General features: G+C 60.8%; 46 protein-coding genes and 1 tRNA gene (2 of these 47 running past the window's edge). 30 read left to right on the top strand and 17 right to left on the bottom strand.

The genetic code is table 11. The annotated features are described in order from the left end of the window. Positions 1-517, bottom strand: partial view of a pyridoxamine 5'-phosphate oxidase family protein gene (locus M0H32_RS07755; protein ID WP_248152948.1) — the 5' portion only. 92 nt of this gene lie to the left of the window's left edge; the window shows 517 of its 609 coding nt (coding positions 1-517); its start codon is at positions 515-517; the stop codon falls past the left edge of the window. Positions 518-1,001: 484 nt separating this feature from the next. Here M0H32_RS07755 and M0H32_RS07750 point away from each other — a divergent pair, with 484 nt between their 5' ends. The 7 genes from M0H32_RS07750 to lhpI all read left to right on the top strand — a co-directional run bounded on the left by M0H32_RS07750 (position 1,002) and on the right by lhpI (position 8,647). After that, the gene (locus M0H32_RS07750) at positions 1,002-2,348 is read left to right on the top strand and encodes a substrate-binding protein (protein ID WP_248152946.1); all 1,347 of its coding nucleotides are present in this window, start codon (positions 1,002-1,004) and stop codon (positions 2,346-2,348) included. A gap of 90 nt (positions 2,349-2,438) precedes the next feature. Beyond that, positions 2,439-3,467, top strand: coding sequence for a branched-chain amino acid ABC transporter permease (locus M0H32_RS07745; protein WP_248152941.1), 1,029 nt, complete (start codon positions 2,439-2,441; stop codon positions 3,465-3,467). Positions 3,468-3,471: 4 nt separating this feature from the next. Then, positions 3,472-4,608: a branched-chain amino acid ABC transporter permease gene (locus tag M0H32_RS07740; RefSeq protein WP_425607304.1), complete on the top strand. Its 1,137-nt coding sequence runs from the start codon at positions 3,472-3,474 to the stop codon at positions 4,606-4,608. 12 nt (positions 4,609-4,620) lie between these two features. Next, the gene (locus M0H32_RS07735) at positions 4,621-5,376 is read left to right on the top strand and encodes an ABC transporter ATP-binding protein (RefSeq protein ID WP_248152939.1); all 756 of its coding nucleotides are present in this window, start codon (positions 4,621-4,623) and stop codon (positions 5,374-5,376) included. Next, entirely contained in the window at positions 5,373-6,152 is a 780-nt protein-coding gene (locus M0H32_RS07730; protein ID WP_248152938.1) for an ABC transporter ATP-binding protein, read from the top strand. Before M0H32_RS07735 ends, M0H32_RS07730 begins: the two co-directional genes overlap by 4 nt. A 352-nt stretch (positions 6,153-6,504) precedes the next feature. After that, positions 6,505-7,599 (top strand): calcium:cation antiporter, encoded by a 1,095-nt coding sequence (locus M0H32_RS07725; protein WP_248152937.1) that lies wholly within the window; start codon positions 6,505-6,507, stop codon positions 7,597-7,599. Positions 7,600-7,702: 103 nt separating this feature from the next. Then, a complete protein-coding gene (gene lhpI, locus M0H32_RS07720) occupies positions 7,703-8,647 on the top strand; it encodes a bifunctional Delta(1)-pyrroline-2-carboxylate/Delta(1)-piperideine-2-carboxylate reductase (RefSeq protein ID WP_248152936.1) in 945 nt (314 codons plus the stop codon). Between the two features lie 22 nt (positions 8,648-8,669). Here lhpI and M0H32_RS07715 read toward each other — a convergent pair whose 3' ends face one another. Beyond that, positions 8,670-9,521, bottom strand: coding sequence for a GNAT family N-acetyltransferase (locus tag M0H32_RS07715; protein ID WP_248152931.1), 852 nt, complete (start codon positions 9,519-9,521; stop codon positions 8,670-8,672). Between the two features lie 264 nt (positions 9,522-9,785). On the opposite strand from M0H32_RS07715, the gene M0H32_RS07710 reads away from it, so the two are divergent. The 7 genes from M0H32_RS07710 (at position 9,786) to M0H32_RS07680 (ending at position 19,702) form a co-directional block, all read left to right on the top strand. Further along, positions 9,786-12,500 carry a caspase family protein gene (locus tag M0H32_RS07710; protein WP_248152929.1) on the top strand — a complete coding sequence of 905 codons (2,715 nt, stop codon included), beginning with the start codon at positions 9,786-9,788 and terminating at the stop codon, positions 12,498-12,500. Between the two features lie 19 nt (positions 12,501-12,519). Then, positions 12,520-12,810 (top strand): hypothetical protein, encoded by a 291-nt coding sequence (locus M0H32_RS07705; RefSeq protein ID WP_248152927.1) that lies wholly within the window; start codon positions 12,520-12,522, stop codon positions 12,808-12,810. 14 nt (positions 12,811-12,824) lie between these two features. Then, positions 12,825-14,456 (top strand): caspase family protein, encoded by a 1,632-nt coding sequence (locus M0H32_RS07700; protein ID WP_248152926.1) that lies wholly within the window; start codon positions 12,825-12,827, stop codon positions 14,454-14,456. A gap of 157 nt (positions 14,457-14,613) precedes the next feature. Then, the gene (locus M0H32_RS07695) at positions 14,614-15,291 is read left to right on the top strand and encodes a hypothetical protein (protein WP_248152922.1); all 678 of its coding nucleotides are present in this window, start codon (positions 14,614-14,616) and stop codon (positions 15,289-15,291) included. Then, entirely contained in the window at positions 15,288-17,210 is a 1,923-nt protein-coding gene (locus M0H32_RS07690; protein WP_248152918.1) for an adenylate/guanylate cyclase domain-containing protein, read from the top strand. Before M0H32_RS07695 ends, M0H32_RS07690 begins: the two co-directional genes overlap by 4 nt. 341 nt (positions 17,211-17,551) lie before the next feature. Beyond that, positions 17,552-19,303, top strand: coding sequence for a M23 family metallopeptidase (locus tag M0H32_RS29630; protein ID WP_248152917.1), 1,752 nt, complete (start codon positions 17,552-17,554; stop codon positions 19,301-19,303). Positions 19,304-19,405: 102 nt separating this feature from the next. Beyond that, positions 19,406-19,702, top strand: a complete 297-nt coding sequence (locus tag M0H32_RS07680) for a PAAR domain-containing protein (protein WP_248152915.1) — start codon at positions 19,406-19,408, stop codon at positions 19,700-19,702. A 78-nt stretch (positions 19,703-19,780) separates the two neighbouring features. Here M0H32_RS07680 and tssH read toward each other — a convergent pair whose 3' ends face one another. The 9 genes from tssH to M0H32_RS07635 form a co-directional block, all read right to left on the bottom strand. Continuing rightward, positions 19,781-22,600, bottom strand: a complete 2,820-nt coding sequence (gene tssH / locus M0H32_RS07675) for a type VI secretion system ATPase TssH (protein WP_248152913.1) — start codon at positions 22,598-22,600, stop codon at positions 19,781-19,783. Between the two features lie 25 nt (positions 22,601-22,625). Continuing rightward, positions 22,626-24,239, bottom strand: a complete 1,614-nt coding sequence (gene tssG / locus M0H32_RS07670; RefSeq protein ID WP_248152909.1) for a type VI secretion system baseplate subunit TssG — start codon at positions 24,237-24,239, stop codon at positions 22,626-22,628. Beyond that, entirely contained in the window at positions 24,236-26,233 is a 1,998-nt protein-coding gene (gene tssF / locus M0H32_RS07665; protein ID WP_248152903.1) for a type VI secretion system baseplate subunit TssF, read from the bottom strand. Before tssF ends, tssG begins: the two co-directional genes overlap by 4 nt. After that, a complete protein-coding gene (gene tssE, locus M0H32_RS07660) occupies positions 26,230-26,781 on the bottom strand; it encodes a type VI secretion system baseplate subunit TssE (protein WP_248152899.1) in 552 nt (183 codons plus the stop codon). Before tssE ends, tssF begins: the two co-directional genes overlap by 4 nt. Positions 26,782-26,924: 143 nt before the next feature. Beyond that, entirely contained in the window at positions 26,925-27,410 is a 486-nt protein-coding gene (locus M0H32_RS07655; protein WP_248152895.1) for an Hcp family type VI secretion system effector, read from the bottom strand. Positions 27,411-27,612: 202 nt separating this feature from the next. After that, a complete protein-coding gene (gene tssC, locus M0H32_RS07650; protein WP_248152893.1) occupies positions 27,613-29,136 on the bottom strand; it encodes a type VI secretion system contractile sheath large subunit in 1,524 nt (507 codons plus the stop codon). Continuing rightward, positions 29,137-29,688, bottom strand: coding sequence for a type VI secretion system contractile sheath small subunit (tssB, locus tag M0H32_RS07645; RefSeq protein ID WP_248152888.1), 552 nt, complete (start codon positions 29,686-29,688; stop codon positions 29,137-29,139). Between the two features lie 271 nt (positions 29,689-29,959). After that, entirely contained in the window at positions 29,960-31,246 is a 1,287-nt protein-coding gene (locus tag M0H32_RS07640; RefSeq protein WP_248152886.1) for a type VI secretion system protein TssA, read from the bottom strand. 95 nt (positions 31,247-31,341) lie between these two features. After that, positions 31,342-32,022, bottom strand: a complete 681-nt coding sequence (locus M0H32_RS07635; protein ID WP_248153188.1) for an OmpA family protein — start codon at positions 32,020-32,022, stop codon at positions 31,342-31,344. Positions 32,023-32,456: 434 nt separating this feature from the next. Here M0H32_RS07635 and M0H32_RS07630 point away from each other — a divergent pair, with 434 nt between their 5' ends. The 11 genes from M0H32_RS07630 to M0H32_RS07580 all read left to right on the top strand — a co-directional run bounded on the left by M0H32_RS07630 (position 32,457) and on the right by M0H32_RS07580 (position 48,879). After that, positions 32,457-34,250: a type VI secretion system Vgr family protein gene (locus M0H32_RS07630; RefSeq protein WP_248152881.1), complete on the top strand. Its 1,794-nt coding sequence runs from the start codon at positions 32,457-32,459 to the stop codon at positions 34,248-34,250. Between the two features lie 48 nt (positions 34,251-34,298). Next, positions 34,299-34,895: a DUF6931 family protein gene (locus M0H32_RS07625; protein WP_248152879.1), complete on the top strand. Its 597-nt coding sequence runs from the start codon at positions 34,299-34,301 to the stop codon at positions 34,893-34,895. A gap of 22 nt (positions 34,896-34,917) precedes the next feature. Beyond that, positions 34,918-36,624, top strand: a complete 1,707-nt coding sequence (gene tagH / locus M0H32_RS07620) for a type VI secretion system-associated FHA domain protein TagH (RefSeq protein ID WP_248152877.1) — start codon at positions 34,918-34,920, stop codon at positions 36,622-36,624. Positions 36,625-36,691: 67 nt separating this feature from the next. Then, positions 36,692-38,026 carry a type VI secretion system baseplate subunit TssK gene (gene tssK / locus M0H32_RS07615; protein WP_248152874.1) on the top strand — a complete coding sequence of 445 codons (1,335 nt, stop codon included), beginning with the start codon at positions 36,692-36,694 and terminating at the stop codon, positions 38,024-38,026. Beyond that, positions 38,026-39,609, top strand: coding sequence for a type IVB secretion system protein IcmH/DotU (gene icmH / locus M0H32_RS07610; protein WP_248152821.1), 1,584 nt, complete (start codon positions 38,026-38,028; stop codon positions 39,607-39,609). Before tssK ends, icmH begins: the two co-directional genes overlap by 1 nt. A gap of 21 nt (positions 39,610-39,630) precedes the next feature. Further along, positions 39,631-43,284: a type VI secretion system membrane subunit TssM gene (gene tssM / locus M0H32_RS07605; RefSeq protein WP_248152820.1), complete on the top strand. Its 3,654-nt coding sequence runs from the start codon at positions 39,631-39,633 to the stop codon at positions 43,282-43,284. A gap of 1 nt (position 43,285) precedes the next feature. Beyond that, entirely contained in the window at positions 43,286-43,963 is a 678-nt protein-coding gene (gene tagF / locus M0H32_RS07600; protein ID WP_248152819.1) for a type VI secretion system-associated protein TagF, read from the top strand. Next, a complete protein-coding gene (locus tag M0H32_RS07595) occupies positions 43,960-44,724 on the top strand; it encodes a PP2C family protein-serine/threonine phosphatase (protein ID WP_248152818.1) in 765 nt (254 codons plus the stop codon). The genes tagF and M0H32_RS07595 overlap by 4 nt, the downstream gene beginning before the upstream one ends. After that, positions 44,724-46,607, top strand: a complete 1,884-nt coding sequence (locus M0H32_RS07590) for a serine/threonine protein kinase (protein WP_248152817.1) — start codon at positions 44,724-44,726, stop codon at positions 46,605-46,607. Before M0H32_RS07595 ends, M0H32_RS07590 begins: the two co-directional genes overlap by 1 nt. Before the next feature lie 35 nt (positions 46,608-46,642). After that, the gene (locus M0H32_RS07585) at positions 46,643-47,065 is read left to right on the top strand and encodes a biopolymer transporter ExbD (protein WP_248152811.1); all 423 of its coding nucleotides are present in this window, start codon (positions 46,643-46,645) and stop codon (positions 47,063-47,065) included. Next, positions 47,062-48,879, top strand: a complete 1,818-nt coding sequence (locus M0H32_RS07580) for a hypothetical protein (RefSeq protein ID WP_248152809.1) — start codon at positions 47,062-47,064, stop codon at positions 48,877-48,879. Before M0H32_RS07585 ends, M0H32_RS07580 begins: the two co-directional genes overlap by 4 nt. Here M0H32_RS07580 and M0H32_RS07575 read toward each other — a convergent pair. From M0H32_RS07575 to M0H32_RS07565, 3 genes are all read right to left on the bottom strand, one after another. Further along, on the bottom strand, positions 48,863-49,552 hold the full coding sequence (locus M0H32_RS07575; RefSeq protein ID WP_248152808.1) for a MotA/TolQ/ExbB proton channel family protein: 690 nt from the start codon (positions 49,550-49,552) through the stop codon (positions 48,863-48,865). The two genes, M0H32_RS07580 and M0H32_RS07575, sit on opposite strands and share 17 nt — an antisense overlap. 34 nt (positions 49,553-49,586) lie before the next feature. Next, a complete protein-coding gene (locus tag M0H32_RS07570; RefSeq protein ID WP_248152807.1) occupies positions 49,587-50,000 on the bottom strand; it encodes a hypothetical protein in 414 nt (137 codons plus the stop codon). A 76-nt stretch (positions 50,001-50,076) separates the two neighbouring features. Then, positions 50,077-50,553: a DUF1036 domain-containing protein gene (locus M0H32_RS07565; protein WP_248152805.1), complete on the bottom strand. Its 477-nt coding sequence runs from the start codon at positions 50,551-50,553 to the stop codon at positions 50,077-50,079. Positions 50,554-50,723: 170 nt separating this feature from the next. Between M0H32_RS07565 and M0H32_RS07560 the strand changes: the two genes are divergently transcribed. Then, positions 50,724-51,104: an ExbD/TolR family protein gene (locus M0H32_RS07560; protein ID WP_248152803.1), complete on the top strand. Its 381-nt coding sequence runs from the start codon at positions 50,724-50,726 to the stop codon at positions 51,102-51,104. A gap of 77 nt (positions 51,105-51,181) precedes the next feature. Here M0H32_RS07560 and M0H32_RS07555 read toward each other — a convergent pair whose 3' ends face one another. After that, entirely contained in the window at positions 51,182-52,720 is a 1,539-nt protein-coding gene (locus tag M0H32_RS07555) for a caspase family protein (protein ID WP_248152801.1), read from the bottom strand. A 492-nt stretch (positions 52,721-53,212) separates the two neighbouring features. Here M0H32_RS07555 and M0H32_RS07550 point away from each other — a divergent pair, with 492 nt between their 5' ends. Beyond that, a complete protein-coding gene (locus M0H32_RS07550; protein ID WP_248152799.1) occupies positions 53,213-54,067 on the top strand; it encodes a hypothetical protein in 855 nt (284 codons plus the stop codon). Between the two features lie 44 nt (positions 54,068-54,111). On the opposite strand, the gene M0H32_RS07545 is transcribed toward M0H32_RS07550, so the two are convergent. Both M0H32_RS07545 and M0H32_RS07540 read right to left on the bottom strand, forming a co-directional pair. Then, a tRNA-Glu gene (locus M0H32_RS07545) sits at positions 54,112-54,187 on the bottom strand. A 125-nt stretch (positions 54,188-54,312) separates the two neighbouring features. Then, on the bottom strand, positions 54,313-54,753 hold the full coding sequence (locus M0H32_RS07540) for a VOC family protein (RefSeq protein WP_248152797.1): 441 nt from the start codon (positions 54,751-54,753) through the stop codon (positions 54,313-54,315). A 56-nt stretch (positions 54,754-54,809) separates the two neighbouring features. Here M0H32_RS07540 and M0H32_RS07535 point away from each other — a divergent pair, with 56 nt between their 5' ends. The 3 genes from M0H32_RS07535 to M0H32_RS07525 form a co-directional block, all read left to right on the top strand. Continuing rightward, on the top strand, positions 54,810-55,589 hold the full coding sequence (locus tag M0H32_RS07535) for an SIR2 family NAD-dependent protein deacylase (RefSeq protein ID WP_248152785.1): 780 nt from the start codon (positions 54,810-54,812) through the stop codon (positions 55,587-55,589). 138 nt (positions 55,590-55,727) lie between these two features. Beyond that, complete coding sequence (locus tag M0H32_RS07530) at positions 55,728-56,309, top strand: cold-shock protein (RefSeq protein ID WP_248152784.1); 582 nt, start codon at positions 55,728-55,730, stop codon at positions 56,307-56,309. A 313-nt stretch (positions 56,310-56,622) separates the two neighbouring features. Then, positions 56,623-57,671, top strand: the 5' portion of a protein-coding gene (locus M0H32_RS07525; RefSeq protein WP_248152777.1) for a sensor histidine kinase. 469 nt of this gene lie beyond the right edge of the window; the window shows 1,049 of its 1,518 coding nt (coding positions 1-1,049); the start codon lies at positions 56,623-56,625; its stop codon lies beyond the right edge, outside the window.

The following is a 57,671-nucleotide window of genomic DNA, read 5'->3' as shown; positions in this document are numbered from 1 at the left end:
GCGTCGGCAAGTCGCCCTTGCCGACCTGCACGTCCGGGTTCCACAGTTCCGACCGCATGAGGGCGCGCGCACATTGAAAGTAGACGGCGTCGATGGTGAAGATGATCACCGAGCGGGGGCTGTGTCCTTCCTTTGCAAAGGACGCCAGCAATTCCGGATCGACAGACAATACCGCCTTGCCATTGATCCTGAGCACATTGTTCCAGCCGGGCACCATGAACATCAGCGACACGCGCGGGTCGCGAACGATGTTGCGCAGCGAGTCGATTCGATTGTTGCCGCGCCGGTCCGGCAGCAGCAGCGTCCGGTCGTCCTGGACGCGCACGACCGGGTCTTCGTCTCCCCGGGGCGAGCAATCCAGCCCCTCGGGACCCGATGTGGTCAGAGCACAGAAGCGCGAGATTTCAACGATCTGGCGATAGGCGGGGCTGAGATAGCCGATTTCCTTGATCATGGAGGCTTCGCCCGGGGTACCGTAATGGGCGTGTAGGGCGTCGAGCGAGGTCAGGAGACTCATGAAACAGGTTCCGATGGTGCCGAGTGGCGTGAGAAGTGGTTGAGTGAGCTTAGCTTTCAGGACAAATCGGCGTCAATTTGCGCAAGTTTGGGCCGGCCGGCCGTCATCTTGCACTTTGGTCTAAGAGGTTGAAAGCCTTGCATTTTTGACTGTTACGTAAACGTAACTTCGCGGTGCGCAATGAATAACTCATAAGGCATTGGAAAAGCGCAATAAATAACATGTTGCATCGCAATAATTGCTTGTGTGGAAACAGAGAGCTTAGCCGCGATTACTTCGAAAGTATAAGGGCTTGGACAAAAGAAGCGCTCCGATAGTCGTATTGCTGATGAGCGACTGATTTTCCTAAAGTCTTTGCAGCTTGCAGTTTTGGCACTGAGGAGCCGGTCTTCCGGTTGGGGAACGGGCCAGGATTGCTTGCGGCTGTACAGCTACTTGCAGGTGCGTCCGAGGTGGACCCGCCGTGCCTTTCTGGGAGGAAAGTATGAGCTTAATTCGTAAACCCCTCAATCGTCGTTCTATCCTGCGCGCAGGCGCAATGGGTGGTGCTGCTCTTGCAACACCGACCATCTTTACCAGCAAAGCCTGGTCCGCGGGATATCTGAACGAGCCGACCGGGTCGGAAGTTGTTCTCGGCTTCAACGTGCCGCAGACCGGCGCCTATGCCGATGAGGGCGCCGACGAGCTGCGCGCTTATCAGCTGGCCGTCAAGCACATCAATGGTGAAGGCGACGGCGGCATGCTGAACACCTTCTCCTCGAAGGCGCTTCAGGGCAACGGCGTGAACGGCAAGAAGGTCACCTACGTGACCGGCGACACGCAGACCAAGTCCGATGCGGCCCGCGCATCCGCCAAGCGCATGATCGAAAAAGACGGTGCTGTCATGATCACCGGCGGCTCTTCGTCCGGTGTGGCTATTGCTGTGCAGTCGCTCTGTCAGGAAGCCGGCGTTATTTTCATGGCCGGTCTGACCCACTCCAACGACACCACGGGCAAGGACAAGCGGGCCAACGGTTTCCGCCACTTCTTCAACACTGAAATGTCGGGCGCGGCCCTGGCGCCGGTGCTGAAAAACGCGTTCGGCACAGACCGGACCGCCTATCACTTGACCGCCGATTACACCTGGGGCTGGTCCCAGGAAGGCTCCATCAAGAAGTACACCGAAGGCATGGGCTGGAAGACGGCCGCCGCCGTGCGTACCCCGCTCGGTGCCGGTGACTTCTCGCAGTACATCACGCCGGTTCTCAACTCCGGTGCGGACGTGCTGGTCCTGAACCACTACGGCAAGGACATGGTCAACTCGCTGACCCAGGCGGTTCAGTTCGGTCTGCGCGACAAGCAGGTCAACGGCAAGGACTTTGCCATCGTCGTGCCGCTCTATTCCCGTCTGATGGCTCAGGGTGCCGGTGAAAATGTCAAGGGCATCTTCGGCTCCACCAACTGGCACTGGTCGCTGCAGGACGAAGGCTCCAAGGCATTCGTCAAGTCCTTCGGTCAGGAATACGGCTTCCCGCCGAGCCAGGCCGCGCACACATGCTATGTCCAGGCTCTGCTTTATGCGGATGCCGCGCAGCGTGCCGGTACGTTTGAGCCTTGCGCTCTCGGTGCCGCCCTCGAAGGCTTCGAATTCGACGGCATGGGCAACGGCCCGACCCTTTACCGTGCTGAAGACCACCAGTGCTTCAAGGACGTTCTGGTCGTGAAGGGTAAAGAAAACCCGAGCTCTCAGTTCGACGTTCTGGAAGTGGTGGAAGTCACCCCGCGGGCGCAGGTCGAGTATCCGGCCGACTTGCTCGGCGGTGACCTCGGCGCGTGCAACAACGGCGTCTAAGACCTTGAGAATAGCAGCCGCCGGAGGCCCGGCCACCGGCGGCTGTTCTCGTTCAAGCGGCACTTGGGCCCAGCAACAAGCGGCAAAATCATGGATGTGATTCTACTTCAACTGCTCAACGGGTTGGACAAGGGGGGCGCTTATGCGCTGATTGCTCTTGGGCTGACCCTGATCTTCGGGACCCTCGGGGTCGTCAACTTCGCCCACGGGGCGTTGTTCATGCTCGGCGCTTTCTGTGCTGTGTCCTTCAATGCGCTGCTCAGCCTTGAACTGGTCACCATCGACCCGGAAAAGACCACGGCCTGGGGAACGCCGCTCGAGATCCGCACTCCCTATGTTGAGGCCTATATGGGGGACTTCGGTCACTGGATCCTCAACTACTCGGTGCCTGTTTCCATCCTTCTTGCCATTCCGGTGATGCTGCTTGTCGGTTTCATCATGGAACGTGGCCTGATCAAGCACTTCTACAACCGGGCCCATGCCGACCAGATCCTGGTAACCTTTGGCCTGGCCATCGTTTTGCAGGAAATCATCAAGTCGATCTTCGGCGCAAACCCGATCCCGCAGGCGGCGCCCGAAACGGTCCGAGGCGCGGCCGATATCGGTGCCGCCCTCGGTTTTGATCCTGGCGTGATCGTTTATCCGTATTGGCGCATGGTCTATCTGGGTTTTGCCGCAGCCATCATTGCCGCCGTTTTCGCCTTCCTGCAATTCACGACCTTTGGCATGGTCGTTCGCGCCGGCATGGCAGACCGACATACGGTCGGATTGCTCGGCATCAATATCGAGCGCCGGTTCACCATCGTCTTTGCGATTGCGGCCGTGGTCGCCGGTCTCGCCGGGGTTATGTACACGCCGATCCTGCCGCCCGACTATCACATGGGGATGGACTTCCTCGTGCTCAGCTTCGTTGTCGTGGTTGTCGGCGGCATGGGCTCGCTTCCGGGAGCGGTCGCCGCAGGGTTCCTGCTTGGCATCCTGCAGTCCTTCGCTTCCATGAACGAGGTGAAAGCCATCCTGCCGGGCATCGACCAGATCATCATCTATCTCGTAGCCGTGGTCATCCTTCTCGTGCGTCCGCGCGGGCTGATGGGCCGCAAGGGCGTCATGGAGAGCTGACAAAATGACAACGAAACTGTCTCCAACGGGCGATCTTATCTTCTTCGCGGTGTTCGCGGTCGCCGTGCTGACCATGCCGGTCTGGCTCGCGCCGGTCGGGGCCGGCTATCCGGATCTCCTTCAGAAATTCGCGATTTTCGGACTGTTCGCCACCGGCTTCAACCTGCTGTTTGGCCTGACCGGCTACCTGTCCTTCGGTCACGCCGCGTTCCTGGGTGTCGGCTCCTACACGGCGGTCTGGTCGTTCAAGCTGCTCGGCATGAACCCGATCCCGGCCGCTATCCTGGCGGTCGCCACCTCCGGCGTCTTTGCGCTGGCCATCGGCTACGTATCGCTGCGCCGTTCAGGCATCTACTTTTCGATCCTGACGCTCGCTTTCGCGCAGATGTCCTATAACCTGGCCTATTCGGTGTTGACGCCGATCACCAATGGGGAAACGGGCCTGCGTGTCCTGCAGTCCGACCCGCGCCTTTTCGACGGTGCAAGTGAAAGCACCGGCCCGCTGATTTCCAACCTGTTCGGCGTCGAAATGACCGGCTGGGGTGGTTTCTACTTCTGTGCGGTGGTGCTGCTGGTCGGTTTCTTTATCGCTCAGCGGATTTTCCGCTCGCCCTTCGGCATCATGCTGCGGGCCGTGAAAACCAACCAGAACCGGATGACCTATACCGGTCTCAATCCGCGTCCCTATACGCTCGCCGTTTTTGTCATCTCCGGCATGTATGCCGGTCTCGCGGGCGCCCTGATGTGCATCACCGACCCGCTGGCGGGTGCGGAACGCATGCAGTGGACAGCCTCCGGTGAGGTGGTCCTGATGACCATTCTCGGCGGGGCAGGCACCTTGCTCGGTCCGATCTTCGGCGCGGCCCTGATCAAGTATTTCGAGAACATCTTCTCGGCGTTCAACGAGCAGACCCTGCATGAGATCTTCAGCTTCCTGCCGGACTTCCTGGAAGCCCCCGTCGTTTCCATCGCCGGCCTGTTTGTCGGCGAAGGCTGGCATCTGACGCTCGGTGTCCTGTTCATGCTGATCGTGATCTTCCTGCCCGGTGGCATCATGGAAGGTGTGTCGCGGATCGGACGTTTGTTCAAGCGCGGCTCCTCGAAAGCGGAACCCAACCGCCAAACCGCCCCGGCTGAGTAAGGAACTGAACTTATGGAAATCCTACGCGTAGAGGGCGTGAACAAGTCGTTCGGCGGATTGAGGGCCCTCAACAACGTGAACTTCTCTGTCGAACAGGGAACGGTTCACGCCATTATCGGACCGAACGGCGCGGGAAAATCGACCTTCCTGAACTGCATGATCGGCCGCTTGGCGCCGGACACGGGCAGCGTGATGTTCGGCGATATTTCTCTGACCGGCATGAAGCCCTACGAGATCAACCAGGTCGGCGTGTCCCGCGTGTTCCAGACACCGGAGATCTTTTCCGAATTGTCTCTTCTGGACAATGTCGTCATCCCGACGATGGCAAAACGCGACGGCACCTTCTCGCTGCGTCCGTTCAAGCGACTCGACCGGGACGCCGAGATCCAGGACAAGGCCCTCCACATGCTGGAGGATGTCGGCCTGGCCGAAAAGAAGGACGTGATCTCAGGATCGCTGTCGCGCGGTGACAAACGCAGACTGGAACTGGCCATGTGCCTGTCCCAGGATCCCAAGCTGCTGCTGCTCGATGAGCCGACAGCGGGCATGTCGCGCGCCGATACCAACAACACGATCGACCTGCTCAAGCGGATCGCAGATCGTGGCATCACCAAGGTTGTGATCGAGCACGACATGCATGTGGTGTTCTCCCTGGCGGACAAGGTCACCGTTCTTGCCCAGGGGACCATCATTGCCGAAGGCAAACCGGCTGACATCAAAGGCGACCCACGCGTTCAGGAAGCCTATCTCGGAGGAGCGCACCTGTGACCCTTATCGACGATCAATTCAGCGGCAAGCACGCCCCGGGCGTTGCCCCAAAGAAGGCCGCCGGAACGGCTCCGGCCTATTTCTCGGCATGGGACCTGCACGCCTATTATGGCGAAAGCTACATCGTGCAAGGAGTCAATTTCGATGTCAGAGAAGGCGAGATCCTGGCGCTTCTCGGCCGAAACGGTGCAGGCAAGACCTCCACGCTTCGGGCGATTGCCCGCATGGATGACCCGCAACTGACCCACGGCGAAGTCTGGCTCGACCACAAACCGCTGCATGAGATGAAAAGCTATCAGGCGGCGCGTCTTGGCGTCGGCCTGGTGCCGGAAGACCGTTGCATCATTCCCGGCCTGACCGTTCAGGAAAACCTGGAACTGTCCCAGATCGCGGAGCCCAAGGGCTGGTCGATCGAGCGGATCTACGAGCATTTTCCGCGTCTCGCGGAACGCCGTGCCCAGGAAGCGGTGACCATGTCCGGCGGCGAACAGCAGATGCTGGCGGTCGCCCGCATTCTGGCCCGGGACATCAAGCTGCTGCTGCTGGATGAGCCCTATGAGGGGCTGGCACCGGTCATCGTGCAGGAGATCGAGCGGATCCTGGAAGGTGTGAAGGAACTCGGCATGACCACCATCATCGTCGAGCAGAACGCGATTGCGGCGCTGCACCTGGCTGACCGCGCCGTTATTCTGGACATGGGTGAGGTCGTGTTCGACGGAACGGCCCAGGAAGTCCTCGACAATGCGGAACTGCGTCAGGAATATCTGGCCATCTGATCTTCGGCGCTGGAAACATCAAGGGCCGGCGCACAGCGCCGGCCCTTTTGTTTGGACAAAGGCACCACGTCACCATCGTCATCCCGGCCAAGCGCAGCGCGAGCCGGGATCGGGGAGCCCGAAACCCGAGACGGTTATCCCAAATCAATTGACTGACCCCGGTTCCCCGATCCCGGGTCTTCGCTTCGCTACGCCCGGGATGACGCATTCCAAGTTTGTCAGTGGATTAGGGCCGGCGCACAGCGCCGGCCCTTTTGTTTGGGCGCGGCGATGCTGGCTGTTGCAGCGGCTTTTGCCCACAGCCTATAGTTTGACCGGTCATCTTTCGAATCTCGAGCCGGGGGCGTCATCAGTGTTGAAATCCGAGCTGCCCAGCCTGACCGGCTTTGTCGTCTTCGCGGTTTTTGCCTTTGCCGGAGACGCGCTCAAGCCCGATGCGCTTGGTATCGGCACGTCCTTGCTGCTTCTGGCGGTGATCTTCGCAACGGTCATGTGGTGTGCCTTTTCCGTGGTCCGTCACGCCGAATGCCTCGCCACCATCCTGGGCGAACCTTTTGGGACCCTGGTTCTGACACTCGCCGTGATCGGCATCGAGGTGGCGCTGATCGTCGCCATCATGCTGTCCGGTGACGCGGCCCCGACCATGGCTCGCGACACAATGTTTTCCGTTGTGATGATTGTCCTGAACGGCTTGATCGGCCTGTGTCTCTTGATGGGTGGGCTGCGCCACAGGGAACAGAGCTACAATCTGCAAGGCGCGCAGGCGTTCCTGTCGGTTCTTGTTCCGCTTGCCGTGTTCGCGCTGGTGCTGCCGCGCTTCACCCATTCCGCGCCGGGCGGTGAACTGTCGCCCCTGCAGGCCGGATTCGATGTCATCATGTGCATCCTGCTTTACGGGGTGTTCCTGGCCATTCAGACGGTCACTCACAGCGACATCTTCCGTCAGCCGGATGCAGCGGCTGACGATCACGAACATCACGGCGTGGTCGTTCGCTCCCTGCCGTTTCATGTAGCGGGCCTCTTCGGGGCCCTGCTGCCGATCATTCTCCTGTCCAAGAAACTGGCGCTTTATGTCGAATTCGGCATTGCGGGGCTTGGCGCGCCGCTGGCGCTGAGCGGTTTCATCGTGGCGGCGCTGGTGCTGATGCCGGAGGGTCTCAGCGCGCTTCAGGCCGCGCGGGACAACAAGCTGCAAAGGGCCGTCAATATCTGTCTTGGTTCCGCGGTTGCGACCATCGGTCTGACGGTTCCCGCTGTTCTTCTGGTGGGCTGGGTGACGGGGCTTTCCATTGAATTGGGGCTGAAGCCCGCAGACATCGTCATGCTGGTCCTGACCCTTTTCGTCAGTCTGCTGACCTTCGGCAGCCGCACGACCAATTATCTGCTAGGCGCCGTCCATCTGTCGTTGTTCGCGGCCTATGTGATGATGATTTTCGATCTGTCGTGAACTTCCGGACACATTGCGAAATTTATGGGTGAGGCGCCTTGGAGCAGGGCGGCGAATATGATTTGAATGCGGGATTACCCTCGAACCTGCTGAATGGCCCGATATGCTGCTTTTGTCCGACGACCAGACCCGCGACGCCCTGCCATTTCCCGATCTGATCGACGCATTGGCGGATATGTTCCGGTCAGGCTGCGTCATGCCTACCCGTCATCACCATGACATGGAAATTCCGGGAGAGCCGGATGGCACCATGCTGCTGATGCCTGCCTGGGTGCCGGGCGGTTATGCCGGCGTCAAGGTGGCCACGGTGGTGCCGGGCAACGCGGAACGCAATCTTCCGGCGGTGTCGGCCCAGTATCTTCTGTCTGATGCCCGTACCGGCGAGATGCTGGCGCTGGTCGATGGCGGCGAACTGACCGCGCGCCGGACGGCAGCCGCCTCGGCGCTGGCGGCCCGCTATCTTGCCCGCGCCGATGCGCGCCATCTTCTGGTGCTGGGGACCGGCCGTCTTGCCCCTAATCTGATCGCGGCCCATATGGCAGTCCGGCCGATCGAGGAGGTCACGATCTGGGGACGCTCGAAGGAAAAGGCCTCAGAGCTTGCCCGGGACCTGGAGCAGAGATTTCCGATCAGTGTCCGGCCTGCCGACACGCTGAAAGACGCGCTTGGCAAGGCCGATATCGTCAGCGCGGCGACGCTGTCGACCGAACCCTTGATCAGCGGCAAGCACCTGAAGCCGGGTGCGCATGTGGATCTGGTCGGGGCCTTCAAGCCGAGCATGCGCGAAAGCGATGACGACCTGATCAAGCGCGCGGAAATCTATGTCGATACGCGCGACGGCTGCCTCTCCGAAGGCGGCGATATCGTCCAGCCGCTGAAGACCGGACTGATTTCACCACAGGACATTCAGGCTGATCTCTATGAATTGTGCCGGGGCGAGCATCCAGGACGGCAGTCCGACGAGGCCGTGACCATGTTCAAGTCCGTCGGCGCGGCCCTGGAAGATCTGGCCGGCGCGATCCTGGCCTATCGCAACGTCGAACACTGAAGATTTTCAGCTGACCTGGTTCTTAGCCCAGTTCGAAGGTAGTGATGCCGAAAATCTGGTCGAGTGGCAGGTCCGGAACCGCACCTCGATACATGCGGAAGGTCTCGAATTCCGGCGACAGCTCATAGCGCTCCGCCAGGAGCAGGGCAGCTGCGTTCGGTTCGGGCGTGTCCAGAATCACTGTCTGGCCCTTGACCTGACCGGCGAGGGCCCGGAACAGCGTGTCGGCAACGTCCGGCGTGTCGGCAAAGAGCGGGCCTATCTTGAAGCCTTCGTGGCATTGTCGAAGCACGCCATAGCCCCGGACACAGCCGTCCTCGATAAAGGCGAAGCCGCGCCGGGTTTCCAGCATGGGCGCGGTCCAGAGCTGGATAAACTCCGTGCGCGGCGCCGGAAAAAACACCCGGTCATAATCGCGGATGGAAGGAAACAGGCCCTGGCCGAGCGGCGCGAGCCGTGGGTCCATCGGCGTGTCGCACAGGGATATCCCGGTCTGGCGCACATTCCGGTAGACCGATTTGAAACCGTGTTCCGCATAGCTTGCGGTCTGTTCGTTGACCGCATCGAGGCCGATCGTGCGTGCACCGAGATAGCGCATGGCATGATCCCAGATCTGATGACCATAGCCCTGCGTGCGAAATTCGCGCTTGCAGATGTAAAGACCAATGAAGCCGAATGTGTCGCCATAGCGCACAGCGGAGATCACATTGATAAGCTTGCCGTCGATTTCCCCTGCGAAATAGCCGGTCGGATCGGCGGCAAAAAACGCCGCGCCGTCCTCAAGACCCGGGTTCCAGCCCTCAGCCAAGGCCATTTCGAGGGGGATATGGATTTCGTCTTCCCTGAGGGGGCGGATTTTGAGCTCTGCGGTCATCTTGTCGTCCACGGCTGAAACCAGTTTCCTTCCGAACCTAGGGTGACTCGGGTGGAATTGAAATCCTTGGCTTTTTGTGTGCACGCAGCGTCTTGTCACGAGGCTGCAAGTGTGCATCACTTGACGTAGGGGTATTGTCCCAGGGGCATTCATTGGGGGCGCCGGGCGCGATTGAGCCGGAACAGCTCTCTTTGTGAGGTTCGTCACAGACAGGCAACAGCTCAAGCGCAAGAGTATATTTCAAGTTCCAGCGCTGAGGATGAGATGCACAAACGCAGAGTAATATCTTCCGCCGTTCGGCGATCCGGAAAGACACCATCGACCTTGCGCGGCGCTTTGCTGCGCAGCTTGCGTATCGGTCTTCTGGCTTGTCCGCTCGGCCTGGCTCTGTCCGCCGGAGCGGCCTTTGCCGCCACGTCACCGGATAATGGCCGGCGGGTCGCGCTGGTCATCGGCAATCAGGACTACAAGTTCGTCGAGCCGCTGGAAAATCCGTTGAACGACACCAAGGAGATCACCAGGGTTCTCCGCGAAGCGGATTTCGACGTGACGGTCGGTCACAATCTCACCAAAAAGGAACTCGAACAGGTCGTTCGCCGGTTCCTGCGGGAGCTGACGGACGGAGATACCGCTCTGTTCTACTATTCCGGTCACGCGCTTCAGGTGGGCGATGCCAACTTTATCCTGCCGATCGATGCCAAACTGTCCTCGCAATACGACCTGGAATTCGAGAGTCTCAAGGTCTCGCATCTTCTGGATTACATGAAAGCCGCATCGAGCCTGCAGATCGTCATGCTGGATGCCTGCCGCGACAACCCGTTCGAAATCGGAAGCCTGTTCTGGGGCGAAGAGGAATACGCCCTTGGCAAGACGCGGGGCCTGCGCAGGATTCCCAACAAGCTTGGCAGCTTCATTTCCTACGCGACCCGGCCGGGCCAGGTGGCGTATGACGGCGACGGGCCGATGAGCCCGTTCACCACGTCGATTGTCGGCAATGCGCTGGACCCGAGCCTGGAAATCAAGGACCTGATGACAAAGGTGCGCGACGAGGTCGTACGCAAGACCGGCGGCCAGCAGATCCCGTATGAAGATTCCACACTCGTCACCAGTTTCTATTTCGTACCGCCCAAACCGAAGCCGATCGTCACGGCGCATCATCGGGTGAGTGTGGCGCTCGACAGCCAGGCAGCCGGGCTCAACATTCCCGAGCCGATCCAGCCGGAAGGCGGTGCGTTGCAGGCGAAGGTCACTCTTTCGCCCGAGAATGGCGAACTCAGGCTTCCTGACGGCCGGATGGTTGCCGAGGGTTCCGAATTGACCGCCACCGAACTGGCCAGCCTGGAATTCGTGCCAACGGGATCCAGCGCCGGCGATGTCGAACTGATCGGTTATGAGGTGACCGACGAATGGGGCGGGTCCGTTTCCGCGATTGCCTCCATCACCGTTGCCCAGGCGGCCGCTCCCGTCGAAGAGGAAGCCCTGGAAGACAATCAGGCGGAACGTTTGCGGGAATTGCTGGCCTGGCTCGAAGGCCAGGCTACCGCTGGCGCGGTGGAAGCGGATATCGGTGTCGGTCCGGTTGCCGTCTATCCGCAGGCGCCGACAAACGACCTGCCGGCGAGCAGCGACTGGCTCAAGGTCATTTCTGTCGACGCGGACCTGCAGCTCGCCGCCGACGGCCGGCTGCTTCAGGCGGGCGACCGATTTCCGGCAAATGCCTTGACCAAACTCTCGGTGCGGCCGCAGATTGGCAGCGAGAGCCGGGCAGCGACTTTCGTTCTCGAACTGCCTTCAACTCCTTCCGGAGATGCCAAGACCGTCACGCAGATCGTGCAGCCCCGGGTCACGCAATGCGATGCCCTCGCGACCCAGCCGTTCGATCTGCAGGCGGTTACCGAAGGCCGCCTGGCCAATGCGCTTGACAGCGCCGAGGTCGACCGGGCCTGCGCCGAGGCCATGGCCGCCTATCCGGAGATTGGCCGGTTTGTGTTCCAGCGTGGCCGAGGCGCCTTTGCCGCAGGCGATCTGGATCAGGCGATCGCCTATTTCGACCGGGCCTATCAGATGGGACATGTGCGCGCGGGCCAAGTGCTCGGCCGCATGTATTTCCTGGGAGCCGGTATCGACCGGGACCGGACGAAGGCGGTGGATCTTTACCGAAAGGCGGCCGAACGCGGCGATGCCTATGCGCTGCATTCCCTCGGCATGGCGGAAATCAAGGGCGAGGGCACGGCACAGAACGAAACGGCGGGGCTGGAAAAGCTGCTGCAATCGGTCGAGGCCGGGCACACCTTCTCTTACAACGCCATCGGCGGCTTCTATTTGAACGGTCAGCATGTCGGCGAGAATGTCGACAGGGCCGTTTATTACTACAACCGCTCCGCCGCCCGGAACGACATCTACGGTTATCTCAACATGGGGACGCTCTACCGGGACGGACGCGGCGTGCCTCAGGACTATGAAGCGGCGCTCGGCTGGTTCCGGAAAGCGCATCAAGGTGGCCATCCGGCGGCAGGAACAGCCATCGGCCTGATGTATTTCAACGGCAATGGCGTGGACAAAAGCAACGAGGAAGCAACCCGCTGGTTCCGGGAAAGCGCGCAGCGGGGCGATGCCTGGGGGGCCTTTAACACGGCCTGGATGCTCGGCCAGCAAACTGGTGAAGCCGCCGGCCGCGACCGGGTCCGCATGTTGTCTATGGCGGTCGCCGTCGATCCGTCGTCGCCAGCTGCGGAGAAGGCCGAGGCCGAACTTGAGCAGGCTGACCGGCGTCTCAAGGCCAAGGTCCTGCAGCAGGCCTTGACGGATCTCGGCTACGAACCGGGGCCTGTCGATGGACAGCCAGGCCGCAAGACCCGTGATGCATTGTCCGAATTTTTCGAAAACTCCGGACGCAAACCGGTTGAGGGTGACGCGGCGCTGGTCGCGCTGGTCAAACATCAATGGGAGCAGAACCGTCCGCGATACGATCTGTTTTAGATTTTTAAGGAGAAAGACGATGCAATCACTGAAACTCGTGCTTCCGCTCACCGCTGTTGCGGCGCTGATGCTGGCCGGTTGCCAAACACAGCAGGGCGGAACAACGCCATCGGTCACAAAGCGGACGACGACTACTACGACGTCAACGCGAACCAGCGATCCTGTCAACGATCCGAGCGCGCGCAACAATGACAACAGTGGCGGCAACAGCAGCGGCGGCGGTAACAGTGGCGGGAGCGACAGTGGTGGTGGAAACGGCGGCGGCGGCGGCAGCGGTCCCGGCGGCGGCGGCGGCGGCAGCTGGGGCTAATGTAGCAATCCAAAATGATTCCGATGCACCCTTTTCTGTCTGACTGCGTGCGCCGTGGCCTGTCGCGGCTCACCATCGCGCTGCTTCTGTCCGTGGGCCTGGTCTCAGCTGCCCCGGCAGGCGAGTGGCGCGCGCTTGTCATCGGCATAGATGCGTATGAGCATGTCTCGCCGCTGAAGGGCGCCTTGAACGATGCAAGGGACATCGCCAACACGCTCTCGGCCGCGGGAGTGCGCGACCTGACGACGCTCTATGATGGAGATGCCTCCCGGGATGCGGTACTGAGCGCCTGGCAACAACTCATAGCCCGCTCGGCGCAGGACGACATTCTGGTGTTGTCCTATGCCGGCCATGGCGCGCAGGAGGCCGAATGGGTTGCCGGCTCGGAAGAGGACGGCATGGACGAGGTTTTCCTGCTTGCCGGGTTTGATATTTCCGCGCCGGGCAACGGCGAGCGACTGCGGGACGACGATGTCGCAGCGATGCTGCGCGCGGCCGGCGGGCGCAGTGTCCTGGTTCTGGCGGACAGCTGTCATTCGGGAACGATGACCCGGTCGATCGATCCAAGGATCACCCGTCTCGGGACGCGCCTTGTCGGACTGCCCCCTTTTGAAAACGATGTGCTCAGGTCCCAACCGCTTCCGCCGATGCTGGCCCAGGCTCAACCGGATGCCGAGGACCTCGAGGAGTTGCCCAACGTGATCTATGTCGGCGCCACTGTCGACGGGCAGGTCATTCCGGAGCTGATGATCGCAGGTGAGCCGCGCGGCGCGTTGAGCTGGGCTTTCGCGCGCGGTGTCGAGGGCCGGGCCGACCTTGACCGCGACGGCGGCATTTCGATGGAGGAACTGAGCCGTTTTCTGCAAGAGACTGTCCGCGTGGCAACGGAAGGCCGGCAATCGCCAAGCCTCACCATCGGCGGCGGCACCCGCGCTGCGGTGCTGCCACGCGTCGATGACGATCTGCTGGCGCGGGAAAACAGCATCTTGACGCTTGCCGCCAGCACCAAAACAGCTCTTCCGATCCTCAAGGGCCTGTCCGAAACCCACAAGGGACGGCTTCAGGTGGTCGAGGATGGACCTGCGGATCTTTTCTGGGACATCGATGAAGGCGATGTCCTGACGAAGTTCGGTGATGTCGTATTGCGCGCTGAGGCCGGCAATGCAGATGGTTTTGCGGCCGTTGTCGAAAAATGGGTTTTCCTGTCGGATCTTTACGCGCTGTCACGGCAACGGCAGCCGATCGAGGGGCGGTTGAAACCGTCGGTCGGCCATATTCCGGAAGGATCTCCGTTCCAGGTGGGCCTGACGTCTGACCGGAACGGCTATATGGCGGTCTTTGCGCTTGAGGCAGACGGCACCTTGCGCCTGCTGGCGCCCGACAAGGTCGCCGACCCGCAGGGGCGCGATACATCCATTCAGTCGGAAAAGCCCTATGTCCTGAATTTGCGCGCCGCCTTGCCCTTCGGCGCCGATCACATAGTCATGGTGCGATCCGCGGACCCGATGCCGAAGCTCGTGGGTGTTCTGGCGGCGTTGGACGGGCGCAAGATCGATCCGTCGATCATGCCCAGCCTCTTAAAACTTATTGGCGATTCCGCGATTGCGATCGGCATTGCCGGTGTTTACACACAGCCGGCCGGTTAATCCGCAATCTGTCTTCCCGTTGTTGCGGCGTAAATCTCTTTTATGTGACCATGGCCACATTCGTTTTGCCACGTTTTGGTATTATCGGCCCATAGAAGTTGCGATCGGCGCTGAACGTGTCTGGGTCGCAAGATGACCAATGACCGAGGAGTCCGTCATGAAACAGATATTCAAATCCATGCGCGCAGGGCGAAGTTTGAAAGTTGGTTGCGCGACCACGCTTTGGCTGGGGTTGTCGGCCGGTGCCGCTTTTGCCGATCCGATGGCCCTTGTGCTGGACAAGTCCGACGGCATCGAAGTGACCGCCTTCAGCGAATTGATGCCTGGTGATGTTGTTGAGCTCGGCGAGGAAGGTCATGTCGATCTGCTCGATTATGGGGCCTGTCAGGAAGTCCGGCTGAAGTCTGGAACCCTTTCGATCTCGTCGGAAGGCTATTCCCTGGACGGCGGCTCGGAAGAAGTGTTGCGTGCCGGCAATTGTCTGCAGGCGGATGCCGGTTCGGACGACCAGCAGGCCGACAAGGGCCTGACGGTGACCTTGCGCGGTCTCACGCTGGAGACCAAAAAGGCCGCGTCGCTGATGCTGCGCTTCGATGACAATCTGCGCGAAGAATACGACACGGTGTTCGTGTCCTTCGCCGGCGGTGCGCCCAAGCGGTTCGACGTCCTGGACAATATCCTGACCGACATGCCCAACCGTGAAACGGAAAACGAAGCCGTTGAAGTTGAACTCTTTCTTCAGGGCAAGGCACCGGATTACGGTGTGGTCATGCGTAAATTCACCATCGATCCGGCCAAGGTCGGACGCAATACTGCGGTTGTCATCGTGAAATGATGCGTGGCGGCCGCTTTGCGGACGCAGCCTTTGGCAGGAAGCAGCTCATCGCCCTGATCGCGCTTGTCGCCGTCGGGGCGGGCATCGCCATCGGGTTATCCGCTGACAAGGCCATCTGGGAAGGCTGGGTGACGGACCGCCTTTTCCAGATGCGCGCCATGATAAAGGGCGTGGACAGCACCGCGCCCGCACCGGTGCTTGTGGTCGGTCTCGATCAGACCTCCCTGGATTCTGATCGCCTGGCACCGATCCCGCGTGTCCTGATGGCGCCCCTGCTGGCGGAGGCCGGCCAGGCCTTGCTCGATGCCGGCGCGCTGGCCGTTGGTTATGATTTTGTCTTTGCCTACAGCGCCGACGCCTTTGCGGATCCCAGCACCGGTGAAAAACGGCTCAGTGGCTTCGACCAGCCCTTTCAGCGATATCTTTACAAAAATCGCGGCCGTGTCTTTATCGCCCATACCGAGATCGGCGTACCGCATCGCTCCTTTACGGCCGCCGCCGGTGAGGGGGGGGTGCGCTCCGTGATCGTTTCCACGGACAGCGATGGTGTCGTGCGGCGCCATGATCCCGATCTGCCTCTGGCTGATTCCCCTCATCTCATAGACGCTCTGATGGCCAAGGCTGGGGGCAGGGTCCGCGAGAGCTATACCGCCATACCAGCTTCCAGACTGGCGACATCCGTTCCCTATCTTTCGCTGCTTGATGTGCTGACGCTTCTGGAAAACGACGCGGGGCAGGAGCAACTGGCGCAATTCGCAAGGGGGCGGATCGTGTTGTTCGGCGGCCTGTTGCCTTACGAGGACGAACATCTTTATTCCGACCGGTTTCTGCCACGTCTGCCCTTGGAGCTTGCGGAGCAAGGCCCCAGCGGCCGACCACGCGTGCAGCCGCAGACCGCCGGCGTCTTTGTGCTTGCCGATTTCATCGGCGCCGCCCTGACGGGCCGTTTCGCGGTTGAGCCGCCGGTGGGGCTTTTGCAAGGGCTTGCGGTGGTCTTTGCCGTTGGTGGCGCGCTTGCCGGGCTGTTGTTGCCTTTGTCCGCCTTGCCGTTTGTGGCGATCGGAGGTGTCGCGGCCGGTCTCGGCCTCTGCCTGGCCGGGCTTGAAATCGGGTTCCTGATCGCGCCGGGCGTCGCGCCAGTTGCCGGTGTCAGCGCCATTGTCGTGTCGGCGGTCGGCAAAGTCGGCATCCTGCAGCGCCGCCAGCGCTCTCTGGTGCGGCTGTTCGGCCACTATATGGCACCGGACGTGATCAAACACATGGCCCGTTCCGAACAGTTGCCGGAACTCGGCGGCGAAACACGCACCGTTGTCGTGGCCTTCATCGACATTGTCGGCTTCACCAAGATGTCGGAAAAGCTGGCCGATACCGAAGTGGTGCGCGTGGTGAATGTCTGTTTCGACGAAATCGGCAAAGTGATCACGAAGCATCAGGGCTATATCGACAAATATATCGGTGATGCCATCATGGCGGTCTGGAATGCCCCGAACGCCGTTGACAATCCGGAACAAGCCTCGGTCGATGCGTCCGCCGAAATCATTGACCTGATCGAACACCTGAGAGAGGTCACGGGCCAGGAACCGCTGGACCTGCGCATCGCGCTGAATTCCGGGCCGGTTCTGGTCGGTGACATTGGCGGCGAACACAGGCGGTCCTTCACGGTGATGGGCACGACGGTCAACACCGCCAGCCGCATCGAAGCCGTTGCCAAGGACTGCAAGGTGCGGCTTGCCGTCAGCGGCTCCATCGCCGAAAAACTGCCCGAGACCTATCCGCTCACGAAGATCTGGAGCGGCCAGTTGCGGGGTCTGAGTTCCGATATTGCTGTTTTCACGCTCGACCGGCCGGCGATGTATATGGAACAGCCGGACACGGGCAGCGCCAAGTCGACTGACAAGTTGACCGCCTTGAAAAGATAGCGGCAGTCTCTCCTGCGCTTTTGCAAGTTGACGCGGCATCCGGCATGATCGTCCGGTGACGGCGATGAAGCGAGCGATTTCAAGGGCTCAGCATGGCGCAATGGCCTGACAACAAGTCTGCGGGGCCGAACCGGCCCGAGTTCGACCGGACGGTGATCCGGCCGTCTGGGAAACCGGCGACGCGGCCGCCGTCGGGGCCGACCGCGACGTCTTCGTCTCCTTCAGTTTGGCAACAGGCAACAAATGCACGGTCCGCCAAAGGTGGTTCAGGCCTTAAATATGCAGCGTTGGCTGTCGGGTTTCTCCTTTTGGGCGGGGTGGCCGGAGGAGTGGCGCATTTGGTGACATCCGGCTCTATTTCCTTTTCCGCGCCCAAGGAGATCGTGTCCGACCAGATCGCTAGCGAAGGTCAGGCCGATGCCGATGCCATGGAGCGGGTGACTGCGGAAGCGGAAGAAGCGCCTGTCGCAGAAACGCCGGTTGGTGAGGGCACTGAAACAGACACACTTATTGGCAATGCGGAAGAGTTGGGCATACCGGCCGATCCGTTTTTCGACATGGCCCTGTCCGCGGTCATACCGCTGGCGGGCGACCCCGTTCTGTTGAAGGACGGTGCGGCCAGCAGGCGGATCGACCTGTCAGAACGCTCCGTGCCGCCTTCGGCAATCGGCGAGGGCCGTGCCGAGGTTCCGACAGCCAATGCCTATGTGCTGGACAGCCAGATGCTGGACGAGGATGGCAAGCTGGTCATTCGCGCGCCGGGCAGCGAGACCGACTTTCAATTCGGAAATTTCGGTGGCGGCGAGGATAGTGAAGGCTTGGCAATCGAAGAAGACGCCAGCAATCCAACCGACCCGTCCTCGAACTTGCCGGTCTTCCTGAAACCGAACACCGATACGCTCAATCTCTACCTGTCGGAGCGCCCCATCGGGCAGGGGCCAAGTAGGCTCGAGGTCCGCGAGGGCATCGACAAGGAAGTCACCTTGAAGGCGTTTTTGCTGGACAGGGGGTTTGACGAAAACGCCATCAAGCCGCTGCTGGATTTCGTTCAGGCGGAATTTCAGAAAAGCGATTTGATCGCAGGCGATAAAATCGCTTTGCGCGGCGTCCGGATGCCGAACAGGCTCGGCAAGGTGGGTGACTATTACCGTCCGGTGCAGATCTCTTTTCATTCGTCGGAGGGCTATCTCGGCACCGCCGCCCTGTCGAACGGCCCGGATGGTCCGGCCTATGTGCATGGCGCGGATCCCTGGTTCGGCAAACCTATCGTTCAGGAAAAAATCGTGAGCGATAAAAAGGCCGGAAGCGGCAAGAGCCACCGGCTGATCGACGGTCTTTATGCAACCGCGGTCCGGAATGCCGTGCCCGCTTCCATCGTGGGCGAGGCAATCGCCTATCTTGCGCCGATGACCGATTTGCAGCGGGCGCTCAAGGACGATGAGCGGTTCACGCTGGTCTTCACGGATGCGCCCAGGGACGACAAGCGCGGCGGCGGCCGGGTCCTGTTCGCCGGAATACGGCGGGGCAATGACTGGTCGGTCCGGTGTTACGTTATGAAGGCGCCGGGCAACCGGGGTTTTGCTTGTGTCAGTGAAGGCGGCCAGGTCAGTCTGTCCGGCGCCATGCTGGTGCCGGTCAAAGGGGTTCTGACCTCCAAATTCGGCATGCGCTTTCATCCGATCAAGAAGACGGAGCGGTTGCATGCCGGTGTCGACTGGGCGGCGCCGACGGGCACGCCGATCCGCGCGGCGTTTTCCGGCAAGGTAACCTACCGGGCCGTGCGCGGCGGATATGGCAACTTCATCGAGCTGACCCACAAGGGTGGCATCACCAGCCGCTACGCCCACATGCATGAATTCGCCGATGGCGTGCAGCTCGGCTCGGTGGTGCAGGCGGGGGACCTGATCGGCTATGTCGGCACGACGGGTCTGTCGACCGGTCCGCATCTTCATTTTGAAATCAGGACGCGGGGCGAGCCGACGGATCCGCTCGCCTTCGAGATGGAAACCGGAACCGATGAACCGCAATCGGTGGCCAGCAACGACATCAAGGATTACCGGCAGTCGATCACCGAGATCCTGACGGTGCAATAACCGCCGGCGGGCGCTGAAAGACGCGGAACTGTGATCTGGATTCCAGCTTTGGAGCAACGTGCTGTATAGTCTGATGAGACCGCAATCTTTCATGAGGCGATCATGTCCCAGCCGGCTGCCCGTTTAGGCGATTTTCATATGTGCACGATGACACCTGTTCCGCCCGGTCTGCCGATCGCGCCCCCCTGCATGGTGAATGTCTTGATCGGCAAACGTCCGGCCGCCCGCCTGACCGATTTATGTATCTGTGTCGGCCCGCCGCCGGCCAATGTTGATCCGATTGTCTTCGGTTCGCCGACTGTGCTTATCGGCAAACTGCCGGCCGCCCGCATGGGCGATCCGACGCTGAAAGGCGGCGTGATCACCACGGGTGAATTCACCGTCCTGATCGGGATCTGACGAAATACGACTTGAATTGCACGAATAACCCCGGCCGGGTCCGTTCCCAGCCGGGGTATTGTTTTTTCAGCAGCTGATTTAACCCGCAGAGCCCATGACGATGTCGATCCCGTCATCACCTGCTTTCAGCGACACTTCCTCGATCTCCTCGCCATTCATCTGCGCCGTCAGGAAGGCGCGCGACAGCTTCGGCAGAAGGTCGTTGGTGATGATGTTGTCGATCATGCGGCCGCCGCTGTCCGGGTCGCGGCACAGCGAGACGATATGGGAGACCACATCCTCGCCATAGGACAGCTTGGCGCCGCGGTTCTGCATGACCCGCTTGACGATGCGGTTGAGCTGCAGGCGGACAATGAAGCCGAGCATCGACGGCGATAGCGGATAATACGGGATGGTGACGATGCGGCCGAGCAGGGCTGGTGGGAACACGTCCAGGAGGGCAGGCCGGAGGGCTTCCGCAAGCTTTTCCGGGTCCGGTGCGTTCGGATCGGTGGCGGCCATGCCTTCGTCGCTGGAGACAGGCGCATCGAGCATGTTGCTGGCCGCATGCATGATGATGTCGGTGCCGACATTGGAGGTCAGCAGGATCAGCGTGTTGCGGAAGTCGATCTTCCTGCCCATGCCGTCTTCCATCCAGCCTTTGTCGAACACCTGGAAGAAGATCTCGTGCACATCCGGATGGGCCTTTTCGACTTCGTCCAGCAGCACCACCGAATAGGGCTTGCGGCGGACCGCTTCCGTCAGGCGTCCGCCTTCGCCATAGCCGACATAACCCGGGGGCGCACCCTTGAGGCCGGAGACCGAATGGGCTTCCTGGAACTCGGACATGTTGATGGTGATCAGGCTTTCCTCGCCGCCATAAAGGGTTTCGGCAAGCGCCAGCGCGGTTTCGGTCTTGCCAACACCGGACGGGCCGCAGAGCATGAACACGCCGATCGGCTTGTCGGGATTGCCGAGCTGGGCACGGCTGGTCTCGATGCGCTTGGCGATCATCGCAAGACCATGGGCCTGGCCGATCACCCGCTTGTTCAGGCTGTCGGTCAGGTTGAGGATGGTCTGCATCTCGTCCTGGACCATGCGGCCGACCGGAATGCCGGTCCAGTCGGAAATGATGCTGGCGACCGCCTCGTCATCGACATAGGCATAGACCATACGGTCGTCTTCCGGGATCTCCGACAATTCGGCCCGCTTGGCGGCAAGCGCCTCGCGGATGGCATCCTCGCTGGAGAGGTCCACATCCATGTCGAGTTCGATCTCGTCGATCGGAACCAGGGCCGGTCCCGCATGTTCGGGATCCTCGATCTCGGCGCTTTCCGGATGCGGGGCCGGTTCGCCGCCCTTCAGCTGGATCAGGGCCTTGTTCAGCCGCCGGATTTCCGCGACCAGCTTGCGCTCGCGTTCCCATGCGGCGCGGACGTCCTCGATCTTGGTCTCTGTGTCCGCGATTGCCGTGTTCAGGACTTCGAGCTTTTCGTCCTGTTCCATGCCGAGTTCGGCGTCGTTGACGAGGGCCTGTTTCTCGGTTTCCAGGAAACCCTTCTTGGCGATCAGGTCGAGCAATCGAGAGGGCTGGGCCGCCTGGGAAATGTTCACTCTGGCGGAAGCCGTGTCGAGCACGCTGACCGCCTTGTCGGGCAGCTGGCGGGCCGGGATGTAGCGGTGCGAAAGGGAAACGGCGGAGCGGACAGCACTGTCGAGAATGCGGACCTGGTGGTGCTCTTCCATCGGCCCGAGCAGCCCGCGCACCATGGCAAAGCATTTTTCTTCATCCGGTTCATCCACCTGGACAGGCTGGAACCGGCGGGTGAGGGCGGGGTCTTTCTCGAAGTGCTGGCGGTATTCCGACCATGTCGTGGCGGCGACCGTGCGCAAGGTACCGCGTGCAAGCGCTGGCTTGAGCAGGTTGGCCGCGTCGCCCGTGCCGGCGGCGCCGCCGGCGCCGATCAGAGTGTGCGCCTCGTCGATGAACAGGATGGTCGGCACGATGGAGCCGTGAACGGCATCGATGACTGCCCGCAGGCGTTTCTCGAATTCGCCCTTCATGGAGGCGCCGGCCTGGAGCAGGCCAAGATCGAGGGCGCAGAGCCGGGTGCCGAGCAGGGCAGGCGGCACGTCGCCGGCAACGATCTTCTGTGCGAAGCCCTCGACAATCGCCGTCTTGCCGACACCTGCCTCGCCGGTCAGGATCGGATTGTTCTGGCGGCGGCGCATCAGCACGTCTACCACCTGGCGGATTTCCTCGTCGCGGCCAACGATCGGGTCGAATTCCTCGGCACGGGCACGGGCGGTGAAGTCAACCGTGAACTGCGACAAGGCATCCTCGCCCGGCCCACCGGGACCCGGCGCTTCGCGCTGTTCGCCCGGAACGGCGGAGGCGGTGGTGGACTTCGGAACGGAGCCGTCAATCGGCCGGGCTCGTGCCTCGCCAGAGCCGTCGACAATCGCATCCAGGTTGCTCGAGATTTCCTCGCGCTTGAGCTTGTTGAAGACGGACGACAGATTGAACAGCTGAGTGCGCGAGGCTTCGTCGCCGAGCACGGAGATGAGCACATAGGCGGAGCGGATCTTGTAGTCGCCAAAGCTAAGCGTGCCGACGAACCAGGCTCCCTCCAGCGCCTCGCGGAAGGGTTTGGACATGGCAGGCAATTCGGTCTGATTGATCTTCAGTTTCTTGATCGAGTCCTGAAGGTCCTTGTCAAGGGTGCCGAGGTCGACATCGAAATGGCGAAGGATCTGGTAGAGGTCCGATTTCTCGTCACGGATCAGGTAATAGAACCAGTGCAGCAGCTCCAGATGCCGGTGGCCCGCGTCCTTGGTCAGCCGCATCGCCTTGTCGAGGCTCTCATAGGCGACCGAATTGATCTTATAGGCAACGTTTTCAACGGTGATGTCAGCCATAATGCAGGACCTTCAGATTTGAGACCTATTGGTAAACGGTTGTGTGCCGGCGCACAGGCCGGAAACGGGTGTCGGTGAGCATGTCCTCTTCCTCCAGCGCGTCGTCCGGTTCCGGCGCCGCTTCCCTTGCAGGTTTCAGCCAGCCGATATGGCCAAGTGTCGCTGAATTATTGCTATCCATTTTGACTGCTGAGGCACAGCTTTTGGGCAGGGCCAGTTCAATTTCGTATTCGGTCTCGAGACCCAGATAGAAATCGATGAGATCGAAGAGCTTTTCGGTCCACGGATTGGGTTTTGTCCGGGTCGGCGGCAGGAATTTCCGGTATTCCTCCAGCGAGCGTGTGAAGATCCGGATGCGGATCTTGTCGCTCACGCTGTAGACCTTGGCGCCGACGATGGTGTCGGCTCCGAGCTGGCCGGCGCCGCCCGGACCGAAGCCGCCCAGTTTCAGCTGGTCGTCCCGGTCGAGATGCAGCCAGGTGCCGACGCATTGGTCGATCTCGACCTTCACGCCGAAAACGCCTGTGATCAGGGCCTTGAGCCGGATCGCGCTCTTGGTCTTGGAGGAGGCGAGGCCGGCATAAAGCAGCTTCAGGCGGTCGTCGATGCCGTCGAGTTCGCGGAAGATCGGTGAACCGATGCCGATGGACGATCCGAGATAGGCCAGAAAGCGGTCGTCATCCGGCCGGTCGTGCTGAACGATCGGTCTGGCGTCGGCCCAGGCCCGGAAGAACAGTTGCACGAAGCGGTTGTTGAAGACGTCCAGGAAACGGGGAAAACTGTCCTCGCCCTTGAGCCCGCTCATGATGGCTTCGTCGGTATAGGCGGCAGGCAGGGCGCCCTGGGGCCCAAGCAGGCCCAGAAACCGTTCCAGCAGCACCAGGCCGCCATCTCTGTCACGTGTCGCGCGTTCAATCGTGGACGGCGCGAATTCGCTCGACGGGTCCTGACCGAAACGGACGATGTCCTCCATCAGCCGCCGGCTCTTTCCGATCCGCGGCGGGGCCGGCTCGTCGGCCTTTTTCGGGTCCATGCCCTTTGAAGCGCCGCCGGGGGCGGTCTGGCCTTCCAGCATGCGCAGAACCGCCAGAAGATCGTGGCCGCCCGGGTGCTTTTCAATCCGGTCGCTCAACGCAGCCAGCAGCGAAGCGTATTGCTGCTGGACCGGAACCTCGATCCTCTGCGCTTCCGGCGGAACGGTGTTCTCCTCGGAAGACGTTTCCTCAGTCAAGATGCCGTCGGGCTCATGTTCAGTCGGAGCGTCAGCAGTGGCAGCGACAAAAGACTCCGGCCCGGTTGGTGCGTCCAGTTCCGACTGGCCGTCATTGTCGTCGGCCGCATCGGATGCCGAAGGCGCTACCTCGATTTCCTTGACCTTTGAGGGCGATTTAATCGCGGGCGATAAAGTCGTTTTGTCGCCTTTGTGTCCGAGGCCGTCCGGGGCGGCGTCTCCTTGGCCAGTGTCTTCCGGCTCTTGTTCCGACGCGGGAGACAAGTGGGAGGCCGGTCTCTCTCCGGATTCGGCCGGTTCCTCCGATGACGGCCAGATGGATGGACCGGCTCCCTTGCCGGGCCTCACCACGGTCTTGTCGGCGGCCGCGTGGTCTTCAACCAGATCGTCGTCGTCCGACTTGGTCATAGGATCCCCTTGGCACCGATCCTGGGCGGCCATTTCATGATGACGCCACGCTCGGTGGTCGCAATGACACATTGGGTGAAATGATTGATGGAGGCATATTCTGCGACAAACCGGTCGAGGACGGCGCCCATGAGAAACGCGCTGGCGCCTTCAAAGGCCTTGTCGTCGAGGGTGATGGTCACCTCCAGGCCGCGGGCGACACCCGTCCCGGATTTCTGCTGCAGCCTGCGCACGACAGGGCGTGTGGAGACCGAGCGGACAGATTGGGCTTGCCGGTCGGCGGCATTGTCCGAGAGCGGCGCGAAGACGCTGAGGATGTCCTTGAACGAGCGGCCGTCCTTGCCGGCGCCGTCGAGCACCAGTCCGGTGTGATTGAGCGCCAGAATGTTGATCAGGCGCCAGGCAATGGCGCCCGAATGGCCTTCTTCGCCCAGGCGCTCGTTATAGGACAGCAGTGGCGGCCTCGGTGAGGTCGGTCCGGCGACGCACTCCACCTTGAGCCCGACATCTTCAAGAATGCGGAAGTCGCCGCCGGCGGATTTGTCGGCGTTGGACCCGACCGGCAGATCCGCAGCCAGCGCGCGATTGGAAGCCATCACTTTCAATGACAGCTCCGCGAGACGCTTTTCACCGCGCTGCAAGAGCGCAGCCGCCTGGGCGCCGCTGGAAATCGTGATGAAGGTCTCCGTGCCCACATACGAAACCGGCTGCTGACGGCGCAATTCGCTCGAGGATTGCCGGCGCGGCAGTCGGCGGATGGTGTAGAACCATTCGTGTCCGGCCTTTTCGGTGTCCGGTGCAACGCTGTAAAGCGGATCGACCGGGCGTTTTTCTCCGCCGGAGAAATGCGCGTTGACCTCTGTGACGGAATGGACCTCATAGTCCAGCGGCCGGGTCCTGTCCGTGATGACCGCGAATTCGTGCTGGCCCTTCTTGATCGGTACTCGGTCTGTCTGGCGCTCGAACAGATTGACCGCGGGAGCCGAATGCAATGCGAAGATCTTGCCTTCCACATGCGCGGGCAGGCGCGAGTCGGCTTCATCGAAGACAAAGACGATGTCAAAGGACTTGGCCCTGACCCGGTCGAGATACCGTCGCAGGCCCGTCAGGCGGAAGCCGAGGAAACTGCGTGGGAAGTTGAAATAGTCGCGCAGGTAATCGAAGCCGGTGAAGAGACGCAGGTCATTGTGGAGCAGAGCATCTTCTTCGTCGAAGCCCAGTTGCTCGATGGCACTTACCGGCAGCCGTTGCAGGGTTGCCTGGCCATAGGGGTCCTCGGTGCGCAGATAGAGCGTGATCGTGTGGCCGAAGATCTGTTCATAGACCTTGGCGGCAAGGCCAAGCGGCCCGATCAAACGCACCGGCAGGTCGTCGATACGGCAGCCGGCCACCTGGAATTCCGGCTTCTTCATCGCCTCTTCCGCGGAGACCTCGTTCTCCGGGTCCTCCGCCATACGATGCGTCAGCGAAATCGACAGGCCGGCGCGGGCGCGCCGGTCCTCGGCCATGTCCGCTCCAAGACCGGAGATCTGCGCCGCGGAACTCAAATATTTTGCACCCGTGAGCTCAAGCGGGGTCAGGGTTATCGGCGAGGTCAGGGTGAAGCGGCAGCGCACTTCGCCCTGACGCTCCCGGAAGACGGCCTCCATTGGAGCATGCCTGTCGATCTTGAGGCCGTTGCGCAGGTTGGCGTCGCCATATTTGGGTGTCACGCGGGCAAGGACCATGGACGGGATCGGGGCGAGGGCGGTCGGGTAGAGCTGTTCGAACAGGTTGGAGGTGAATTCGGCGAATTCGTGCTTCATTTTCAACTGCACGCGCGCCGACAGAAAGGCCGTGCCTTCCAAAAGGCCGGACAGCATCGGATCGGAACGGTCCTCCAGGAGCCCCCCCAGACGCTCGGCAACGGCGGGATAAGCCTCAGCAAAAGCGGCACCCTGTTCGCGCAGATAAATCAGTTCCTGATTGTAGAGATCCAGAAATTCCCGGTTCATGCGGTTGCCCCGATAATCTTGATCCGGCCAAAGGCGGGATCGACGTCGGCAATAAATTCGCTGCCGATCCTGATCGGATCGCAGCGGATTTCAGCCTTGATCAAGAACCGTACCTTGAACGTGTCGCTTTCAATACTGTCGTCGCGCTGCACCTGCAAAGTGCGCGGATCCATGCGCGGTTCAAACCGGATCAGGGCCTGGCGGATGTCTTCAGCGAGTCGGTCTATGCGCACCGTGTCGACGATATGGACGGACAGATCCGGGAGTCCGAAATTCAGGATCGAGGTCTCGACTTCCGGATAGTCGGACAGGTCCTGCGTGGAATTGAGATTTACGGTGTTGAGAAGAGCCTGCAGATCGCGGCGGACCTCGGAGAGCAGGGTATGTTCGGAAACGCCGTAGGATCTGGAAAGACGGCGGCCGGAGCGCAGGTTGCGGCCCTTGGAGGCCTCCTTCTGCCGGGCCTGAGCGGCCTTGTAGTCCGGATCTTCGATTGCCCGGAACGCCCACATCAGCGGGGAATGCATCTTCACGGTTGATTTAGCCATCGGCCATGCCCACGCTGATTGCCACCCCTGAATTCAAGCTGTGTGTCGTCTGAAGGTTCTCAAAACATGTTGCACCCGCAAGCGCGGGGCCTTGAAAAAGCATGGCTGCCGTGCGGTGCGCGGCAGCCATGTCGGTCGAAACCTTATTTCTTTTCGTTTGCGGCGATGTCCCAGGCAAATTCCGGGGCCGCGCCCTTGGAACCGTCCGGCTTCTGTTCGGTGTAGATATATTTGTACTCACCGAAGTTCAGGGTGCAGCTTTCCGTGATGCGGTCATCGGAACCGCTGCCACCGGTCGAGACATTGGTGACGATAATGTCCTTCATCTCGATCTTGATATATTCCAGCGGGCTGTCACCGGCAGCCTTGCGAACGAACAAGGTGCCTTTGGTAATGTGTTTGCCGGTGGAAACATGCTGCAGCAGCACCGGGGTCGACTTGTCGACATATTTGGTGATGCTCAGGTCCTGAAAATGGGCCTTGCCAGAGCCGGAGCCGCCGCCCATGTGGGTGGTGCCGGACTGGGACGCGCCCCAGGACCAGGACAGAACGTCAATCTTGTCCTTATGGGTCTTGTCCTGAGCTTCGCCTTTGATGCCTTCAAGTTCCAGAAAAAAATCGACAGCCATTTCAATAGATCCTCTTGGTTGTTGACGGCCAGACCGGCTGGTCTGGCTTTAGTCTGATATTCCTGACAACTACCTCGGACCTCACGGTCCAAACCCCTGGACGCCAAAGCGCCTGTTTGTACCTCCGCCCGGTGGAACCGGACTTGCATCCAATTGGGATGCCTGCCGAGGGCGGGCTGCCGCCCTCCGGCAATTCGTGGTGTTAGCTTCCGTCTTGCGGAATGCGGGACGCCAGGCTCATGCCGATGTCCATGCCTTCCAGCTGGTAGTGCGGACGCAGGAAGAACTGGGCCCGGTAGTAACCGGGGTTTTCCTCGTCGGGCACGATCGTGACCTTGGCTTCGCGAAGCGGCTTGCGCGCCTTGGTTTCCTCGGTCGAATTGTCCGGATCGCCGTCGACGTAGTCCATGATCCAGTCGTTCAGCCAGCGCTGCAGCTGCGGCGCTTCCTTGGTCGAGCCGATCTTGTTGCGCACCATCACCTTGAGGTAGTGGGCGAACCGGGTGGTCGCGAACATGTAGGGCAGCCGCGCCGACAGATTGTCCGATGCGGTCGCATCCTTGCCGTCCGGTCCGGAGAACTGGCGCGGTTTGAACACGGACTGCGCTCCCAGGAACGCGGCCTGGTCGGTGTTCTTGCGGTGGATCAGCGGGATCAGGCCAAGGCGGGAGATTTCATGCTCGCGCCGGTCTGAAATCGCTATTTCCGCCGGACATTTCTGGTCGACACCGCCGTCATCCGTTTCGAAGACATGGGTCGGCAGTTCCTCGACCAGACCGCCGCTTTCTACGCCACGGATCCGGACCGTCCAGCCGTATTCCTTGTAGGCCCGGTTGACATTGGCCGCCATCGCATAGGCGGAGTTCATCCAGGCGTAATTGTTGTGGGTGTCCTCGCCGAATTCCTCCTCGAAGGCGAATTCCTCGACCGGGTCGGACTTGGCGCCGTAAGGCTGACGGGCCAGCACTCGCGGCATGGTCAGACCCAGGTAACGGGCATCTTCCGATTCCCGGAGCGTCCGCCACTGGGCGTGGATCTCCGTGTCGAAAATCTTCGACAGGTCGCGTTTCGCCGGCAGTTCCGTCCAGCTGTCCATTTGCATCAGCTGCGGATTGGCCGCTGCAAGGAACGGTGCATGAGCAGCTGCCGAAATCTTCGCCATGCCGCGCAGGACGGTGATGTCCTGAGGGTCATAGGAGAATTCGTAGTCTCCGACGAGACAGCCATAGGGCTGGCCGCCAAGCTGGCCGAATTCAGCTTCGTAGATCTGCTTGAACAGCGGGCTCTGGTCCCATTTGGCACCACGATAGCTCTTGAAGACACCCGCCAGTTCCTTCTTCGAAATGTTCAGGAACTGCAGTTTCAGCGTTGCATCGGTCTCCGACTGGTGAACCAAATAGTCCAGGCCGCGCCAGGCGCTTTCCAGCTTCTGGAATTCCGGCGCGTGGATGATCTCGTTGACCTGGGAGGTCAGCTTTTCATCCAGCTTGGCGATCATTTCGTCGATCGTGTCGTAGACATCGTCCTTGATCAGGGCCTGATCCGACAGGGCCTCTGCGAGGAAGGTCGACATTGCGTTGTCAACCAGCTGGTTCGCCGTATCGTTTTCGTCCTTGATGCGGAAATTCTGTTTCAGGATCGAAGCAAACTCTTCGGGACTGTTTTCCGAAGTGGCTTCGCCGGCAGCTGCGCCGCTTGTTTGGGCGCTGGTATCGGTGTTGCTCATTTATGCCTCCTCTTTGCCGTCGTCAGCCGATGCATCACCGGGCTGCTTTCTTTCGGCTTCGATCTTCTGAGCAAGGGCTTCCATCAAGGCCGGATCCCGGGTCAGCTCCTCCAGCTGCGAGATCGCCTGAACGCGGCCGTCCATCATGGTGCGCAACGCGGCCAGGCTGCGGCGCGCGTCCAGCAACTTCTTCAGGGCCGGAACCTGTTCGGCGACCTTGCCGGGAGTGAAGTCATCCATGTTCTTGAAGCGCAGCTGGACACTCATCTTGGAGTTGTCCTCGCCGGACAGCTTGTCTTTCACCGTGAAGGTCGTGCCGGGTTCGATGGCCTCCATGCGCTTGGTGAAATTGTCCATGTCGATGTCGAGAAGCTTGCGGTCGTCAATGTCGGGTTTTTCGACACCGGGGCTGTCGCCTGACAGATCGGCCATGATGCCCATGACAAACGGCAGCTCGACTTTCTGTTCCGCGTCAAACGGATCTTCGTAGAAAATGTGGACCCTCGGAGGTCTGTTGCGCTTGATAAAGCTTTGCCCGCTATTCGATGCCATTGTACTTGCCTTTCATTTCCTTGGCCCGCGCAAAACTGGGCCAGCTTTAGTCAAATACTCACGCAGCGATGTTGGTCTTTGTTTTTTTCTTATGTCTGCGTTTGATCTCTTGGGTATCTATGTACTTCGATTATTTGGGATTGGAAGTGATCACAGTCACATGATAGCTGGTTTAAATTTTTCTTTCGAATATTGAGGACCCGTTGATCGATTGTGTCAAGAATGAACCTGGGAACTCTAGGGAATGCGATTCGCTGTCACCTCACTCGGTTCAGTCGCCTTCCGGACGCAAGAACAGGTTGAGCAGGCCGGTGAATGAGCCGGAACTCATGTTTTGGGCCTCTTCGAGAAGAAGCGGGATCGGGCTGGTCGGCTCATTGGTCGAATAATAGCCCTTGACGGCGCCGATGCCCTTCATGGCGTCGGACCGGTTCTCGATCACCAGCACAGAAAAGCCGTCGATGTCGCCGAGGTCCGGATCGTCGTTTTCGTTGAGATCGATCAACCTGTCATTGGAGAGTTGCAGGCCACTGGTGCCGAGCAGAAGCGCAACGTCATCGAAGCGGCGCGGCATCAGGATCTTCAGAGCGTCCAGATAGGACTTGCCGACGAGGCCGCGCGCTTCACGGACCAGGAAGAGGGCCGGGTGGGACGGCTCCCGTGAGGCGAAATAGTCCTCGACCGCGTCCAGAATCAGTTTGGCCTGGGCGGCGTTGCGAATGTCCTGCTGCTCCGCCGGGGAGGTGTCGGCGGCGCCGGCACCCGTGTCCGCCTGTGTGTCGCCGTCGCTGTCCTCGGCGTCTTCCGGCGCGATCCGGCCAAGCCGGGTGTTGAGCTCCGTGTTCATTTGCCGAAGCAATATTGACAGAGCCTCGTAATTCGGGGGCGCCGCCTTGGCATCGGCCGCCTTGAGCTTTTCCGTGCAGACGCTGGAAATGGCCTCAAGCTCGTCCGGCAGGTCCGCCAGATCCGTGAGCACCTCGTCAATGGCGTCCTGTTCCAGTTCTCCGGATGTCAGCGCGGCTTCGATGGCGCCGAGGGAAATCGTGTGTTCGTCGGGACGCGCGGTCGTATCACCCGCCGCAATTTGAATCGCACGATAACTGATCGGCCCGGTTCGCCGGGTTTTCAGAAGCGGCGCGGCTTCCAGGGGCAATACAACGGCGGGACGGTTGTTGAGCGCCTCGAGCGCGCCGATCCGTTCCATATGGCCGAAATCCGCGTCCATCGGATGGACTTCGTCCCAATGGTTTTCGAGCAGTCTACGCATGATCCGCACGGCATTGGCGAATGTGTGAAGCTGGCCTGCGAGAATGCCGAACTGAGCCAGCAGGATCAGCAGGCGCAGGTCCCGGGACTGTTTCAGGAACCCGTCCATCTGTTTGAAAATGTCGGTGAACTCGATTTCCGAGCGGTCAAATTCGCTGAAGCGTTCCGGCAGCAGCTCTTCGCAGGAATCGAGCAGAGCAGCAAAGGCCGGCTCGGTATCATAAAGATCGGGGCCGCATCCAGCGCCCGGAGAAATTTCGGAGCCGTATGTGTCCGGATCAAAACTCATTGGTGCTCCCCGCCCAAAATCCGTCCCGAGCCTCCCGCCGGGAAATTCAAAGTCTCTGGCCGGCGCCAGCGCCGGCCAGACAGATGCTCGGGCTGTTACTGCTCGAGGACCAGCTTGCTCTCGACCCGACGATTGGCCGGATCATTGACGTCGGCAACCTTGGGTCTGGTTTCGCCATAGGCGACGGTTTTCAGGCGATCGCGGCCGACGCCGAGCGTGATCAGGAACTGGGTGACGGCCTGGGCCCTGTCCTCGGAGAGGCGCTGGTTGTAGCTTTCAGAGCCGATGCCGTCCGTATGGCCCTCGATCACGAACCTGGCGCCGGCGATGTCGGCATCGTTGATGCCCTTGGCGAATTCGCGAAGATTGGCCTTGGCCGCCGGGCTCAGCCGAGCGGAAGCGTATTCGAATGACACCAACAGGTTAAAGGCGTCGTCGATTGCCTTGGTCTCGGGATCGACCACCATCGGGGCCTCGGCAGTGGCGGTTGCCTCGCCGTCGGCATTTTCCTTGGTAACGGCGATCTGGCCGCCTTCCTGTTTTGCGGCGTTCGGATTGCACTCGTCTCGCGTGCCGATGCACAGTGCGCGCGTGGTGCCTGTCGCCTTCAGGGACCGGGTCTTCAGCTGCTTGAAGTGCTTGGTGACTTCGTCGGCCGAATAGGTCGGGTCCTGGGCGGACGCGGGCGGCGCCATGCCGCCAATGGCGACGGTGAATGCTGTTGCCAAAAGGATCCGGCGCAGCGTCATTTTGTTCAGGTCAAACTTGGCTTTCATCTGGGTCACGATCTCAATCCTCCCTGGTGGAGTGTTCGAATGCGTTTCGCATCGGGCTTCGAAATGTATCGTGCCATATCGGTGGAATATTAGTGTGGCGAAAGTCACTAAAGTGCGTTTTGATGTCAGTATGTCGGTTTGTGAGGAAGAAGCAAGAGGAGACCCGCGAGAATGACGTTGCTGAGCGGGCTAATTAGTTTTCGGGGTTCCTTGGAGAATTAACGGTCAGTTGGGGAAGGAAGACGGTGCCGCTCCGTCACACAAGCGTCGGTCGTCTAAAGTATTTGCAACAATTGTGTTCTTGAGCACATTATTTTTTGCGGAAACGACATAGGTACTGAAAGACGACAGCGTTTTGGTCTGTCCCGTCAGGAACCGCAGTATTTCCGAGGAGAGCTTTCGTGGCCGTAGGACAACTCAGACAGAAACAGCGAATGGCCGAACTGACATCGGTCTTTGGCAAGGATGAGCTTTCCATTGTCACCATCGAGTGCGACGAAGGCTTGAGCGAAGATTTTGAAATCCGGATAGAAGTCGTCAGCCAAAAGGAAGACCTGGATTTCGATCAGGCCATCGCCACGCATATGACCGTCAAGGTGGTCACCAACAACGGCGATACCCGCTATTTCGACGGCCTGCTGACGGATGCGAGATGGCTCGGCTACAGGGATGCCTATTACGTCTATAAGCTTACGTTGAAACCCTGGTTCTGGCTGCTCACCAAGAATGCCAATTGCCGCATCTTCAAGGACAAGTCGGCGCCGGACATCATTTCCGAGGTGCTTGGCGAACACGACTTTTCCGATCATCGCAAGAACCTTACCGAGAGCTACGACCCGATCCACTACTGCGTCCAGTATCGGGAATCGGACTACAATTTTTGCCGCCGGTTGATGGAAGAGTTTGGCATCTCCTATTTCTTCGAACACCAAAACGGCAAACACACCATGATCCTGGCCGACGCCAAATCGTCCTACAGCCCGATCGTCGGTGACAGCACCATTCCGTTCATCCCGATCGGCGGCGAGAGCCAGCGCGACGAGGAGCACATTTATCACTGGGTACCGACGCGCCGATTCCTCACTGGCAAGTTCGCGATGAACGACTACGATTTCGAGAAGCCGAGCGCGTCCCTGGAAGCGGACCGCGACGCCGGTTCGGCCTATCGTGCCGGCTCGCTGGAGCACTACGACTATCCGGGCCGCTACACGGAAAAGGACAAGGGCACCACGTTGTCCAAGATCCGCCTGGAAGCCGAACAGGCTGCCGACAAGCGGATCGAGACGGCCGGTGAAGTGCCGCGGTTGTTCGCCGGTGGCCTGTTCACCCTGAAGGACCACCCCCACGGACCGCAGAACAAGGAACATCTGGTTGTCCGCGCGAGCCACCAGATCATCACGGAACAATACCGGACCGGAGGCGGCGGCGCGCAGGGAGAGGCCTATACCGGGACCTATGACGTGCTGGCCTCCGACATTCCCTTTCGAACGCCGGCCGTCACGCGCAAGCCGCGCATTCCCGGACCCCAGACGGCAAAAGTCGTGGGGCAAGGCGAAATCGATGTGGACGAATACGGTCAGATCATGGTCGAATTTCACTGGGACCGCGACAAGACGCAATCTCGGCGGGTGCGTGTGGCTCAGGTGTGGTCCGGCAACAATTGGGGCGGCATTTATATCCCGCGTGTAGGCCAGGAGGTGATTGTACAATTCCTGGAAGGTGACCCGGACCAGCCGATCATCGTCGGAACGGTCTATAATGCGGAGAACATGCCGCCATATTCCCTGCCGGGTGAAAAAAACAAGGCCGGTATCAAGTCCGATTCGACCGTCGGCGGCGGCGGTTACAACGAATTCGTCATGGACGACTCGAAAGGCCAGGAGCTCATCGGGGTTCACGCCCAGAAAGACATGGATACCGTTATCGAGAACAACGAGACACTCTACGTCAAGAACTGCCGTGAAACCAAGATAGATGTCGACCGGACCGAAGAAGTCGGCATGAACACGACCGAGAAGATCGGCTTCAACTGGAAAGTGGAAGCCGGAACGATGATCGAGTTCAAATGCGGCGCCAGCAAGATCACCATGACGCCGGCATCAATCGAGATAAAATCGGTGATGATCGATGTGAAGGCCTCGGCTGTTCTGAATGCGAAAGGCACCATGACCAATGTCACAGGCAGCGCACTGCTGAAGCTGAAGGGCGGGCTTGTGATGATCAATTGACGCGGCAGTCCCAACCATGCGGCAAGAACAACAAACGGAGTAGAGCAGATGGGATCACGTATCCGCTTTACCAAGGCGAAGCAGGTATTTGAGGCATATCCGGAATTGGCCGATTCGGTCAGCGAACCCTCAGGGGACGTTGCTCCGGGGGAGTATGCGCTCGAGCTTGAACAGGGCGAGGAACCGCTCAAGGCGATCGAGTATTTCGCCCATGTCCTGCCGAAGCGCGAATCTGTCTGGTGGGGCATGAAGTGTGTCGCCGGGCTCGACGGAGCACAGAGCGAAAAGGACCGGAAGGTTCTGGAACTCAGCGAGACCTGGGTGCGGGAAGGCGACGAGGATGCGCGGGCAGCCGTTCATGCGGCGGCCGAAGCAGCCAAGGCGGACAGCGCGGCCGTCTGGATCGGATTCGCTGCCGGATGGTCCGGTGGTTCACTGTCCCCCAACGCCGAACACAGGGTCGATATGCCGGATGACCTGACCGCAAAGGCCGTTAATGCCGCGGTGATGATCGCGCTCGGGTCCCTTGCGCCCGCCGAACGCCAGGAAGCGGTGAAGTCCTGCCTGTCCGCCGGGTTGTCTTTTGCCGGCGGCAGCCCCATGCCCGTCGTAAGCTACAAGAGCCAGGCGCCGGTGACCTCCTAGAAGATAAGGGAATTCTGCGGGAATGCGTATCACTCTCCAGATCGAGAATGTCGACCGGCTCGATACCGGCGGTCAGCTTTCCTATAGCTGCGCCGACCGCGGGTTCGATATCGGCCGGCATGAACATCTCGACTGGAGCCTGCCGGACCCGCAGCGGGTGATCTCGGGCAAGCATTGCGAAGTGCGGTTCGAAGGCGGTCAGTTCGTCCTATATGATTTCTCCACCAATGGCACGTTTCTGAACGGCAGTCAGACACGGATGGACAAGGCGCATGTCCTGCGGACCGGCGACCGGATTATGATCGGTGACTATATCATCGCCGTGACCCTGGAGGCCTCTGCCGCTCAGGCGCCCGTCTCTAGCGCTCCGTCACCGGTGTCGTCACAACCCTGGACCACACCGCAGCCTGAACCCGTTTCGGCCGGCTCTGCCTGGCCGGGAGCCGCTGCCCCGCAATCGCCTTACCCCGCCGACGCGGGCGGAGGCGGGCCCTGGGCATCGCCGGGCGCCGGTATGGAAGGGCGCCATGCGCCGCCATCGCTCGATCCGGGCATCGGTACACCAGCCGATTCCGTCTGGGGTCAGCAGGGGCATGGCGGCGGCGGTGCCGATCCGGTCTATTACGATCCGCAAGCGCAGCAGCCGGCGCGCGAACAGGCCCGTCCGGCTCAGGCCGACCCGCTCGATCATCTGGCCCAACAGGCGCATCTTTATCCGGAACCGTCCGCGTCTTCAGGCCCCACGGAGAGTGCCCAGCCGCCCGCATTCCCTCCAGCACCGTCAGACAGCGGTCCGTCGCCGGAGCCTTTGTTCCAGATGCCCGACATGGAGACATCGGGCGCTTCTCAGGTTGAGAGTGTCACTGCCGGTGCAAGTCCGGTGGCGGAACCGGCCGCATCACCTTTTCCGGATGCCCCAATTGCGGCGGCACCGGTTGCGGATGCGCCCGTCTGGCCGACCGCCGAACCGTCGGCACCCGCCGCGGCTTCACCTATCGCTCAGCCCGAACCGGAACCGGCCGGGGAGGTAGCCGAGCCCCAACCGGCAGCCGAAGCTTCGCAATCTACCGGGGAACCCGCCCCCAAACCGGACAGTCTGGCGCCGTCGAGCCCTTCGCCGGCGGTTTCCGCCGATGCCGTCGATTTTCTCAAGGCGTTCGCGGAAGGGGCGGGTCTGTCGCCCGACGCGCTCAAGGGACGCGATCCCGAAGCTTTCGCCAGGGAACTCGGCGCGGTTCTCAATGGCATTACGGGCGATCTGATGGGCCTTCTCCAGGCGCGCAGTCAGGTCAAGGCGATGACCCGCAATGCCAACCGCACGCTGATCATGCGAAGCGGCAACAATGCATTGAAATTCTCGCCGACCGCGCAAATGGCGCTGCAGACCATGCTGTCGCCCCGGGCCGAAGAGGACGGTTATCTGCCGATCTCAAAGGCCATGTCCGCGGCCTTCAAGGACATTCAGAAACATCACGTGTGGACTTACGCGGCCATGCAAAAGGCCGCCGCCCGGTTCGAAGCGACCTTGTCGCCGAAGGCAGTCGAGGCGGAGGGGCAGGTCGCCAAGAGCACATTCGGAAACCAGAAAGCCAAGCTCTGGGAAAAAATGGAGGAGCGCTGGGCGTCTCTGACGCAGTCCTATGACGATGGTCTGGTCGGCGTGTTCACGCAGTATTTCACCGAAAGTTATGAAGACATGAGCGGTGACGACATGGGGTCGCCGAACTGACGTTTTGACAGAGTTTTGCAAGTGACGGGCGCGTTTGCGCCGACAGAGTTCAGGGAGCGGTGCCTTTATGTCGTGGTATAGTAAGGTTGCATGGACGGAAGGCCTGTTTCTGCGGCCACACCACCTTCAGCAGAGCGACCGGTACGCGGAACATCTGCTTGACGAACGCGTCCGCCTTGCCTCCGCCTATCCCTGGGGATTTTCGGAACTGGAGATCGATCAGGATGTCGGTCAGCAATGCCGCTTTGCACTGCGCTACGGGCGCGGCATCTTTCCCGATGGCACAGTCTTCAACTTCCCGGCGGACGGAACCCCGCCGCCGGCCATCGACGTGCCGGAAGACGCTGCCGGGCAGATCGTCTGGCTGGGCATTCCCGAAACCACCGTCAACGCTGTCGAGGTGGCCAATGGCCGCGACGACGCGGCAACGCGCTACGTGCAGGACCGGGAAACGATCATCGACTCCACTTCGGCTATCCGCCAGGAAGAGGAAATCGATGTTGCTCATCCGCGGCTGATGTATTCGATCCGTTCGACGCCTCATCCGGGCCAGGTCTGCCTGCCGGTGGCCCGGATCACCGAAATCAAGGACCGGATCGTCATCACCGACGGAGCCTTCGCGCCGCCGGTCCTGGCCTGCCATGTTCATCCGGCGGTGACCGGCTGGATCGACGCCGTGATCGGCTGGGTCGAACGCAAGCTCACCGAACTGGCGCGCTATGCGGCCGACACGTCCGCCGGCGGCGGTCTGCAGAATTTCGACTATCTGACCTTGCAGATGCTCAACAGGATCTACCCACTGCTGATGCACTTGCGCAAATCCGCCTATGTGCATCCAGAGCGGCTTTATTCGGAGTTTCTGCAGATCGCAGGCGAGCTCGCAACCTTTGCCACGGAAGAACGCCGTGCGAGAAACTATCCTGTTTACGACCACGACAAGCTGCATGACATCTTCAAGCCGGTGCTGGCGGACATCCAGGCGTTTCTGTCGGCGGGTTACGACCGACGGGCGATCCGGCTGCCGCTGGAACAGCTTGCCCCCAATGCTTTCAAGTCCACGGTGGTCGACCGCAATCTGTTCTCTCAGGCAAGCTTCGTAATCGAAGTCGCGGCACGGCGGCCGCTGACCGAAATCCAGAACGAGTTTCCCAAGCTGTTCAAGGTCGGTCCGTTCGGCCAGATGCGGCAGATCGTCTATTCAAACCTGCCGGGCATTCCGCTGATCCACATGCCGGTGCCGCCGGCGCAGATCCGCGCGCTGACCGACAGGGTTTATTTCCGGCTCGACAAGACGACGCCGCTCTGGCGCGAGTTCAGCCAGGATTCGGCGATCGGTCTTCAGTTTTCCGGCAACTGGCCGGATCTGCAGCTTGAATTCTACGCCATCAGGGAGGGCCGCTGATGTCGGACGAAGACGATCCCTTCGGCGTTTCCAAGCGCAAGGGCAAAACCATTGTCATGCCCAATCCGGGCGGACGCTGGAGCGAGGGCCAGTCGGCGGGGCCGACGGCTCCGGGCGGACAACCCCAGCCGCCGCCGCAACAGCCCGCGCCCGGTCAACCGCAGCCGCCGCCCGCACCACAGGGCGCGCCGGACCCCTGGCAAACCGGCGGGGGCAGGGGTGATCCCTATGCGCCGACCCCCGCGGGCTATGAATATGGCCAGCAACAGGCGCCTGATCTCAGAACGCCGCCGCCCGATCCGGCTGCCGCGGCGCCGCAGCCGCCACAAGCACCGGCGCAAGGCGCCGGCCAGCTGGCACATACGCCGGATATCAACCAGATACGGGTCGCCAATCGCAATCCGATTTCGCGCGCCGCCGCGCCTTTGCTTCTGCTCCTTGGCCGTTTGCACCTGACAATGACCGATGCGCAGTTCGATCAACTGATGCGCGACGTCTATAACGCCATCAAGACCTTCGAAAAGGATCTGCGCAGCGCCGGCATCACCGACGATCAGATCCGTTCCGCCGCCTATGCGCTCTGTGCCACATCCGATGACATCGTCCAGAACCTGCCGTCCGCCGGCCGTCATCAGTGGACGCAATATTCCATGCTGACGCAGTTTTTTGGCCAGGCCACCGGCGGTGTCGAATTCTTCCAGCTTCTGGATAAGGCCAAGCAGGATCCGGGCCGCAATTTCGGTGTACTGGAAGTCATGCATGCCTGCCTGTCGCTCGGCTTTTACGGCAAGTACCGGGCGATACAGGGCGGACAGCAAGGATTGGAGCGGGAGCGCCGCGACCTTCATGAGATCCTGCGCCGCGTCCGGCCGCGTCCGGGCGACGACCTGTCACCACATTGGCGCGGACTGGATCTTCTGCAAAGACGGACGGGGTTTTCCGTTCCGATCTGGTCGGTCGCCGCGGTCGCCGCATCCCTGCTTCTGGGCGGCTATGTGACCCTGATGCTGCTTCTGGCCAGCGGAAGCGAAGTGGTCGCGGGCCGCGCGGCGGCGCTTTACTCGACCGGTCCGATCGAACTCGCGCGCGAAGGCTATCAGCCCAAACCGCCACCGGCACCGCCACCGCCCGAAGACGCGCCGATCGACACGGTTTCCGCGGAGCTTTCCGGTCTCGACGGACTCGAGATCCAGCAGGCCGGACCGGGGATCATGCTGCGCATGCGCGCCCAGTTCGATGTGGCCGCCGCGACCTTGCGGCCCGAGTTCCAGCTGCTGGTCGAACAGGTCAGCCGGACACTGGACAAAGTCGATGGAGAGATTCTCGTGGTCGGCCACACGGACAGCGATCCGATCCGCAACAACCCGCGCTTTCCGACCAACTGGCACCTGTCTGTTGAACGGGCCACGTCGGTTGCGGAGGTGATGAAGTCGATCCTGCAGACGCCCGACCGGGTGCAGGTGGAGGGGCGCGGCGCGGATGAACCGATCGCCCCCAACACCACGCGGGACGGCAAGGCGCTGAACCGTCGTGTGGAAGTTTTCCTGAAGCCGCCGTCGGGCGGGTTGGTGATCAACAACTAGACCCGGAACAAGGCTGTATCGATGAAATTCTGGTTCGGTATTACGGCAATTCTCCTCGGCATTCTTGCCCTAGTTGCCCTGATCTGGTTTGGCGGCCCCTTCCTGGCGATTGCGGGTGTGCGCCCCTTCGAACCGCTCTGGGTGCGGCTGACGCTGGTGCTTTTGATTGTTCTTTTGATTGGCGGCTGGCAAGCTTGGCGCATCTACAAACGGATCAAGGCCAACCGGGCGCTCGAACAGGAGATCCTGCAGCCGAAGGCGAGCGAAGAAGACCTGCAGATCATGTCAGAGCGCATGAAGGACGCGCTCAAGACATTGAAATCGTCCAGCGGCAACGCGCGCACGTATCTCTACGATCTTCCCTGGTACCTGATGATCGGTCCGCCTGCCTCCGGCAAGACGACGGCGCTGATGCATTCCGGCCTGAAATTCGCAGGCTCCAGAAGCAAGGGCGAGGCGCAGAAACTGGAAGGGCTCGGCGGCACCCGCTATTGCGACTGGTGGTTCGCGGAAACTGCGGTTCTGATCGACACCGCCGGACGCTACACGACCCAGGATTCCGACGAGGAACATGATCGCGAGGCCTGGCTCGGGTTCCTGAACATTCTGCGCAAGGCCCGGCCGCGCCAGCCGATCAACGGTGTCATGGTGTCGATAAGTCTAGAGAACCTGATGACGCTGCCTGACGAGGAACTGAAACAGCATGCCGACGCGATCCGCGCGCGCCTGATCGAACTCTACAAGACGCTGAAGATCGATTTTCCGGTCTATGTCATCTTCACCAAGGCGGATACCATCGCCGGGTTCATGGAATTCTTCGGATCCTATCCGGAAAGCCGGCGCAGCCTGGTCTGGGGCGCGACGTTTCAGACCCGGGAAAAAACCAAGAACATGGTCGCCGAGACACCGGCGGAATTCGATCTTCTGGTCGAGCGGCTCAACGAAGAGATGGCCGACCGGCTACAGGAGGAGCCCGATCCACGCGCGCGGCTGATGCTCTACGGCTTTCCGACGCAGGTCGCCGCGCTGAAAGACCGGCTGACCGGTTTCCTGAACGCGATCTTCGAACCGAGCCGCTATTATCCGAACGCGGTTCTGCGCGGTTTCTACTTCACCTCCGGTACGCAGACGGGCACCGCAATCGACCGGGTCATCGGCTCGATGAGCCAGGCCTTTGGTACCGCATATCAGGCGGCAGCCCTGTCTGGTCAGGGAAAGAGCTACTTTCTGCGCGATCTGCTCAACAAGGTGATTATCGGCGAAGCCGGCTGGGTCAGTCACAATCGCGCTGCCGTACGCATGGCCACGGCCACACGCATCGCCGCCTATACAGCCATCGCGCTGGTCACCATCGGGCTCGGCACGCTCTGGACCACGAGCTATCTCAACAACAAGCAGCTGATCGACGAAACAGCGCTTGCCGTCGACAGCATTCGAACCTCGGGCGAGACCGTTCTGGGCGAACGGATCGTGCGCGACGACGATCTTCTCAGCACCGTGGATGTGCTCAACAAGCTGCGGGCCCTTCCGGCGGGCTACGACAGCCGTGACGACCCAACGCCCTTGATGGAGCAATTCGGCCTCAGCCAGCGTGCGCGCCTTGAAGCCTCCGGTGTGACCTCCTATCGAAGCGGGCTGGAGCGCCTGCTGAGACCGCGTCTTCTGCTTCGGATCGAGGAACAGATGGCCGACGTCCTGGACAATCGGACGGGACCAGGCGGCGAGGATATCGAGCGTCTCTACAATCTTGCAAAGCTTTACCGCATGGTCGCGCGGGATGCGCCGGAAATCGACGAAGACGAGATCAAGAACTCGTTCAAGGCCGATTTCGTTCAGAGTTTCCCTGGGCCTCAAGGCGAGATCTTCCGCCAGCCGTTGAACCTGCACGTCGCCGCGATGCTTGAGCTTGACTATGGCGGCCGGCCGCTGACCGATCAGCTCGACGGAGTACTGGTGGCGGAAGTTCAGCGGGAACTTGCCCGGGTCAGCCTGGCCGAGCGGGGTTATGCGCTTCTGAAATCCCGCGCCAACGGTCTGATCAGCGAAGACTGGGTCGCCGAACAACGCGGTGGCCCGGATATGGAAAATGTCTTTGAGACCGACAACGGCGACACGCTCGACACGGTGGTCGTTGACAAGTTCTACACCTATCCAGGCTTCCACCTGTCGGTTCTGCCGAACCTGGCCGGCATTCGCGAGGAGCTTGAGCGGGACAAGTGGGTGTTCGGCGAGGTCGGCGAAGTTGATGCCTTCGCGGACCAGTACCAGTCGCTTCCAGGAGAAATCCTGGCGCTCTACACCCAGGACTTCATTGATGCTTGGGAAACAGCGCTCGGCAACCTGAAATTCAAATCCATGAGCGAGGACAAGCCACTCTATACCACTTTGCAGGCGGTCTCCGCCCGGGCGTCTCCCGTCGTCCAGCTGCTGGAAAGCTTGCGTCGTGAAACCTTGTTGACCCAGGACGTTCCAAGGGAAGGCCTTTCTGGGGCCCTGGCCGGCGGCAATGCCGCGGATGCCGGGACGGAAGCGGCGGGAAAGATCTTCCAGCGCTACGTGCTTGATTCATCCGGTGGCCTGAAACGCATCGGCCTGGAAGCTGGGCTCAAGGCGCTTGCGCCGGAAGGCCTTTCGAGTGCCCTTGGTGGGTCTGAGGGCGGCGGTGGAGCGACCATTATTCCGGGCAAGGCGATCGAGGATCATTTCCGCCGCTACCACGAGCTGGTTGAGGGTGAAAACAACCGCAAGATCGATGCCCTGCTGCTCAACTTCAAGAACATCCTGGACAATCTTCTTGTGGTCGCAAACGATCCCCTGCGCAGCGAAACCGCCAATTCCAACGTCCAGATCCAGGCGCAGCTTCTGCGCAGCAACGCGACGCGCTTTCCCAAGCCTTTCGACAAGCTGATCCTGCAGGCGGCCAAGGAATTCGACGAGGAATTCAAGGAAACGTCCTTCACCCAGCTGAACGAGAAGCTGAAGTCGCAGGTCCACGGCCAGTGCCGCCAGATCGTCGGCCGGAACTTCCCGTTCGAAAACGGCCGGTCCGAAGTGCCGATGACGGAATTTGCCAAGCTGTTCTCGCCGGCCGGCATCATGCAGCGCTTCTTCGACGAAAACCTGAAGGGGCTTGTTGAAACGTCGACGCGGCCCTGGACCTGGAAACCGGAAGTGGCCCAGGCCGACCGGCTGTCCAACGCCACGTTGCGCCAATTCGAGCGGGCGGACCTGATCAAGGAGGCCTTTTTCCCGACCGGCAACGCCTTTCCGTCGGTGGGGCTCCAGGTCGTGCCCAGGGCGCTGTCGCAACAGGCGGACTCCGCCAGCCTGGAGGTCAATGGCAACGTGGTCTTCGTTACGCGCGGCCCTGGCTTCAATGCCGAGATTGAACCTGTGCCCGCCAATTTCGACTGGCCCAGCAACACCGCGACACCCCGTGTCATATTGGTGATGCAACCGGACGTGCCCGGATACCGCTCCAGGACGGAAATTCACGGCGATTGGGCCTTCTACCGTTTCATCAAGGCCAACCGGGTGAGCTCGGGACAGAACAAGTTCGTCGTACGAAAGACACTTGGCGGACGGCAGGTCTCTTTCACGATCAGCCTGCGGACGACGCCGAACCCGTTCTTCCTGTCGGCGATTTCCGATTTCAGCTGTCCGTCGAGTTTCTGAGATGGGCGGCGGCTATTTCGGCAAACTGCCGGCGCGAAAGGATTTTGTGCTCGGCAATTGTCCGAAGGGATTTTTGAAACTGTGGGAGCTCTTTCTGATCAAAGGGCTCGCGCAGTCCAGGCTGGACCTCGAGGAGGACTGGAAAGAGGCCTATATGACCATGCCTGTCTGGCGTTTCCTGTTGTCTCCGGTGGACCTGGCAGAAACCTCCGGACCGCTTGCGCGACCGATAGCCGGAGCGTTCATGCCAAGCGTGGATGGCGCCGGACGCGAATATCCGCTGACTGTGGTCGCGGAAGCCGGGGAAGGCGCTGCTGAGATTGCCGGAGGCTGGTTTGACCATGTTGAGGCGGTTCTGCTGAGCGCTTTGCAGGACGAGGCGACCCTGGACGGATTTCAGGCGGCGGTGGCGGATCTCGGGGTGCCCGAGGATGGGGGCGAGGAGCAGGCACGGGAAGAAAGCCTGCTCGCGCCTCTGGCGGAAACGGAAGGCAAGCTTACCGCCCGTTTCTGGTGCCGAGCCGGTCCGATGGTCTTTGCATTCAGATGCAACGGGCTCCCTGACGCGGAATCCTTCCGGTGGTTGATGCTGCCGGAGCATTATTCGTCACAGCAAGCAAAACAGTCTTCGGCAGGGGACATTCATGGGCGATATCATCCGGAGGATCATCGAACGTGACCGGAATTCAGGAGGAGACGCTGCGCGGATTTGCGGTCGGCATGACGCATGTCGGCCGTGTGCGGGCTGAAAACGAAGACACGTATTTTGTCGACGAGAAAAAGGGCGTTTTCGCCGTGATGGACGGGGCAGGCGGGCTGTGTGCCGGCGCCATGGCGTCGGGTCTGGTCCGAGATGCCCTGACCAGCATCACAGCGCCGCGCAGCGGCGAGGACCTGCTGGAGCAATTCGAGAGCCGTCTGATCGTGGCCAAGGACCGGATCGAACGGGCTTCCGCCAACGCCGATGGCGCGCCTATGGGGACCACCATTGCCGCCCTGCTGACGTTTCAGCGCAATTTCGCCTGTCTTTGGGCGGGGGACAGCCGCGTTTACAGGCTGCGCAACGGGCGGCTCGAACAGCTGACGACCGATCATACCGAAGCCCAGGAACTGGTTGATCAGAAGGTGCTGACACCGGAGGAGGCGCGGACCTTCGCCCGCAGGCACATCATCACGAGGGCAATTGGCTCGGGCATAGACCTGGAACTGGAACTTGTTTCCGGCAATCTGAGATCCGGGGACCGTTTCCTGATTTGCTCGGACGGACTGACCGGCCATCTGGAGGACAGTGTGATCGGCAATTTTTTGATGAATGGAGCCGCCCGTCTGGCGGCGCATGGCCTGATCAACGGAGCCCTGGATGGCGGCGGTTCGGACAATGTCACCGTCGTGATTGTGGACATCGACAGGATGGCCGCGGGTGAAGGAGCCAGCAACTGATGAGTCCAGCCGAGCAATCGCTGCCTGCCGGGACCCGGCTCAACAATCTTTATGAGATTGAGGAACATATCGCGGATGGCGGCATCGGAACGGTGTACCGGGCCCGGGACGTCGAAAGTGGTGACCCGGTCGCCGTCAAGGTTCTGTTGGCCAATTTCGCCAAGGATCCGATGATCCTGGACCTCTTCAAGCGCGAAGCCAAGATCCTGCGCAAACTGAAACATGATGCTCTGACGCAGTATTTTGTCTTCGCCAAGGAACCGACACTCGGCACCTATTATCTGGCGATGGAATTTGTCAGCGGTCCGTCGCTGAAATCACGACTGGAATCAGGACCGCTCGAACCCGAGGCCGTCTTCAGATTGCTGCAGCGGCTGGCGTCGGCCCTGCAGGCCGTGCATGACCGGGAGGTGATCCACCGGGATCTGTCGCCGGACAATATCATTCTTCAGAACGGCGATGTCGGTCAGGCCAAGATCATCGATTTCGGCATCTCCAGAGCCAATACGGGCGGTCCGACGATTATCGGCGACGGGTTTGCCGGCAAGGTCAATTATGTCTCACCGGAACAGGTCGGCATTTTCGACGGCAAGGTGACCGCGCGCAGCGATATTTATTCGCTGGGTCTGGTGATTGCCGAAGCCCTGCTTGGCAAACAGGTGGACATGAGCGGCACGCAAGTGCAGATCGTTGAAAAACGGCGCCAGATCCCGTCCCTGGAGGGCATCGACAACCGCTTCCGGCCTCTGCTGGAAGCCATGCTGCAGCCCAATCCCGCCGACCGGCCGGCGAACATGGCGGAAATTGCCGGCTGGACCCTGGGCGCGCCGATGCAGAGGCAGGTGGAAGACCGCACGATCATCAGGCCGTCCTCGACCCCGCCGGAACAGGCCGCGCTGGATTTGCCGCCGCCAGCCACCAGCTGGGCAAAGCGCGTTCTCATGGCTGCCTCCCTGCTCGGGATTGCCGGTGTCGGCGCAGCCGGGGTCTATTTCCTGGTCGGGCAGACGGTTCCCGAACCTGACCAGCGCCCGGTTCTGGTTGCAACGCCACGCGACGATGCGCCGGTCGCCCCGCGGCCGACCCTGCCGACCCCGCCGGTTGAAACGCCGCCGGACAATGGCGGCACGGAGCAGGTCGCGACACCGCCCGAGCCTCCGGTTGACACCACGAAGACACAACCTGTGCCGCCGGTCGACAAATCTCCGGTGGTCGTTTCCCTGCCGAAGGACAATCAGGTTGAGGACCCGCCGAAACAGCCGGTGAAACCGGAAGACCGTATCCGCAATTTCGTGAGCGGCTATCAAGGCGGCAATTGCATGTATCTGCAGCCCATAGAGATTGCCAGCCGGTCGGCCGAGATTGAGGGATTTGCCTCCAGAACACCGCCCTTTATCAGCTTTGACAGCGATTTCACCCAGAGCCAGGGCTTCGAGGCTAAAATTCAGGTGAATCTTGTCTCCGATGCCCAGTGCCCGGCGATCGCCTTCTTGCGGGCAACGCCCCAGGGCAATGCGAAGACGGAACTGCGCCTGGACATGCAGCGCACCGTCATTCCGGCCGGTGAAAACATGGCCGGGCGGATATCCGGTTACGATCCCAATACAGGTGGCCTCGGACTGTTGTTCATCAACAGCAAGGGCGAAGTGACCAATCTGACACCCTACCTGCAGACCGATGACGGCGGTGCGGGTTTCGTGGTGCCTCTGACCCTGAAGACCCCGACTGAAGAAACGGGACTGGTCATCTCCATGGTTGGCGAGGACATAGCCGGCAATCTGATCAAGCGGCGAGAAAAACAGGCGGACGCCTATTTCGACAAGCTTCTGCAGGACACACCGGTCTTGCGGGCGACCGCGACCACGGTCAAGATTGTGCCGTGATCGGATAAGGACAGTCCGCCGGGACCGGAACGGCCATGAAGCGCTATACGAAGCCCATACATCTGCAGGAACTGATCCCCCATCGCAAGGCGGACAGTTCCCTTGCCTTGATCAACGTGGTGTTTCTGTTGCTTCTGTTTCTGCTTGTCGCCGGAACGCTTCGGCCGCCCCTGCCTGAGGACTTTGCCTGGGCGGAGACCGTCAATCAGGACGGAACGTCCAATATTCAGGGCGGGTTGGTGCTCACCAGAGACGGTGCCGTTTGGGCGGATGGCCGGCAACTGGACGACAAGGACCTGGAAGCGCATTTGAAAACCGTTGCAGGTGCCAGCGACAGACTGACCGTTCAGGTCGACAAGCGCACCCGGATGGAAGCGGTTGCCGCACTGGCAGCCTTGGCGAGATCAAGCGGTCTTCAGGGCCTGTCCCTCGTGACCGTGGAAGCGGGCGGACCGTGACCGCCGCGGCCTACAATCTTGAGGGCCGCTGGGACATCCCGGCCTATGTCTGGCCGGGCGTGCTTGGCCTGTCGGCAGCCCTGCATTTCGCATTTCTGGTCTATGGTCTGCCGGAACTGCCCTGGTCCGCCGATGCCTCGGAAATTCTGCCGGAAACCGAAGTGATCCTGGAGGCCGGCGGACCGGTCTTCGAGGAAGTACTTGAGCAGACGCCGCAACCGTTGGACATCCAGGAGACCAGTAAGACGGAGTTCGTGGAACAGAGCCAGCCGGAGCTGATGCCCGTGCAGCCGGTGGAGACCAACGACCTGGAGGTGCTTCCAAGTGAGCCGGTCCAGGTCGAGCAGGTCCAGGCCGAACCGGTAGAGGTCGATCAGTTGACTGTCGATCCGATCTCGGGTGTTGAAGCCCCCATGCTGCCGCAGGCCGCGCCCGTGGCAGCCGAGATCATCGAGTCGGAGGAGGTCACGGCGCTCCAGCCGGAAACCGTCCTACAGGAAGCGGTGCCAAGCGTCGAAACCGTGCCGGTGGAAACGCTCGATGTGCCGCCGGTTGACAACATCCTTTTGCCGGAGACGGCCGCCTCCAGCCAGATAGCCACTGAGATTATTGAGCCTGCAATCGAAACCATCGTGCCGATCGTTGTCGCGGAGCCCGCCCTCCCGGCTGTCACGCCTCAGGACAGCCTTCAGCCTGCCTTGGTCGCGGAGGCTGCGTCGGAGCCCCTTGAGCCCCTGACACAGCAAAGTACGCTGGTAACGGATGTCAGTCCGTCTCAAGTACCATTGCAATCCGGGCAGCAGGCAGAGGATCTCAATACCGTTGTTTCCCCGGTTGTCGAAGTCACACCACTTGCGCCCGCCATCGAGCCGTCAGGGATCGATCTGCCGCAGAGCGCGTCCCAAGTGATCTTGGCGGAAGAAACCGCCGGTGACGTAGCGCAAAGCGAAACAGTCACACTCACGCCGGTCGAGGCTCCGGAAATCGCCACGATTGCGCCCGAAACCCAGCAACTCACCGATGTCGAACAGGTTGAAACCGAGGTGGCGGCCCTCACACCGGCGGACCCGGAGACCTCGGCAGTGCCATCGATTGACGAGCCGTCTCGCCCCGCCGAAATCGTGCCGCCGGTTGAAGTCGCGACCATCGATCCGCTGGCGAACATCACAAGCTACGTCAAGAATTACGATTTCGGCGATTGTGCCCATCTCTCCGTCCTGTCGGCCGGCGCCGACAGCGCGGAGGTCACGGCGTTTGGCACCGGGATCGGGGCCTTTGCTGTCTTCGACCAGAGGTTCAAGGCGGACCAGGGTTTCGAGGCCGCGATCCAGCTGCGGCTGGTCACTCAGCAGCAATGCGCCTTGCTGAATGCGCTCGGTGTGTCCCAGGGCATTGAGGCTGCGGGGCTTGTGGAACTCGACAAGACAGTCGTCAAAAGTGGAACCTTGACGACTGGGCTGATCCAGCGGGACCTGCCGCTGGCGCGGATCGCGGCGGCGGAAGAGGCCGGTCTGGATCTTGGCGGCAAGGGACCGCCGGAGCTTTACCTGATCGACGATGCCGGGCAGATCCACGACGGACGTGACTTCCTGCTGCCAGCTTCCAGCGCGACCACCGCAGGCGCCTGGCGCTTCAAGGTGCCGGTGGTGCTGAAGTCGGCGGAAGACCAGGAAACCGCGCTTGTGCTGGCCATCTGGAACCGGCCGGTGTCACGTCAGCCACCTCGCTTTGGAACGCTGCCGCCAAGCCGCGTCGCCACCGTACTCTCCGAGCCCGGCGTCTATTCTATCGCGGCGTTCAAGGTGTCCCGCTGACCGGAACGGAAGCTTCCGGCGCACCAGCGCCGGCGGTGAAGACACCTGTCAAAAGCACTTCGAGCGCGGCCCGTTCCTTTTCCAGGCGCGTTTCGAACCAGGTTACGGCCACCGAGACGGGGATGGCGACGGCAAGGCCGCAGGCGGTGGTCAAGAGCGCCACCCAGATGCCGCCTGCAAGCGCGGCCGGATTGGCCGAGGCTCCGGAATCCTGCAAGGTCTGAAAAGTTTCAATCATGCCGAGAACCGTGCCCAGGAGGCCGAGCAGGGGGGCGATCTGTGTCACGAGATCAAGCGCCTTCAGCCAGCTTGCAAGCCCAAACAGGCGGTCGGCCGCACGGGCGGAAATTTCCTCGCGCAGGCGTTCCTCGCGAATGTCGCGTTCCTGGCTGGCGAGCGGTTGCTGGTCGAGCATCTGAATGGCGTCCATGGCGCTGCGCACCAGCGCGGCGGACAGGGACCTGTCCTTCAGCAGGTTCTGGGCCGCCTTGGTCCGATTGCCGGAGCGCCATTGGGACACTGCCTGGCGGACCTGCGCGTGGCGTCCGACCCGGGCGGAGGAAAACTGGAACACCTTGGCGAGGATGACCGCCAGCGCGGCCACGGAGATGGCCAGCAGGATGAGGACGACCGGTCCCCCGAGTTCCAACAGTGATGTCGCGGTTTCCATCATGCGCGCAGTGATCCGTTCAAGGCTTCAAGAAACATCAGTCGCCGAACTGGATCGGAGTGCGGTTGCTCAGATCGAGCAGGTCGGGGCAATAGACATCGGTGATGCTGGGCGGAACGCAATTGGTGACGTTGTTGACATGCAGCCTGGAAAGGCTGTCGCAGGCCTTGCCGGCCAGGGCGAACTGGAGAATCTTGGTCTTTCCGGCTGAAATCCTGGAGAATTTCAGGCCCAGGAATTGATCGACCAGCCCGTTCTTGTCAAAGGCCACCATTTCCAGGGTCAGCTGGTCCATCGGACGATCCAGCCCGTTGGTGGCGATGATCGACATGCGGCATCCTCCGCCTTCGATCGGCTGCAGCTGATTGAGTTCCAGACTGATCTTGCCGGAAAGATCCTGTGCCTGGGCCGCGCCCGCAAGGCTGAAAATGATCGCGAAAACCCAACACATCAAAATCCGCATCGACATCCCCCAGATGCAAAACTCAGTCTTATCCTAACAGCGGCCGGCCAGACTCGGTACCGGGTCAATCATAGGACAATAGAACGGTCCAGTCCTCGGCCCCTTCGGTCTCGATCTGAAAGAAGTCGGCCTCGATCAGTCCCCGCTGCCAGCATTGATCGCCGTCATAGAGAACGAATTTTTCCTCGCGAATGCAAAGGGTAATGTCGCCGCCCAGCCGGCTTTCGCCGAAGCCGTCCGCCACGTGCAGATAGTAGCGCGCGTTTTTGAGCGGCTCCTGCAGGATCTGGCTGCAGGCATTGGAGGTGATGGTCCACCAGCCTTCGGTGCGCAGCCCGTCATCGGTTTCATAGCCGACGGCGACATTCACCAGGTCGACGGACCCGTTGCACACCCTGAGGCCGGCCTGGGCTTGCCCGGGCAGGCAAAGACAGGCGGCGATGAAAAACAGCACCACTCCCAGACCGGGACCCAAGTCCCGCCGTGCCGATCGTCTGGTGCCGGAGGCGAAATTCATATGCGGTGGTACCGATTGTTCCAATTGGTCATCACGCTAGGGAAATGCGGCGCCGCGGTCAATTTGACAAATGCGATTGAGGTCAACGCGGATATGGGGAACACTACCGGCATGACGACTGTCCGATGCAACATGCGGTAAGTTTGCCGATGATCCTGATACAGAGCCCGGTAGCCCGACGCAGGCGCATTCCCTTGACGCCGCTAATCGACGTGATCTTCATTCTGATCATGTTTTTTCTGTTGTCGTCGACCTTCGGCATCTGGCGGCCACTCGACGTCTCGCTCGGTCGATCAGCGCCAGGGCAAGGGACCGAGACCGCCAGCCCTTCCAAAACACCGGCTGTTCTGATCATCGTCCGAAGCGGGGATGGCACCGGACAGGCGCAACTGACCGTCAACGGCGTCGATCTTGGCTTGGAGCGCCTGTCAGAGGAACTGGACCGGTTAGCGGGGCTGGGCGCTGCCAACGCGTTGCTGATCCCGGACAGGGAGACGGACTTTCAGCAGGTCGTGCGCATTCTCGACGAAGCCAGATCGTCAAAACTGAAACGGGTCAGCCTGCATCTGAAGTGATGCGCGGGGACATTGACGTCCCGCACAAACAAATCGGCCCGGCAAAAGCCGGGCCGTCATTTTCATGTTGTTTGTTATCAGCGGCCGATAGCACCGCCGATGATACCGCCGACGACACCGCCGATAAAGGCAGCGCCGGCCGGGTTAACACCGCCGCCACCGGAGTTGTTGTTGGTGCGGCGGGTGGTCGTCGTCGTGTTGGTCCGGCGGGTCGTGGTGCTGCGGGACGCAGCCGCGGCCTGCTGCTTGCGGTTCACTTCAGCCTGGTAGGCCGAATACTGCGTCGCCGTCTGCGTGGTCAGGAGGGCGTATTGCGCGGCAGTGAAATAGCCGGTCGGAACGATGCCGTTGGCGGTCTGCCACGCGCTGACACCTGCGCGTGTCTTCGGGCCGAAGGCGCCATCCGGACGGCCAACGTCGTGACCGGCAAGGTTCAGGCGGGTTTGCACTTCGCGGCGCGAATTGCGGTTCCAGCCCATCGCAGCTTCGGTTGTTTCCGTGCCCGGAATGGCCTTCTGCGGATCCGGCAGGGTGGCGATAACCGGGTTGCCGGCCGCCGCGGCGGTGCCGGCAGGAGCGGTCGGGTTCACGGAAGCGACCTGGTTGGCACTGCTCAGACGCTTGATCGAGTTGCGTGCAAAGTCAGCAAACAGACCGCTCGGATACGCGTCCAGATAGGCCTGGTAATCCACCACTGTATTGCTGGATTTGGCGGTTTCCCAGATCAGCTTCTCGCGTTCCCAGGCAATGGCCGACTGGGTGGCGGTTGAGGTGGCTGCCGGGGCCGGCGGCGTCGACGTAGCCGTGTCGCCGAGCGAGGCAACCGTGGTCGACGGTGCCACCGAGCGCTTGTTCAGGAAGACTTCGCCGATCAGCGAGGCGTTCACCCAGGGGCGCTGCCGCTTTTCGGTTTCCTCATAAACGTCGCCGGTCACGCGGGTCATGACGGTCTGGATCGATGCGTTCGGCGTGTCGATATGCTTGATCAGCGCGGTTGTGAACGGAGAATTGGCACCATCGCCGTCAAGCGCGACATCGCCCGGGCTGGTCGCGAACGCGATCACGGAGCCTTCACCGCCGGTTTCCTCGATCTTGATTTCCGCCAGGCCGGCGCCGACGCTTCCGGAGCGGCTCGGGCCCATGCGGCGGGACAGAGTGCGTGCCAGCGGATTGTCGCGGCAGGCATCCAGGAACACCATCTGCACTTTTACGTCCTTGGACATCTGGCGCATGATGAAGTCAACCGTGATGGTCTCGAAATCGAGCGATGTTTCGTCCTCGATCGTTGCATCGATCGGCACGAGGTGGTTTTTTCCGGCAACCTGCAGGCCATGGCCGGCATAAAACAGGATCGCGATCTCGGCGCCATAAGCCTTCTTGGCAAAATTCATGACAGACCGGCGCATGTCGCTGTAGGTCTGGTCCTGGCCGGCAACAACTTCAAACCCGAGGGCGCGCAGCTTGGCGGCCATCTGTTCGGCGTCATTGGCCGGGTTGGGAAGGGGTACGGTGTGTTCGTAAGCGCCATTGCCGATCACAAGGGCAACGCGCTTCGCAAGGGCCGGTGCTGTTCCCGCAAGTACAATTGCCAGCACGGCGATCAATCGTTTGAACATGTCCTGTCCTCTCGTAGATCATTGTTGCCTGTCGGTTGGACCGATCTTGAAGCGAGGTCTGTGTCCTCTTGTCTAAAGAGCTACCTCGAATGGCATTACGGTTCTGTAATCCGCGTCACAGGAACTTGAAATAGGAAGTGCTGCCCCTGTGACGACGCGAGGCCACTCCGGCCCTGTCCGAAGTCGCCCTTGTCAAATCAGGATGCGATTATACGCAATCGTGTTTCGGAACACCACTTGTGAGCGCAATGTTCCTGCCATTTGCTGCAAGGGATTGAACGAAATGTGATGTCTTTTGCAATAGAATTGCGTTCACGTGCCGGGTTTTCGGTATGGGGCGAGCTGTTGACGACAAAATCGCTGGCCCAAATTGATTTCTGTGACCTGAATCACCCCCGGCAGTCAGCGCGTTTTGCTACCTTGGGGGCAGTGAACGGCCCGATGAACTGGCCGACGAATGAACCGGGTGCCACGACCGGCGGAGACATCCTGATGGCTGGAAAAGCGGATATTCTGAAACATATGCGGCCGGAGCATGTCGGCGTTTTCCTCGCTGCGGCGCGGCTCTACAACGTTGCCATTCTGGTCCGGCGCACCAACACGGCCTCGCTGCAGCATATCGGGGAGCCTTACGCCTCTCCCAAACGGCTCGACTGCAAGGCCAAGACCGCTGATTTCGATGTTGTTCCAAGAGGCTGCAGGGTGCCGGAAGCACAGCGCGGCTGCATTGCCGGTCTCGTGGTCGATCCCGGCATGGTCGGCGAGCGCGCCTATACGGACGGAAAATACGCCAAGGCGATGGAAGCCTGGCGGGCCTTTTCGAGCCAGCTGCGGCCGGAGATGTCGACCTACGAGAAGCAGAAACAGATGACGTATATTCCCGGCGGCGGTCTTTATTTCCTCGAGCGCAATCCGGACGATCCCTATTACGGGTGTGTCAAGTTTTCCTCATCTTCGCTGATCACCGCCGGCAAATGCATTCATGGCGATTTCGACCTGTACGGCATTGTCGACATGGCGGCGCCGGCCGATATCGTGCGGGTCAAGGAAGACCGTCTCGGGCAGACCCATGCCCGCTCGCCGAAGTTTTTCGACGTGCAGAACTTCGTCAATGGCCGCATTGGCGTGACCATGGTCCTGCACGGCTCCCAGGAGACCTATGCGTCCAGGCACGAGGATGACGACCTGGATGTCTTTTTCCCGAATGGCCGGGTCGACTATGCCGGTCCGTCGGCCGCAAAGATCACCGAATTCTATCAGAAGGAATTTCCGGGGCGGACGCTGTTCCGCAAGGATGATCCGGCGCAGCAGGTCAAGGGGAGATATGTTTCTCCCGGCGCGGCCTGAGCGGCAGCGCTGTATCAACTGACTTGTTTTGTGCCGGAAAAAACTGGCACGCCCAACGGGACTCGAACCCGTGTTTCCGCCGTGAAAGGGCGGCGTCCTAGACCGCTAGACGATGGGCGCGCGGTCGACGCGGCTGCGTCGTGGGGAGGCTTATAGGCGGGAATGGTTTGGCCCGCAAGAGCCTTTGCGACAATTTTTTAAGGGCCCGGAAATCCGGGCCCCAGTCTGTTGAAAACCTCGTCCTGTTACCACTCGCCGGTGTTCGGCATCGAGGCCCAGGGGTCTTTGATTTCAAGCGCTTCGCCCTTTTGGAGCAGCTCGAAGGAAATGTTGTCCGGCGAACGAACGAAGGCCATGCGGCCGTCGCGCGGCGGACGGTTGATGGTGACGCCTTTTTTCTGCAGGTTTTCGCAAAACTCGTAGATGTTATCGACCTCGTAGGCGAGGTGGCCGAAATTGCGGCCGCCGGAATATTCTTCCGGATCCCAGTTGTAGGTCAGCTCCAGAAGCGGCGCGGCGTTGGCCTTGCCGGCTTCGACATCCTCGGAACCGGCGAGAAAGATCAGGGTGAAGCGGCCCTTCTCGTTTTCGTAGCGGCGGACCTCGGTCATGCCCATCTTGTTGCAATAAAAATCGAGCGAGTCTTCAATGCTGGTCACGCGGACCATCGTGTGCAGATAACGCATGTCTTAATCCTTTTCCTCAGGCGAGGGAGATGGGTGTCAGGGCAGGGAACCGGTCGATGACAACGATAACCAGCCTGCCCGAAGCGCAGGACTTTGTGGCACAGTTCACGAACGGTTCCTACCAGCGGATCGTGGCCCTGACCGGGGCGGGGATTTCGACGGAATCCGGCGTTCCGGATTTCCGCTCACCCGGCGGGATATGGTCCCGGCGCCAGCCGATTCAATACCAGGACTTCGTTGCGGACGAAGCCAGCCGGCTGGAAGACTGGGACCGGCGCTTCGAGATGCGGGACTTTTTCGACAAGGCGGAGCCGAACGCCGCGCATCTTGCGCTTTCAGCCCTTGCCTCGTCGGGACACCTGACCTGCCTGATCACCCAGAATGTCGACGGGCTGCACCAAAGGGCGGGATTTCCGCAGAACCGGCTTATCGAAATTCACGGCAATTCCACATATGCCACCTGCCTGGACTGCGGTGCCCGCGCGGAACTTGAGGGCCAGCTGTCTTTTGTGGAGGCCGGTCAAAGTCCACGCTGCGGAGACTGCGGCGGTCTTTTGAAAGCGGCGGTGATCAGTTTCGGACAGCAGATGCCGGAGGAGGCGCTCTATCAGGCGGCCGAGGCGGCGCAGGACTGTGACCTGTTTCTGGTGCTCGGCTCTTCGCTGGTGGTGCATCCGGCGGCGCAATTGCCTGCGATCGCGGTTAAGGCCGGCGCGGAGCTGGTGATTCTCAATGCCGAAGAAACGCCGCTCGATTCGTTGGCGTCAACAGTCATTCGCACGCCTTTAGCTCAAACATTTGCGAAATTTCGGGAAGAACAGCCGGATATTCCGTAAATGGTCTGTGGTTAGTCCGTTTATTTCCCTTCTCGTCCATAAGCACAATGTTATCCTTTTGTTAGGAATCAGCTGACAGGCGAGTCGATTTTTGTCTTCAGCTGAATGATGCGGACCAAAAAACGGGACAAAAGGGCTATGGGGGTCAAAACCGCACGGGAACCCCGCGCACTCGAAGCACTGACGGAAGATGTTGCCGTTGACGTATTCGAGATTGCCGGAACGATTAAGTGGTTCGATGTCGGCAAAGGCTACGGCTTCATCGTGCCGGACAGCGGAGAGGGCGATATCCTCCTCCATGTCACCTGCCTCAGGCGGGACGGCTATCAGACGGCCTATGAAGGCGCGCGGGTCGTTTGCGAAGTCCTGGACCGGCCACGCGGTCTGCAGGCCTTCCGCATCCTGTCGATGGACGAGACCACCGCAACACATCCCTCGCAGCTGCCGCCGTCCCGGACCCATGTCCAGGTCGTCGCGGAAAGCGGTTTTGAGAAGGCTACCGTGAAATGGTTCAACCGGGTCAAGGGCTTCGGCTTCCTGACCCAGGGTGAGGGGTCGGAAGACATCTTCATTCACATGGAGACACTGCGCCGCTTCGGCATCACCGAGCTGCGGCCCGGCCAGGACGTTCTGGTCCGCTTCGGCGAAGGCCCCAAAGGCCGTATGGCCGCAGAAATCCGGCCGGTGGGAACGGGTACCCACATCCCGGCCTCCCATTGACCCCTTACTGACATTGCATTGCGCATTCCCTTGGGCCGGACTTGTTCCGGCCTTTTTTGTTGGCCTGGCCTTAAGGGTGCATCTTCCGGTCGCTGTTTTTAAGTAAAAGTACTCCAAGTTGTCGTGATTGGCGTTTGGTCCACTGTCGTTGTTGCTTGATCGCGAAGTCGGACCTGGATTCTGACGTTGGGTTATGTCTTATTTTACAAATCGGATCTGAAAATAGTCACGGTAAATGACCCGATAGGCGACAAGTGCCGTGACGAATTTTGTGAAGACAGGTTGCGACAACACCAGCCTGTTGAACTGTTTGATGGAAACGGTTCATCAGGGCCTTACGGTTGTCGACGAGAACCTCGATCTTCTTCTGGTCAACGAAGCCGCCCAGACGCTTCTCGACATTCCCTTCGATGTCCTGCTCCTCTGTCCAAACCTGGAGCAACTGTTCCGTTTCAATGCCGAGCGGGGTGATTATGGCCCAGGTGACCCGGACGAGCAGGTCCGCGTACGGGTGGAAAAAGCGCGCCTGTTCGAGCCGCATGATTTTGAGCGGGTTCGTCCCAACGGAACCGTGTTGCGGGTTCAGGGAACCCCCATCACCGGCGGCGGGTTCGTAACGCTCTACAGCGATGTGACCGAGGCGCGCCGCCAGGAGCGGGACCTGCTCACAGCCAGGCAGGAGCTGGCCCACCGGCTGGACCACAAGACCCAGCAGCTCATGGAGAACCGGGACCTTCTCCTGAACGCGATCAACGGCATACGCGACGGCATGACCATTGCGGACAGCACGGGACGGATCGTCCTTGCCAACGACAAGATGAAGACCATTCATCCGAACATCACCGGCTATGTCAGCACCGGGGCGACGGTCACCAACCTTATGTGTTGCCTTTTTCCAGACGATCCGGAAAGGAGCCTTGAGGACATCATGGATCCGGATGTTCCGTGGCTGGAACGGTGTTTTCCGAACGGCAAGTGGTACCGGATCTCCCATTCCTGGTCGACCGACGGCGGCATCATTTCCGTCTTTTCCGAGATCACCGAATACAAGAAGCAGCAAAACAACCTGCGCCAGCACACCGATGAGCTGGTCAAGTTGTTGCAGCAGGAAAAGCAGCTGACGGAAATGCAGCGCGAATTCGTCTCCATGGCCTCGCATGAATTCCGCACGCCGCTGGCGATCATCGACAGCAACGCGCAGAGGATTCTCCGCGGCAGGGACACAATGGCGCCGGAAAAACTGTACGGCCGGCTCGGCAAGATCCGCGAATCTGTCTCCCGCATGCAATATCTAATCAACCGTTTCCTGGATTTCTCGCTGGCGCAGACAAAGGGTCTGGAGCTGAACAGGCGGCGGCAGCC

It is taken from the genome of Roseibium sediminicola, assembly GCF_023156505.1.
Taxonomy (GTDB): Bacteria; Pseudomonadota; Alphaproteobacteria; order Rhizobiales; family Stappiaceae; genus Roseibium; species Roseibium sediminicola.
Note: the sequence above shows the minus strand (reverse complement) of the source record. Positions and strands in the feature narration are given on the sequence as shown.

Excerpts from the sequence above, each read along its gene's own strand:
- M0H32_RS07630 (WP_248152881.1), top strand. The coding sequence starts at position 32,457 with ATGGCCGAACTGACATCGGTCTTTGGCAAGGATGAGCTTTCCATTGTC.
- M0H32_RS07550 (WP_248152799.1), top strand. The coding sequence starts at position 53,213 with ATGGCTGGAAAAGCGGATATTCTGAAACATATGCGGCCGGAGCATGTC.
- M0H32_RS07740 (WP_425607304.1), top strand. The coding sequence starts at position 3,472 with ATGACAACGAAACTGTCTCCAACGGGCGATCTTATCTTCTTCGCGGTG.
- lhpI (WP_248152936.1), top strand. The coding sequence starts at position 7,703 with ATGCTGCTTTTGTCCGACGACCAGACCCGCGACGCCCTGCCATTTCCC.
- M0H32_RS07705 (WP_248152927.1), top strand. The coding sequence starts at position 12,520 with ATGCAATCACTGAAACTCGTGCTTCCGCTCACCGCTGTTGCGGCGCTG.
- tssK (WP_248152874.1), top strand. The coding sequence starts at position 36,692 with ATGTCGTGGTATAGTAAGGTTGCATGGACGGAAGGCCTGTTTCTGCGG.
- tssB (WP_248152888.1), bottom strand. The coding sequence starts at position 29,688 with ATGGCATCGAATAGCGGGCAAAGCTTTATCAAGCGCAACAGACCTCCG.
- M0H32_RS07655 (WP_248152895.1), bottom strand. The coding sequence starts at position 27,410 with ATGGCTGTCGATTTTTTTCTGGAACTTGAAGGCATCAAAGGCGAAGCT.
- tagH (WP_248152877.1), top strand. The coding sequence starts at position 34,918 with ATGCGTATCACTCTCCAGATCGAGAATGTCGACCGGCTCGATACCGGC.
- tssF (WP_248152903.1), bottom strand. The coding sequence starts at position 26,233 with ATGAACCGGGAATTTCTGGATCTCTACAATCAGGAACTGATTTATCTG.
- M0H32_RS07535 (WP_248152785.1), top strand. The coding sequence starts at position 54,810 with ATGACAACGATAACCAGCCTGCCCGAAGCGCAGGACTTTGTGGCACAG.
- tssH (WP_248152913.1), bottom strand. The coding sequence starts at position 22,600 with ATGGCTGACATCACCGTTGAAAACGTTGCCTATAAGATCAATTCGGTC.
- tagF (WP_248152819.1), top strand. The coding sequence starts at position 43,286 with ATGGGCGGCGGCTATTTCGGCAAACTGCCGGCGCGAAAGGATTTTGTG.
- M0H32_RS07590 (WP_248152817.1), top strand. The coding sequence starts at position 44,724 with ATGAGTCCAGCCGAGCAATCGCTGCCTGCCGGGACCCGGCTCAACAAT.
- M0H32_RS07680 (WP_248152915.1), top strand. The coding sequence starts at position 19,406 with ATGTCCCAGCCGGCTGCCCGTTTAGGCGATTTTCATATGTGCACGATG.
- tssM (WP_248152820.1), top strand. The coding sequence starts at position 39,631 with ATGAAATTCTGGTTCGGTATTACGGCAATTCTCCTCGGCATTCTTGCC.
- M0H32_RS07690 (WP_248152918.1), top strand. The coding sequence starts at position 15,288 with ATGATGCGTGGCGGCCGCTTTGCGGACGCAGCCTTTGGCAGGAAGCAG.
- M0H32_RS07555 (WP_248152801.1), bottom strand. The coding sequence starts at position 52,720 with ATGTTCAAACGATTGATCGCCGTGCTGGCAATTGTACTTGCGGGAACA.
- M0H32_RS07570 (WP_248152807.1), bottom strand. The coding sequence starts at position 50,000 with ATGTGTTGGGTTTTCGCGATCATTTTCAGCCTTGCGGGCGCGGCCCAG.
- M0H32_RS07745 (WP_248152941.1), top strand. The coding sequence starts at position 2,439 with ATGGATGTGATTCTACTTCAACTGCTCAACGGGTTGGACAAGGGGGGC.
- M0H32_RS07540 (WP_248152797.1), bottom strand. The coding sequence starts at position 54,753 with ATGCGTTATCTGCACACGATGGTCCGCGTGACCAGCATTGAAGACTCG.
- tssE (WP_248152899.1), bottom strand. The coding sequence starts at position 26,781 with ATGGCTAAATCAACCGTGAAGATGCATTCCCCGCTGATGTGGGCGTTC.
- M0H32_RS07585 (WP_248152811.1), top strand. The coding sequence starts at position 46,643 with ATGAAGCGCTATACGAAGCCCATACATCTGCAGGAACTGATCCCCCAT.
- M0H32_RS07640 (WP_248152886.1), bottom strand. The coding sequence starts at position 31,246 with ATGAGTTTTGATCCGGACACATACGGCTCCGAAATTTCTCCGGGCGCT.
- tssG (WP_248152909.1), bottom strand. The coding sequence starts at position 24,239 with ATGACCAAGTCGGACGACGACGATCTGGTTGAAGACCACGCGGCCGCC.
- tssC (WP_248152893.1), bottom strand. The coding sequence starts at position 29,136 with ATGAGCAACACCGATACCAGCGCCCAAACAAGCGGCGCAGCTGCCGGC.
- M0H32_RS07635 (WP_248153188.1), bottom strand. The coding sequence starts at position 32,022 with ATGAAAGCCAAGTTTGACCTGAACAAAATGACGCTGCGCCGGATCCTT.
- M0H32_RS07750 (WP_248152946.1), top strand. The coding sequence starts at position 1,002 with ATGAGCTTAATTCGTAAACCCCTCAATCGTCGTTCTATCCTGCGCGCA.
- M0H32_RS07575 (WP_248152808.1), bottom strand. The coding sequence starts at position 49,552 with ATGATGGAAACCGCGACATCACTGTTGGAACTCGGGGGACCGGTCGTC.
- icmH (WP_248152821.1), top strand. The coding sequence starts at position 38,026 with ATGTCGGACGAAGACGATCCCTTCGGCGTTTCCAAGCGCAAGGGCAAA.
- M0H32_RS07735 (WP_248152939.1), top strand. The coding sequence starts at position 4,621 with ATGGAAATCCTACGCGTAGAGGGCGTGAACAAGTCGTTCGGCGGATTG.
- M0H32_RS07710 (WP_248152929.1), top strand. The coding sequence starts at position 9,786 with ATGCACAAACGCAGAGTAATATCTTCCGCCGTTCGGCGATCCGGAAAG.
- M0H32_RS07700 (WP_248152926.1), top strand. The coding sequence starts at position 12,825 with ATGATTCCGATGCACCCTTTTCTGTCTGACTGCGTGCGCCGTGGCCTG.
- M0H32_RS07625 (WP_248152879.1), top strand. The coding sequence starts at position 34,299 with ATGGGATCACGTATCCGCTTTACCAAGGCGAAGCAGGTATTTGAGGCA.
- M0H32_RS07695 (WP_248152922.1), top strand. The coding sequence starts at position 14,614 with ATGAAACAGATATTCAAATCCATGCGCGCAGGGCGAAGTTTGAAAGTT.
- M0H32_RS07715 (WP_248152931.1), bottom strand. The coding sequence starts at position 9,521 with ATGACCGCAGAGCTCAAAATCCGCCCCCTCAGGGAAGACGAAATCCAT.
- M0H32_RS07530 (WP_248152784.1), top strand. The coding sequence starts at position 55,728 with ATGGGGGTCAAAACCGCACGGGAACCCCGCGCACTCGAAGCACTGACG.